We start from the raw sequence: 55,860 nt of genomic DNA, 5'->3' as shown, positions 1-55,860 counted from the left end.
TAGTGCCGGACCGCGTCGGCCGGGGCGAACCCGGCGCTCAGCATGATCCCGATGCCGGTGTCGACGACCCGCATCTCGTGCGGGCCGGCGGTGACCCGGATGGCCCGCAGGTGGGCGAGCCGCGGGTGCTGCCGCATCGACCGGCGCAGCGAGTGGGCGAGGTCACGCAGCGAGTCGACCCAGTGGTCGCGGGGGACGAAACCGGCGAAGGCGTCACCGATCAGCCGGTCCGCGACGGCGAGCAGCAGCGCGTCCAGGTCCCGGAAGTACCGGTACACCGCCGTCGGGTCGGCGCCCAGCTCGGCGCCGAGGCGGCGGACGCTGAGACGGTCGCCACTCGGGGACTCGATGAGCCGCAGCGCCGCGTCGACGATCAGGTCCTCGGTCAGCACCACTCCGCTGCGAGTCTTGCGGCGACGGGCGCCGACACTGCGTACGCGCTCCACTCCTGGCACGTCACCACCTTAGAGTGCTCTTATGTCAACGCATTGACATAAGAGTGGGGTCGTCGGCATCCTCGGTTCACGAGATCTCCCCCGGTTCGCCCCCGGGCGGTCTCGAGAGCTGGAAGGGACTCCCCATGGCGGCCACACCCCCCGCTTACGATCAGGACATCCGGACCGACGAGCAGCGCATCCGCAAGGCACTCGACGGCGCGATCCGCACCCCCTTCTGGCTGGAAGACCCCGGCCGGCCGGCTCCCGAACCGGCGCTCAACGGCGCGACCGAGGCCGATCTGCTGGTCATCGGCGGCGGCTACTGCGGCCTGTGGACCGCACTGATCGCCAAGGAGGCCGACCCGTCCCGGGAGGTCGTGCTCGTCGAGGGCAACGAGATCGCGTGGGCGGCCAGCGGGCGCAACGGCGGCTTCGTCGAGGCCAGCCTCACCCACGGCGCCGAGAACGGGCGCCGGCACTTCGCCGACGAGCTGCCCATCCTGGACAGCCTGGCCGCGGAGAACTTCGCGGCCTTCGAGCAGACCCTGATCCGGCACGGCATCGACGCCGAGTTCGTGAAGGAGGGCGTCCTGGCCGTCGCCACCGAGCCGCACCAGGTCGAGGAACTGCGCGCGGCGACCACCGCGTCGACCACCTTCTACGACCGCGAGCGGCTGGCCGGGCTGGTGCGCTCGCCGCTCTACCGGGCCGGGCTCATGCAGCACGAGGGCGCCGCGCTGGTGCACCCGGCCAAGCTGGCCTGGGGCCTCAAGGCCGCCTGCCTGCGGTGGGGCGTGCGAATCTTCGAGAACACCCCGGTCACCGACATCAAGGACGAGGGCGCCACGATCCGGGCGGCGACCTGGGCCGGCAGTGTCCGGGCCGGCCAGGTGGCGCTGGCCACCAACGGCTTCCCGTCGCTGCTCAAGCGCAACCGCCTGCTGACCGTGCCGGTCTACGACTACGCGCTGATGACCGAGCCGCTCACCGCCGCCCAGGTGGAGGAGATCGGCTGGACCCGGCGGTTCGGCATCTCGGACGCCTCACGGCAGTTCCACTACTACCGGATGACCTCGGACAACCGGATCCTGTGGGGCGGCTACGACGTCGTCTACCACCGGGGCGGCACGATCCGGCCCGAGCACGACCAGAACCCGGAGACGTTCGCGCGGCTCGCCGACCACTTCCTGCGGACGTTCCCGCAACTCGGCGACATCCGGTTCAGCCACGCCTGGGGCGGCATGATCGACATGTGCACCCAGCTGGCCGCGTTCCAGGGCCGGGCGATGGGCGGCAAGGTGGCCTACAGCAGCGGCTTCACCGGTCTCGGGGTGGCCGCCACACGGTACGGCGCGACCGTGATGCTGGATCTGCTCGACGGCCGCGACACCGCTCGTACCCGGTTGAAGATGGCCCGGCGCAAGCCGCTGCCGGTGCCGCCGGAGCCGGTGCTCTACCCGGCCGTGCAGATCATCCGGAACGCGATCGCCCGCGCCGACCGCAACGGCCGCGACGGCCTCATCCTGAAAGCGGCCAACGCCGTCGGCTTCTCGTTCGACTCCTGACGGCCGACGGGCCGGTCCGCCGACGTGGGCCGGCCCTCACGCCCGGTAGCCGGGCTCCACCTCGCGCACGCAGTGCTCGGCCTCGGCGGCGGGGACCCCGAGCGCCAGCAGCCCCGCCATCACGTCACCCGGTTCGGCGCCGCCGTCGACGACGCTCATCCCACCCGCGCCGCGCACCAGATGAATCCGGTAACGCGCCCCGGTCCACTCCACACGTACCGCGGTGACCGGACCCTCTGCTGGATCGTCCATGCCGATCATCCTAGGCACCCGCTCCTGACCTCTTGCACCGAGTCACCCGTGGTGAACGGTGGGTGAAGGTGCGCCGAACCTTTCGATCTCGGCGACGATCCGCGCCTTCCGGTCGGCCGGCCGCGGCTTCCGGCCCACTTCAAGACCCATTCTGGTACGCCTGCGCGCGGCCCCGGCGGCGCGGTCGCGATCATCTGCCACTCCCGGCCGTAGCGCCCGCGTCCGGGCTTGAGTGGTGGGTCACGGTCACCCCTCAGTCGTACAGCAGAGCGGTGAGCAGGCCGCGCAGCGTACGGTCGAAAAGATCCGGGCGCCGCGCCCCGGGATCAGCGAAAGCCGCGACGAGATGGGGATAGACCGTCAGGTCGAGCCCGGTGAAGGCGGGCGGCGGCGCGGCGCTCTCGGTGCGGGCGAAGAGCGTCACCACGCCGGTCATCATGGCCAGCGCCTCGAACTTGGCGGCCGACCCGCACGGCACCGGCGCCAGCACCCCGAGACAGTGGTCGAACCAGGCCAGGGACGCCGGCCCGATCGCGGTCGGGCGGTGCAGCAGATCGATCACCCAGGGATGCCGGCGATAGAGCGCCAGCTGCCGGCCGGCCAGGACGATCAGCGAGTCCACCGGCTCCCCGACGGGTTGCGGAAAGGGCCGTAACCCGGCCACCACCCGGTCGGTCATCAGGTCGAGCAGGTCGTCGCGCGACGACAGGTAGCGGTAGAGCGACCCGGCGCCGGTGCTCATCGCGGTGGCCACCGCGCGCATCGAGACGGCCGCCAGGCTCTCGGCGTCGGCCAGGGCGATCGCGGCTTCGACGATCTCGTCCCGGCTGTGGGTGGGCTGCGGCCCGCGGGCGCCGCGGGGCGGGCGGATCCAGATGGGGGATGCGTCGCTCACCCGCACCACTGTAAACTGCGAACGTCGTTCGCGGTTTCTCCTCCACCGAAGGCAGGGTCAGATGGTTCAGATTCACTCCACCGGCAACGGGCCGGGCATCGTGGTGGTGCACGGCGGCGGGGTCACCGCCGGCATCTACCGGCGACTGGCCGCAAAGCTGGCCGACCGGTTCACCGTGCACCTCTACGACCGGCGGGGCCGCGGCGACGCACCGGCCCGGACTTTGCCCTACGACATCCAGGAGGACATCGACGACCTGCTCACGGTGCTCGAGCGGACCGGCGCGCACAACGTCCTCGGGCACAGCGGCGGCGGACTGGTCGCCCTGCTCGCCGCACGGCAGGGCCCGATCGAGCGGCTGGCCCTCTACGACGGGGTGGTCCCGGTCGACGACCTCTTCCCCCTCGCCTGGCTGGACCCGGCCCGGGAGGCGGCGCGAGCCGGCGACATCCCCCGCGCGCTCGCCCTCACCACCGCCGGGATCAACACGCACAGCGCCGCCTCCCGGCTGCCGCTGGGCGTGTAGACGGCGATCTGCCGGCTGTTCATGCGCACGCCGATCGGCCGCGAGATGGGCGAGCTGCTGCCGACGACACTGGACGAGGTCGACGGCATCCGGGCCTGGATCGGGCCGGCCCAGCAGTGGGCCGGGATCGACTGCGAGGTGTTGCTGGCCTGCGGCGCGAAGGGGCCGTCCTACTATCCGAAGGTCAACGAGGCCCTGGCCGCGGTGCTGCCGCACGCCCGTACCCTGCTGGTGCCGGACGCCGCGCACGACGCCGTCAACCGGGCGCCCGCGCGGGTGGTCGAGCCGCTCGCGGAGTTCTTCGCCTCGCCCGCCCGGGTCCGCTGACCCGGGGGTCGGCTGACCTCAGTTCGGGGCGGCGGCCAGCCAGTCGTCGCCCACGCAGCCCTCGTCGTAGTCCCACCAACCGTCGCGGGCGCCGGCGCGCAACACCCGCTGGACGGCGGCCAGGTCAGCGTCCGGCGGCACGTCCAGGGCGGCCAGACTGTACTGGCGGATGCCCTCGCCGGTCACACCGAACGGCTCGAACGCGTCCAGCACCCGCTGCACCGACCCGCGCAGCGGGCCGCTGCCGAACGGAACCACCCGGATCGTGCAGCGCCCGGACCACTCCACCTGCTCGGTGGCCCAATGGACGCCGTCCTCGTCCCGCCGCACCCGGATCAGATCACCGTTGGCGACGCCGCGGACGAACCAGGGGGCGTTGCTGAGCCGGACCACGTCGTCGCCGACCGGCTCGGCCCAGAGACTCTCGACCGACACCGGCGGCCAGTCGTCGCTCATCCTCGGCAGGTCGAAGTGGACTTTGACCGCGGTCACGAAGCGGCCCTCATCCTGCCGTACCCCCCTCGCCGCGCGGAGCAGTAGTCTCCCAGAAGATCGAGACGACGGGTGGGGTAGGCCCGCACCCCCGGCTCACCACAGGCCCACCTCGCGCAGACCGGTGGCGGCCCGGACCCGGTAACCGCAGCGGTCCAGGGCCTGCCGGATCCGCGCGGCGCCGACCGGGTTGGCGGAGTGCACGGTGATCAGGCCGATCTCGATGGGCCGCCCCTCGAAGGCGGCCCGCTCCAGCACCTCGACGACCGGCCAGACGGTGTCCTCGCCACCCAGATCGTGGTCCAGCCACAGCTCGTCGATCCGCCGGTCCCGGTGGGCCGCCAGCAGCGCCAGCCCCTCGGCGCTGGTCCGGGCCACCTCGGCGGGCCGCCCGTCGGCGAACGACCGCAGATCGTCGACCAGGATCACCAACCGCCGCATCCGCCCATGATCACACAGCGGCCGCCACGGGACGACGCCTCAGGCCGGCGGATCCTCGCCCACCAGTCCGTCGATCGACTCGCGGATCAGATCGACGTGCCCCAGGTGCCGGGCGTACTCCTCGATCACGTCGACCAGCACCCGGCGCAGGTTCGGCGAACGCCCGTCCGGCCAGGTGAACGGAATGGCCCCGTCGAGACCACCGGTGGACAGGGCGACGGCCAGGTGGGCGCGCGACCGCTCCACCGACTCCCGCCAGAGCGTGTAGAGCTCCTCCGGGCTGTCGCCGGACGCGGTCCGCCACTCCCAGTCCGGGTCGGCGTCGAAGTCGACGTCCCGCCACAGCGCGGCGGGCGCGCGGTCCAGGCGTACCGAGAAGTAGACGTCCTCGACCAGGGCGAGATGCTTCAGCAGGCCGCCGATCGTCATGCTGCTCGCGCCCACGGTCGCCCGCAGTGCGGGCGCGTCGAGCCCGCCGGTCTTCCAGGAGAAGAGGCGGCGCTGTCGCTCCAGCGATCCGATCAGCGTCTCGGCCTCGGTGCCGGCGGCCGGCGGCCCGAGCGGGATGGTCTCCGTCATGCCGGCACGCTAGCCTCCGTTCCGGACGTTCTGCTTCCGGAATGCGAGGGGTACGCCGATGCTGAGCCCGACCGCACGGGCGCTGATGACCTACGAGGCCGTCCAGGGCGCTCCCGGCATCACCGCGGACCGCATCGCCGAACGGCTCGGCATCTCCGACCGGGCGGCCCGGCGCTACATCGCGATCCTGCGCGAGGCCGGGCTCCCGATCGAATCCGTCCGCGGGCCCTACGGCGGATACCGGGTCGGCCGCGGCGCCCGGCCGGCCCCGCTGATCTTCACCCAGGCGGAGGCGCTCGGCCTGGTCATGGCGGTCCTCGACGGCCACCACGCGGCCGGAGACACGGCCGATCCGGTCGGTAGCGCCCTCGGCAAGATCGTCCGGGTGCTGCCGGAGAGCCTCGGCGCACAGGTCGAGGCGGTCCGGCGGACCGCCGCACCCGCGCCCGACCGTGGCGCCGCGCGGCCCGACCCCGAGATCACCAGCGGCCTGGTGCGGGCGTGCGCTCAGAATCTCCGGGTCCGGGTGGGCTATCGCACCGAGGCCGGTTCGGAATGGACGGCCGAAGTGGACCCGTGGGCCGTCGTGGTGCGGCACGGCCGGTGGTATCTGGTGTGCCACTCCCATGCGGCGGGTGCGCGGCGGGCGTACCGGATCGACCGGGTCACCGCCGTGGAAGTCCTGCCCACCGGATTCCGGCCACCCGCCGGCCTGGACCCGGTGGCCGTGCTCGACGCGCACCTGGCCGTCGGCTGGGAATTCCGCGCCGAGATCCTCATCGAGGCCCCGATGGCCGACATCCCCACCTGGCTGAACCCCGCCCTGGGCGCGCTGACCCCCGGCCCGGATCCGGACACCACTTTCCTGACCGGCAGCACCAGCAACCCCGGCTGGTACGCCCAGCAGCTCACCGTCATCCCCGCCGGCTACCGCATCCTCGACAGCCCGGAGATCCGCGACGCCGCCCGCCGCATCGCCGAACGCCTGCTCGCGGCGGCGCGACCGGAAAATGTCGGGGGTGCCGCGTAGGGTCCGCGGCATACCGGTCCCCCGCTGCGAAACGAGGAGACATGACCGTTCTCGAGCTGGCCCGCTTCACCGTCGCCGAAGGCGCCGAGGAGCAACTGATCGCCGAGCGCCCCGCCATGCTGGCGGCGTTACGCCGCGGCTTCCCCGGCTGCCTGGCCGCCTATCTGAGCAAAGAGGAGGACGGCGGCTGGCTGGACGTCCTGGTCTGGCGCTCCCGGGAGGAGGCGGAGGCATCGGCCCGCGAGATAGCGTCGATCCCCGAGTGCGCCGCCTGGTTCCGGCACATCACCGAGTCGGGCGGCATCCGCCACGCCGAGGTCGTCTCCGCCTGGCCCCCACCCGCCTGACCCGGCCTACCCAGCCGCCTGGCCCGGCCTACCGAGCGGCCCGCCCGGTCGGCGCCGGCCGCTGCGGAGGCTCGGCCCCACCCTGCCGGCCCGGCTCCCACTCGCCATGCCGGAGCACCCCGGATTCCGAGGCCAGGTCCCACCACTCCGCCTCCCGCCCGGCAACCACACCCGCCTCCCCCTCGACGGCCGCACCACCACGCCCGAGCTCTCCGGCCCCCGGCGCCGCACCGCCACGCCCCAGCACTCCGGACTCCGAGGCCAGGTCCCACCACCCCGGCTCCCGCTCGACAACCGCATCGGCCTGTCCATCAGCCTTCCGCTCGACGGCCGCGGGTCCGCGACCGCGCGCTTCGGGGACCATGGTTCTGCCCCGCCGGGGTGGGGTCGGCTGGTGGCCCGAAGCCTGCCATCCAGGCGAAGGACGAGGGGCGGGGACAACGGTTTCACGCCGCTGCGAAGGACGAGGGCCGGAGTCGTTACGCTGCGGGCCCGGGTCCGCGGGCACACGGCTGGCGTCCCTGCTTCGCTCGGCAGGACTCTCGCTCCACGGGCCAGCGCTCTCGCCCCGCGGGTCTGCGCTTTCCCAGCGGGGGTCGATGCTTTCCCTGCGTGGGCCGGGAGTCTGGTCTCGCGGGCCAACGCTCTCGCCCCGCGGGTCTGCGCTTTCCCAGCGGGGGTCGATGCTCCCCCGGCGCGGGCCGGGAGTCTGGCCTCGCGGGCCAACGCTCTCCCTCCACGGGCCAACGCTCTCGCCTCGCGGGCCAACGCTCTCCCTCCACGGGCCAACGCTCTCGCCTCGCGGGCCAACGCTCTCGCCCAGCGGGTCGGCGCTCTCGCCCAGCGGGTCGGCGCTCTCGCCCAGCGGGTCGGCGCCCTCCCTCCGGGGGCGTGCGCCCTTCCTGCGCGGGCCGGGATTCTGGTCTCGCGGGGCGGGGCTTTTGCTCGGCGTGTCCTGGTCTAGGAGGTTGGTGCCGGGGCGACGGGACGGGCGGGGGTCGGAGACCGGGGCCTGGGGGTCGGCCAGGCGGCCGCTGAACCAGGCGGTGAAACCGGCCAGCGCCAAAGCGGCGGCTTCGAAGGCGAGGAGGCCGCCGTCGACGGAGCGGTCGTGGCCTCTGACCCGCATCAGGGTGAGGACCGCGAAGACGATCAGCACACCGACGTCCAGGAGGAGGGCGAGGAAGAAGATCCGGGCGGCGGCCGGGTCCGGGGCGCCGAAAGCGTCGATCCCGGCGGCCAGCGCGGCGAGCAGGCCGCCGATGAGGCCGGCCACCAGGTTCCAGAAGGCGACCGTTCCGATCAGAGAGGGCGCGCCGAGCGTGGTGGCCAGGTCGAAGACGAACGCCATCCAGAACAGCCCGAGCGGGAACATCAGCAGTAGCGGCTGCACGCCTGACCCGGCGAGCCGGAGCCGGCTCTGGGTGTGGCGTCGCCCTGTCGTGCGCGCCTCTGTCACGCGGACCCCCTCCGCCCGGGTCGGGACCGGGCTGCGGCCGTGGCGGCCGGAGATCCGTTCTCCGGCCGGGACATGGACCTTCCTCAGCCTGTGCGGAATTCGACCGGACCGGACCCTCCCTTGCGGGTGATTCGGGCTGCGGGCGGTAAAACCCCACGAGCCGGGCAGTGGCGCACCAGGTGAGGGCGCGGCTGTAGGGCGACCCGCACGCCGAATCCTCCCAAAAGCCGCGACTCGAACGGCCGATGATCACCCGGCCGTGGCATGCCGAAAATCCGCAACCTGCCGAGCGGAGAAGGCTGAGCGGAGAAGGCCAGGCGGGGAAAGGCCAGGCGGGGGCCGAGCGGGAGAGGCTGGGCGGAAGGCTCAGGTGGGGGTGGGCTGGGCCGATGGGACCCCGGTCGGGAGCCAGCCGGGGGAGGTACGCGTGGGCGGGCGCAATTCCCTCGGAGTCGGGCAACGGTCGCGGCTGCAGTCTTTGCGGGCCTCCACCGTCTACGGCGCGGTCCCCGCGGTGCTGGCCGGAGCCTACGCGATCGGTACCTGGAACGACGGCGGCCGTGGGCCGATGCTGCTGGTGGCGGCTCTGCTGACCGGGTTCGCGCTGGCCGGGTGGACGATGGCCGGGCGGATCGCGCGGAGCCGCTGGTGGATGGTGATCCAGACGGTGGCGTCGATCGTCAACCTGGCGGGGGCCGCGGCTCTCGGGCTGTTGGACGGCGGGGTGGCGGGGCCGTTGGGCACGTTCGTGCCGCTGTCGGTGGTGCTGCTGGCGATCGTCGTGCCGCCGCGGGCGTTTCTGATTCCGGCCACGGCCGGCGCTCTCGCGTACGCCTCGCTGGTGATCTTCGGTGGGACGCCGCCGGTGGCGGGTTATCCGCTGGTCCATGCACTGGGTTTCGCCTGTGTGGCGGTGTTGTGCCTGCGGCATTCGGCGGTGCTGGCGTCGCTGCGGCGGCGGCTGGCGGACAGTTCCCGCACCGATCCGCTGACCGGCTGCCTGAACCGGCGCGGCTTCGACGAGCGGGCGGCCGCCGCGCTGACCGAGGCGGAGCGCACCGGTCGGCCGTTCACCGTGGTGCTGCTCGACCTGGACCGGTTCAAGGAGGTCAACGACACGCTCGGTCACCGGGCCGGGGACGAGTTGCTGGCCTGGACGGGGCAGGAGCTGCGCTCCGAGTTGCGGGCGCACGACGTGGTGGGCCGGCAGGGCGGTGACGAGTTCGCGGTGCTGCTGCCGAACACCGGCGCGGAGGCCGCCGTCCTGGTGGTGGACCGGCTTCGGGAGCGGCTGCGGACGTGCGCGCCGGCCAGCCTGGGTCATGCCACCTTCCCGGCCGACGCCGCCGACCTGACCGGCCTGGTGCACGTCGCCGACCAGCGGCTCTACCGGGACAAGGCGTCAAGGGACCGGCGTGCGCCGAGCGCCGAGGCGGTGGCCGGGGCGCGCACCGGGGTCCGGTCGGCGCGCCCGGCCCGGTCGGTGGCGGCGCTGGAACGCCGCCGCCATTCGATCGCCGATCCGGGCTGGATGTCGATCACTCAGACCTGTGTGGCGATGCTCTACATCACCCTGTTCGCGAACGACCATCCGCACCGCGCCGGCATGGTGGCGTTGTCGGTGTGGGGTTTCCTGACCGGGCTCGCCGTGGTGGTCCGCGCCGACTGGCTGAGCCGGTCGCGGCTGGCCCGGCCGCTGATGCTGGCGTTCGCGGCGAGTTCCTTCCTGAGCTGTGCGGCGGTCGCCACCCTGGACGGGGGCGTGGATCATCCGCTCGGTGTCGGCGTGCTGCTGTCGATCCCGTTGCTGATGCTGGGGATGCGCCCGGAGGTGACCAGCCCGATCGCGGTCGTGGCGGGGGTCGTGTGGATGTCGGTCGGCGCGCTGGTCGGTGATCCGGGCGGGTGGTATCTGGCGATTCAGCTGCTGGGCACGGCGACGGCCGCGGTGGCGTGTGCGGTGCAGGGCCGGGCGGCGGCCCGGCAGCGGCGGATGCTCACCAGGCTGTCCCGGGTGGACGTGCTGACCGAGGTGCTGAACCGGCGTGGATTCGACGAGCGGTTCGCCGCGGAGGTGGCCGACGCCCGCCGGACCGGCCGGGGCGCCGCGCTGCTGGTCCTGGACCTGGACGATTTCAAGGCGGTCAACGACACGCAGGGGCACGCGGCCGGCGATCGGCTGCTGCGCTGGGTGGCCCTCACGCTGCGGGCCGAGGTCGACGCGGTCGGCCGGCTGGGCGGTGACGAGTTCGTGGTCCTGCTGGACGACGGCGCGGACCCGTTCGCCGTGGCCGACCGGCTGCGGGAGCGGCTGGCCGCCCGGGCCGGCGCCAGCATCGGTGTCGCCGTGCTCGACGTGGACGGTGACGACTTCGACTCGCTCTACGCGGTCGCCGACGCACGCCTCTACCAGCAGAAGAAGCCACGGAAGCGGTACGCCCACCGCTGAGCGGCGCAACCGGCCCGCACCCGGCATCGACCGGAGCCGTCACCCGTACCGATCAAGGATGGGGTCTCCCTGTCGACCGGATCGGATCGGATGCCTCGCATGAAGCGTGTTCTCGTCCTGCTCGCAGCGGTGTCGTCGCTGGTGGTGGCACAGCCCGGGGTGGCGCAGGCGGCCGCCGGCAGCGCCCGGTCGTACGCCTTCATGAGCCAGTCCAACGGCGACCGTCTGATCGCCCGCTGGAACCCGTGTGACGGCGCCATCACCTACCGGGTCAACCTGGCCCGCGCGCCGAAGAACTCGCTCGCCGAGGTGCGGACCGCGTTCGCCCGGGTCACCGCGGCCACCGGGCTGACCTTCCGGTACGCCGGGACGACCTCGGTGATTCCGCAGGCGAAGAAGGGTTTCAACGGCAAGTACCCGGCGGGCACCGACATCGTGATCGCCTGGGCGACGCCCGGGAAGCACAGCACCTGGCTGCCGGCCGGCGCCCGGGCGCTGGGTATGGGCGGCGGCTCGTGGCAGACCGCCTACACGCCGTCCGGCGGTGACGCGCTGATGATGGTGCAGGGCGCCGTGGTGCTCAACGCGACCGGCGTGAAGTCGCTGGCCCGCGGTTTCGGGGCGCGCTCCGGCGGCACCACCGGGGCGGTGCTGATGCACGAGATCGGGCACGCGATCGGCCTGGCCCATCCGAAGCAGAACGACCGCGGCCAGATCATGTACCACACGGTGACGTCGAAGAAGGCCGTCTGGGGCGCCGGCGACCTGGCCGGCATGCGCAAGGTCGGCAAGTCGGCCGGCTGCCTGGTCACCCAGAAGCGGAGCTGAGCCAGGCCTCCACGTCGGCGGCGGTGCGCGGCATCGCCGCCGACAGGTTCTCGTGGCCGTCCGCGGTGACCAGCACGTTGTCCTCGATCCGTACGCCGATGCCGCGGAACTCCTCGGGCGCGAGCAGGTCGTCGGCCTTGAAGTAGAGACCGGGCTCGACGGTGAGGATCATGCCGGGCCGCAGGTCACCGTCCAGGTAGTCCTCGCGGCGCAGTCGGGCGCAGTCGTGCACGTCCATGCCGAGGTGGTGTGAGGTGCCGTGGACCATCCAGCGGCGGTGCCAGCCGCCGGACTCCGGGTCCAGTGTCTGGTCGACGGTCACCCCGGCGGGCAGCAGACCCCACCCGTGTACGCGTTCGGCGATCACCCGGGTGGCGGCCGTGTGGATGTCCCGGAACCGGTTTCCCGGCCGGACGGCGGCCAGCCCGGCCTCCTGTGCTTCGAGGACGGCCTGGTAGATCTCCCGCTGGGGGCCGCTGAACCGGCCGCCGGCCGGGAGGGTGCGGGTGATGTCGGCGGTGAACAGCGAGTCCCGTTCGACGCCGGCGTCGATGAGGATCAGGTCGTCCGGCCGGATCTCTCCGGTGTTGCGGATCCAGTGGATGGTGTTGGCGTGGTCGCCGGCCGCGCAGATCGAGTCGTACCCGATGCCGTTGCCCTGGTGGCGGGCGTGCAGCCCGAAGACGCCCTCGATCCAGCGCTCGCCGCGGCCGTTAGCGATCGCCTCGGGCAGGGCCGCGATGATCGCCTCGAAGCCGCGGTGGGTGGCGGCGATCGCGGCGCGCATCTCGCCGATCTCCCAGTCGTCCTTGATCAGCCGCATCTCGGACAGGTGCCGGTCCAGGTCGTCGTCGGCGCCGGGCAGGACGGCCGGGCCGTCCACCCGCAGCTTGTCGACGAGCCGTGCCACCGCCGGGTCGGCCGGCCGGACCACCCGCAGCCGGGCCGGGTCGGCGTCCTTGGCGAGCGCGCCGGGGAGGTCGTCGAGGTGGGCCGCGGCGAGGCCGTAGCGGGATTCGATCTCCTCGATGGTGGGCCGCGGGCCGACCCAGAACTCGCCGTACCGCATGTCGGCGTAGAACTCGGTGCTGTCGCGCGGGGCGAGCGGCCGGAAATAGAGGGTGGCCCGTCCGTCGTCGAGGACCAGGACGCTGTCCGGCTCGGTGGCCGCGCCGAGCCCGGTGAGGTGGGCGAAGGCGGTATGCGGCCGGTACGGGTAGTCGGTGTCGTTGCTGCGCACCTTGAGCCCGCCGGCCGGGATGACCAGCCGCTCGCCGGGGAATTCTCCGGCGAGTGCGGCGCGGCGCCCGGCCGCCCGGTCGGCGACGTCGGCCCGGGGTGCCGGGGTGGTTTCGCGGGGCGCCCACCCGGAGGCGATGAACGCGCGGAAAGCTTCGGCCGTCATGGGTCGAAATGGTGCCATGCGCCGCTGTTATCGCGGGGGTTTGCCAACTGTGAACAAGTGATTACCGTCGATACATGCGGGCCTTCTTCGTGACACTCCTGCTGGTCATGGCCGGTGTGGCGGCTCCGGCGCAACCCGCCGCGGCCGCCGTCCCGGCGTTCACCGACGGGTACGGCCGGGAAATCGTGCTCCGCGGCTTCAATGTCTCCGGCAGCACCAAGCTGTACGCATCCGGGTGCTGATCGACTACCACCAGGACCTCTGGTCGTCGCACCTGTTCGACCCGGACAGCTGGTACACCGGTGACGGCGCCCCGCAGTGGGTGATCAACGCCGGGACCTATCCGGACGAGTCGTGCGGCATCTGCATCCTGTGGGGGCAGAACATGCTCACCAATGGGGCGGTCCGGGCGGCCGCCCACGATTTCTGGCACAACCGGTACGGGCTGCAGGACGCCTACCTGGCGCAGGCGCGGGCCGCTCTCACCTACTTCCGCGCCAACCTGGACCCGGCGATGGTGCTGGGCGTCGACCCGTTCAACGAGCCGTTCGACGGCGGACTCGACGGCGCGTCCGGCGCGACCTGGGAGGCGACCCTGCTGATGCCGTTCTACCAGCGGTTCCGTGCCGTGATGGACGAGACCGGCTGGGCCGCGCGGCCGCTGTACGCCGAGCCGCTGGTGTTCTGGAACACCCAGTTCGGTGAGGCGGGCGGGTTCACCACGATCCCGCCGCTCGGGCCGCGGTACGTGTTCAACAGCCACTACTACGACGGCGGCCGGATGACGCTGGACCCGACCGCGGCCGGCGACGGGACGTACAGCGCCGCCATGAACCGGATCCGGGACCGGGCGACCACGCTGGGCGCCACGCCGTTCGTGTCCGAGTTCGGCAACGCGCTCTCCGGAACGGGCAGCAGTGGCCGTACCCCGTGGATGGTCCGGGCCATGTATCAGGGCCTCGACTCCCGGCTGTCCGGCTCCTCGTTCTGGAACAGCACGACCGGCTCCGGGCCGGTGCTGTCGGCGACGCAGTGGCACTGGGACGTCTACAGTGGCCGGCACAGCGAGGCGATGAACGGCAACCCCGACAAGATCCAGACCATCGGGGACGCCTGGAACGGCGAAGACCATTCGGTGTACGCGAACGGAGCACTCCGTTTGGACCGGCGGGTGCTGGACCGCCTCTTCCCCAGTGCCGTGGCCGGGAGCACGATCGCGTTCGCCTACGAGGACCTGGCCCGCGACGGGTACGCGGGCGCCGGCCGTCAGCAGGCGTGGCTGACCGTCCCGTCCCGGCTGCCCACGATCGCCGGGCTGGTGGCGGGCCGCCAGTACGGCGTACTGGTGTGGCGTGGCCCGTCCGCCCCGCTCGGCGCGCCGACCGAGTTGCACCTGCCCGGCTCGTTCCCGTCGGCCCGCACCGTGGTGGTCTCCGACCTGGGCACCCGGAGCGGCCTGACGGCGAGCGGCCCGATCGCGGTCGCGGGCGAGACCGGCGCGACGACGGCCCGGCGGCTGCTGCTCGACGGGGACGGCTCGGTGCACGTGGCGCTCGTCGTCAACGCGTCCGACACGGCCTCGATCCCGGCCGCCACCCTGACGGCGGCGCGGACCGAACTCCTCGGCTGGGCCGCCGGCATCCGGGTCTAATGAACCAGCGTCACCAGCCCGGAGTCCAGGTCGTAGCGGGCGCCGGCCACCAGCGTCGCCCCGCTCTCCACCGCCTCGTGGACGATCCCGCTCTGCTCGACGAGCGCCTCGGCCTGGGCGCGCACGTTGGCCCGGACCGCCTTCTCGACCCCGTCCGGGTCGTCCACATAGGGCTCGACGATCGGGCGCAGCGCGTCCACGATGGCCGCGATGTGGCCGGGGACCTCGGCGCCGGTGCGGATCGCGTTCAGGGTGGCCGAGATCGCCCCGCAGCGCTCGTGCCCGAGCACCATGATCACCGGCGGGACGAACTCCTCCACCGCGTACTCGATGCTGCCGAGCAGGAGGTCGTCGACCAGGTTGCCGGCGACCCGGTTGTCGAAGAGATCACCGATCCCCTGGTCGAAGAGGATCTCCGGGGTGAGCCGGGAGTCCGCGCAGCCCAGGATGACGGCGAACGGATGCTGCCCGGCGGCGACCTCGCGCACCCGGGCGGGACTCTGGCGAGGGTGCCGGGCGCGTCCGGCGGCGAAACGCCGGTTCCCGGCCAGCAGCGACGCCAGCGGATCCGGCGAGGGGTGGGTGTCCGCCGAGGCGGCGTGCGGGAGCGCCATCGATCCGGCGATGGCGCCACCGGCGACAGATCGAAGATCAGACGGGCAGGTCGAAGATCATGCAGCTGGACGTGGCGTGGGCGATGAGACGGCCGGCCGCGTCGGTGATCCGGGCCTCGGCGAGCGCGGTCCGCCGGCCGCGCTGGAGCACCGTCCCGGTGCAGGTGAGCTTGCCGGAGGCGATGGTGGCCGGGCGCAGGAACTTCACGTTGAGATCCATGCTGGTGTAGCCGACCCCGGCCGGGAGGGTGCTGTGCACCGAGCAGGCGGCCGCGGTGTCGAGCAGCGTCGACAGGATCCCGCCGTGCACGCTGCCGAGCGGGTTGTAGTGGAACTCCCGCGGCTGGAGCGTGAGGGTCACGCTGCCCTCCTCGACCTGCATGCCCTCGCCGTCGATGAGGTGCATGACGGGCGGCGGCGGGAGCTCGCCGGTGGCCATGGCCCGCAGGATCTCCAGCCCGCTGCGCCGGCCCAGCAGGTGCGCGTGCTCCGCCGGGTCGGTCCAGCCGAACGTACGGGTACGGGTGGCATCCTGGGTCTGCGTCATGGATGCAGGCTTGCAGAGGCTTGCTGCGTCTGTCAACGAGACTTAGCCTGGCTCACATGACTGCGCCCTCCCCGCTCGACTGGTCGTTCGACAACTGCACCATCGAGCGGGCGATGGGTGTGCTCGGCGAGAAGTGGACCCTCGTGGTGCTGCGCGAGATCTTCACCGGGGTGCGCCGGTTCGAGGACATGCGCACCCGCACCGGCATCCCCCGCCAGGTGCTCACCAACCGGCTGGCCGGCCTGGTGGAGAACGGCGTGCTCCGGCGCGAGCCCTACCAGGAGCCGGGCGCCCGGGTCCGGCACGAGTACCGGCTCACTCCCAAGGGGCTCGACCTCTACCCGGTGCTGATCGCCCTCGCCGAGTGGGGCAACCGCTACCTGGCCGACCCGGAGGGCCCGCCGATCCGCTACGTCCACCGCGACTGCGGCGCCGACCTGCACCTGGAGGCGCACTGCGCGGCCGGCCACCACCTCACCGACCACCGCGAGATCCAGGCCCGCCCGGGGCCGGGCGCCCGGTTACGCCCGTGACTCCAGCCAGGCCTCGTGGGCCCGGGTGACCGAGGCCCACAGGATCGCCCGGTCCGCGGCGGGCAGGGTGATGCCGAACACCTCGTCCAGCGCGCCGAAGTAGTCGTCCTCGGTGGCCAGCGTCGTGTGGACCGGCTCGGCCTCGGTGCGGGTCAGGGTGCGGGCGCGCAGCACGTCGAAGCCGGTGGCGTCGCGCCGGCAGACCGCCGGGGTACGGACGAAACCGGAATCCGGCGAGGTCGACAGCTCCTCGTGCTTCGCCCGGAACTCCGACATCCGGGCCGGTTCCGCGCGGAAGTCCATGCCCAGGAAACTGCCGCGCGGATCGTGGTCGAACCGCCATCCGCCCGGCTCCGCCTCGGACGGGCGCAGCGCGTACCGGAACGGGCCGTCCGCGTGCTCGCCCGCGATCAGCGGAAGCGGGCCGTGCAGGCCGTCGCCCATGCCCAGGTCGACCAGCCAGACACCGTCCGGGCAGGTGTCCGACGGCAGGCCGGAGACGGTGAGCACCAGGTGGTCACCGGATGCCCCGGCAGGCCGTGTCGCGTCGCCCTGAACCCCGCCGACATGCCGGGTGACCCGGTAGCCGAGCTCCCGCAGCAGCGCCGAGAAGGCCCCGTTGAGGTGGAAGCAGTAGCCGCCGCGACCGGCCACGATCCGGGCCGCCGACTCGGCCGGGCAGACCGTGGTGGACCGCCCGATGTGGATCTCCAGGCACTCGTAGGGCACCCGCTCGGCGTGCGCCCGGTGCAGGGCGCCGAGCGCCGCAGCACCCGGCTCGTGACCGGCCAGCTCGGACAGGCCCAGCCGGGCCAGGTAACCGGGTACGTCGATGCTGTCAGGCATGCCGACACGTTAGCCGCTTACGATCCGCGGGTGACGATCACCGACACCGCCCGGCGCCGTCCGCTCATCACGCTGCTGGTCGTCTGCCAGAGCACGATCGGGCTGATCTTCGGCGGGATCGGGCTGTTCCTGCCGCTGATCCGTACCGACCTGGATCTGAGCTTCACCGAGGCGGGCACGCTGGCCGCCGCGAGCAACCTCACCTACGCCCTGATGCAGGTGCCGTCCGGATACCTGGCCGACCGGTTCACCCCGCGCCGGCTGTTCCTCGCCGGGCTGCTCGGCCTGAACGTCCTGTCGGCCCTGTTCGCGGTGCTCGACGCGTACCCTCTGCTGTTGATCGATCAGGCGCTGGCCGGCTTCTTCCGCGCCCTGGTCTTCACGCCCGGCATGCTGCTGATGACCCAGCTGTTCCCGCCGGGCCGCCGGGCCACCGCGATGGGCCTGTACGTGGTCGGCGGCTTCTCCTCGAACGTGCTGCTCAGCGCGGTCGGGCCGCTGCTGGTCGGTCCACTCGGGTGGCGGCCGCTGTTCCTGCTGTTCTCCGGGTTCGGGCTGCTGGCCCTGCTGCTGTACCGGTTCCTGGCCGGGGCGGCGCCGCGCCGGGAGCCCGGTGACCCGGTCCGGTTCGCCGAGCTGCCGGGGCTGATCCGGCAGCGGATCGTCCAGCTCACCGGGGTCATCCAGTTCACCCGGCTGGCCGTGGCGCAGGGCTTCACGTTCTGGCTGCCCACCTATCTGGTGGTCGACCGCGGGCAGCCGCTGGCCACCGCGGGGCTGGTCGCGGCGCTGGCCTCGGCGATCAGCGCGCCGGTCAATTACCTGGGCGGCTACCTGTCCGACCGGATCAACCGGCCGCTGCTGGTGATCGGCGGTTCGCTGGCCGTCCTGACCGCGGGCCTGACGCTGCTCACCTACGTGCCCGGCATGCTCGGGGTGCTCGGCGTGGTGGCGCTGATCTCGATGGCCATCCAGGTCTACTTCGGGCCGCTGTTCGCCCTCCCGCTACAGGTGCTCGGGTCCCGCAGCGCCGGGCTGATCAGCGGCTTCGGCAACTTCTGCGCCAACCTGGGCAGCTTCGCCTTCGTGTACGCGCTGGGCGCGGTCAAGGACGCCACCGGCTCGTTCCGGGCCGGGTTCCTGAGTCTGGCCGCGCTCTGCGTGGTGGCCCTGGTCGCGACCCGGCTCACCCGGCCGCTGCTTCGAGGAGCCGGCTAGGCACGGCGGCGGCCAGGGCGGCGTACCCGCGCGGGTTCAGATGCAGGTGGTCGCCGGCGTCGTAGATCGGGAGCAGCCGCCAGGGCGCGACCGGATCGCGTACCGCCGCGTCGAAGTCGACCCAGCCGTCGAACAGGCCGGCCCGGATCGCGGCGTTCACCTGTTGGCGGGCGGACTCCCGTACACCTGCTTTGTCGTCGTAGATGTTGCCGCCGAACGGCGTGAGCGTGGCGCCGAAGATCCGCAGACCGCACGCCTGCGCGCGCAGCGCGATCTGCTGGTAGGCGCCGATCAGCCCGGCCACGACGCGGCGTTGCGCCACCTCGGTGGCGGCCGTCATGCCCAGGTCGTTGACGCCCTCGAAGACGAGCAGCCAGCGCGCGCCGCTGACCGTCAGCACGTCGCGGTCCAGCCGGGCCAGGGCGTTCGGGCCGAGTCCGTCGCACAGCACCCGGTTGCCGCGGGCCGCCTGGTTGAGCACCGCGAGGCCGGGGCGGCGCAGCCGGATGAGCAACTGGTCGGGCCAGCGGTCGTTGCCGTTGAGGGTGGCGCCGCGGCCGTCGGTCAGCGCGTCGCCGAGCACCACCAGCCCGGCCGCGCCGGTCGCGGTGACCTCGACCGCGCTGAGCAGGTACCAGTGGTTGACCGGCACGGCCCCCGGCAACTCCGGGTCCGCGAGCCGGTCCCCCTCGATCAGCCAGGAGGTGGTACGCGAGCACGGATGCGAGGTGAGCGCCGACCCGTCCTGCCCGTCGCGCAGATGGACGGTGACCGTCAGGTTCTGCGCCGCGACGACCGGCAGATCGACCGGGTCGGAGATCATCTGCGCGCCCGGCGGAACGGTCACGTCGGCCCGGCCGCCGAACGTCAGCCGCCGCGAGCTGCCCGGCTGGATGCCCGGCGCGCCGGCCCGGCCGTCCAGCGGCAGAGCCACGGCGGCCGCGGTGATCGGCAGGTCGGTCGTGCCGAACGCGTTGGAGAACCGGACCCGCAGCCGCCGCCCGCCCAGGGACAGGCGCACGGTCTGGCGCAGGGTGGTGTTCACCAGCATGGCGTGGTCGCCGGCAAACGGCTCCGGCGGCAGGTCGTACGGTTCGGTGAGCTGTGGAGCGGCGGTCCAGGTGTGGGTCCAGCGGGGGCGTGGGGATGGGTGGGCATCGAACAGAAGCAGCGGGGAGGCGGCTCCCAGCAGGGTGCGTCGCCGCAGGGGCACACCCCGAAACGTATAGCCGTGGATCTATACAGTCAATGGGCTCGCGGTGCGTTTGGGAGCGCTCCAAGATAAGCTGCCGCCATGCTGATGGCCCTGCTGCTCGACATCGCGAACATCGTCGGCGGGCTGCTGCTCGCCATTCCCCTGCTCGGCCGCTTCCCGGTCGTCGCCAGGGTCACCGCGCGGATCGCCCCGTGGCGCTGGCTGGCCGGGATCGCCGCCCTGGTCGCCGGCGGCTACTTCCTCATCGTGCACCTCATCTCCGGCCCGCACCTGTTCCACTTCGAGGTGGTCGGGATCGCGGTCGGCGTCCTGCTGACCTGGGAGCGCCTGACCGGCCGCAAGCCCCTGGTTCCGGCCGCGCCGGTGACCACCCCGGCCGCACCCTCCCCGTCAGCCGAGCCGGCGCCGGTCGCGGTCGCGCCGGCCGACCCGGCCGGGCCGGCGCTGCTGGTCGCCGTCTTCGGCATCATCGCGATCATGGTGGGACTCCAGGGTCTCTTCACCCCCAACTGACCATCACGGCGACCGGGAACGGGTCTGGCCTAAGGCCCGGGCGGCAGCTCCTGCCGGGGCGCCTGCGGAGCCGGGCCGCCGATGCCCTGGAGCTCGGGCGGCGGCACGAAACCGGGCGGCCACGGCTTGCCGAACATCGCCCCGCACAGGGTGACCGTCGCCCACGGCACCCACGGGCCGCGCAGCATGATCGGGTAGGAACCCTCGAAGTGCAGGGCCACCGAGTACTGCATCGGGCTCGGCTCGATCATCAGCAGGTGCTCGAGCTCGTAACTGGACCACTGCTCGATCATCAACAGCACCCGCCGGTTGGTGATGATCGCCGGGAACCGGCCCCACGGACGCCACTGCGGGCGGGACGCCTCCTCGGCCTTGCGCCGCTGATTCGCGTGGTAGGCGGCGCCGGCGGCCAGCGCGGCCGCGGTGAACAGCAGGCCACCGGAGGCGAAGGTGCCGCCGGCATACGAATAGTCGGCGCCACAGTAGACGCTCACGTCCACGGGCAGCGTGCCGTACTGTTCCTCACCCGGCCGGCACATGATCGTCGGTTGCACCGGCTGGACCGGCCGGCCCGCGCTCAGATGCTCGATCATTCCGACCATCGACTTCCAGCCGGCGGCGATCTGCTCCGCCTCCTGCTGCTGGATCTCCCGGAAACCAGGCATTGCATCCCCCTTGCTCGGTCGCCAGCCTGGCAGGAACAGAGTGGTCTGAACAGGGTCAGACCACGTCCGAGTGCCGAAACTGTCCGTTGTGGGTCATCGGAGTGGACGATGTCCTGAGTGCACATCGCTTGATCGGGTACTGACGGACAGAACATCCGTCGATAGCGTGGGACCGTGTCTGACGAGCGGGAACGGTTCAGGGAGGATCGGCGCGGCGCCGCCGACCGGGAGCGGGCTCTGGCCCGGGGCGGCGCCGGGCGGCCGGTGCCGGTGCACCGGCCGGGCGCGATCGAGTTCTTTCCGGCGGTCGACCCCGACGAGGCGTGGAACCGGCTGAACCCGGAGGTCCGCGGTGTGCTCGCCCGGCGGGCCGGTCAGCCGCTGGAACGCTGGGCCCGGGTCGACGACGGCCTGGTCACCGCCATGCTGCTGGGCGACCGGGCGCTGGTGAGGGCCACCCCGAACGGGCGGGCCCACGAGTTCACCGAGCTGATCCCGCTGAACCCGGAGACCGCCCTCCTGAAGACGGTCGAGGAGACCTCCGGCAGCCGGCCCGGCGGCGGGGGCGCGGCGGTGGAGCGGATGCCCGGCTCCCCGGCGCTCGACCGGCTGCCCCAGGAGCTGCGCGACTTCCTCGGCCATCTGCCCGAGCAGGCGCAACGGCTGCTGCAGAAGCCGTTCCGGGACGCGGCCGAACCACCCCGCGGCGAGCGGGAGATCTTCCAGTGGGAGACGGCCACCCAGCGCGACTGGAAGGTGTTCGGCTACCTGCACGACGACCGGTGGGCGACGGTCGTGGCCGGATCCGGGGTGCTGCGCGGCGAGGCGGCCACCTGGCGGCTGAACTGCCGCCGGTTCCGGGTCCGGAGGTGACCGGCCGGTTCCGGGATCTGCACGGGCACGACCCGTACCGGGTGCTCGGCGTGGCGCCGACCGCGACCCGGCAGGAGATCAGCCGGGCCCGGCGGGACCGCCAGCGGGAGGCGCACCCGGACGGCGGGGCGGCCGCCGACGACCGGGCCAAGCTGATCAACACGGCGGCGGACATCCTGCTCGACGACACGCTGCGGCGGCAGTACGACGACTCGCGCGTCCCGGGGCCGCCGCCACCCACGTACACGTCGCCGTACCACTACCACGTGCCGCCGCCGTCCGGTGGCGGCGCCCTCCGGACCGTACTGATCACCCTCGCCGTCGTGACCCTCGTATGCTTCGTCGGCTGCCTGCTCGGGTTGCTGGGGCCGGCCGCGGAAACTGTCCGGTTGACGCCACTCATCCAACGATGACGGCGAATGAGGGGAGCCTGGGTCGTCATGGACGTACTTGTGGTGGGCGGCGGCATCGCCGGCCTGGCCACGGCCCGGGCACTGCGCCGCCGGGACGTGCCGGTCACCGTCGCCGAGCGCGGCGACACCGACGCCGGCGGCCTGGCGATCAACCTGCCCGGTAACGCCGTGACCGCTTTCGCCGCCCTCGGCCTCGCCGACGGTCTGCGGAAGCTGGGCCGCACCACCCGCCGCCGGGAGTACCGCTCGGCCCGCGACCGGCTGCTCTTCGCCGTCGACGAGGACGCGTTCTGGGGCCCGGAGGCGCGGCCCCGCTGCGTGCGGCGCTCCGATCTGCTCGCCCTGCTGGCCGACGGCCTGGACGCCCCGGTCCGGCGGCCACTCACGGTGACCGCGGTCCGGCCGGTTCCCGGCGGCGCCGAGGCCACCTTCGCCGACGGCAGCCGCCAGACCTTCGGCCTCGTCGCCGGCGCCGACGGCGTCCACTCGGTCGTCCGCGCCACCGCGATGCCCGGCGCCACCGGCCCGAAGACCGCCCTGCTCAGCGCCGCGAGCTGGCGTTTCATGGCGCCCAACCCGGGCATCGACGGCTGGACGGTCTGGTCCGGCAAGGGCGGCGCGTTCCTGTTGATCCCGGTCGACGACGACACCGTCTACGGATACGCCTCGGCCACCGGCGGCGCCGCGGTGAGCGCCGACGCGTCCTGGCTCCACAACACGTTCGGTGACTATCCGGCCCCGGTCCGCCGGGTTCTGGACGGGCTGACCGATCTCTACCACTCCCCGGTCGAGGAGGTCCGCACCGGCACGTGGGCGTCCGGCAACTGCGTGCTGGTCGGCGACGCGGCCCACGCCACCGCTCCCGTCTGGGCACAGGGCGCCGCCCTGGCCGTCGAGGACGGTCTGGTCCTGGCCGACCTGCTCGCCGACGGTGACTGGGACGGCGCGGGCGCCCGTTACGAACAGCTGCGCCGCGAGCGGGTCACCCACGTACAGGCCGCCACCGACCGCTTCTCCCGGGCCGCCGCCCTGCCGGTCTGGCTGCGTGACCTGCTGCTACCCCGGATCGGGCCGCGCACCTACCACGCCACCTACGATCCGCTCCGCCACCCTTTCCCCACCCCCTGAACCTTTCCGGTACGGGGTGCCCCGCCCGCAACCGCATCCAGAAGGTTCCGTAGCGCACCGCGAGCCCCGTGCGTGGTCCCGCCCGCGAGGCGCCGCCGGGCGAAGATCGGTGGTCCGGCCGGCTCTCAGCCGGCCGTGGTGAGGTAACCCGCGGTGAGGGCGGCGACGACCAGGGGCACCGCGATCCGCCACGCCCCGTCCTGGCAGAGCCAGCGCAACCCGGCCGCGATCACCATGAGCACGATGAGGCCGACGGCCGACGCGACGCCGAGCATCGGGACGGCCAGCCCGGCGGCCACACCGGCGCTGCCGGCGATGAGCAGGGCGGAGAACTTCCGGTACTCCCCCAGCGAGACCCCGAAGTGGTACGCCGCGGCGAGTTGCTCCTCGCGGGCGGCGGCGAGGCGGGCCAGGCCCTGGACGCCGAAGAAGACGATGACGATGCCGGCGAGCACGGTGTTCACGAGGTCACTCCGAACGGACGGCGACAAACTGCACAGGCACGTGCAGGTTAGGCCGCGCGCCGGAAGGCACGCAACGGGTTGTGACGCGGCTCGCGGGCCCGCTTCAGACCGGGCGCAACGGCTCGCGGGCCCCGCTTCAGACCGGGCGCAACGTCTCGCGGGCCTCGCGGATCGCCTCCTCGGCGGCCGCCGGGGTGAGGCCGGCGGCGACCAGGAGCCCGACCGTGGAGCGGGTGCCGTCGTCGACCCACAGCTCGTCGTTGACCGCCCGCATCATGGCCAGCGTCATGGCCTGGAGCGCGGCGCTGAGCACCGGCAGCGGCAGGTGGGTGGCGAACCGGCCCTGTTCGCGGCCCCGGACCAGCAGCTGGTAGCTCTGCTCGGCGATCGGGTGGAGCAGGTCGCGCAGCCCGGCCATGCCGAGACCGGTCTCGGCCAGGGAGATCAGCAGGCGGTACTGCTCGCCGGCCGCCCACACGGTGAGGGCGAAGTCGGCGAGCGCCACCTCCGGCTCCAGAGCGCCGCGGTCGGTGACCGCGAGCGCGTCCAGCAGGTCGGCCGCGCACCGGTCGGCGAGCCCGGCCAGCAGGGCGTCCCGGTTGGGGAAGTGGGCGTAGACGGTACGGCGGACCACGCCCGCGGCCTGGGCCAGGTCGTCCATGCTGGCCGCGGGCTGGCGGGCGAGCAGTGTCCGGGCCGCCCGCAGGATCCGGTCCCGGTTCTCCTCGGCGTCGCGCCGCCGGCCTCTCTCGCTCACCGCCGGACTATCGCACATCGACCCTTGACGTTCCCGCTGTGAGCGCTAACACTCTGGCAACACCCCCGTTACGTTGCTGTCCTCAGCAAGGAGAGACATGCACTCGAGGCTTCTGTTAGCGCCACTTGCCGGCCTGGCGCTGCTGGCCGGGACCCTGGTCACCCCCGCGCCCGCGGCCGCCGCCACGGACGGCCTGCTCCTCTGGTACAGGCTGGACGAGTCCACCGGGACCGTCGCCACCGACGCGTCCGGCAACGGCCGGGACGGCGCCGTGCTCGGCACCCCGGCCTGGTCCGGTGACCAGGGGCTGGGCCTCAACGGCACCGACACCTACATCAAGGCGCCGGACCACCTGCTGCGCGATGTGGACGCGGTCAGCGTCTCCTTCGACGTCAAGATCGACAGTGCCCAGCCGGCGCCCTACTTCCTCTACGGCTTCGGCAACACCGACACCACGACCGGGTACGGCAACGGCTACCTGTTCGCCACCGGCAACGCGTTCCGCAACGCGATCTCGCTGGGCAACTGGTCCGGCGAGCAGAACACCCGGCCCGCGACCGGCTACAACCTGGCCCGCAACGCCTGGAAGACGGTCACCTACACGCAGACCGGGACGACCGGCACGCTCTACGAGGACGGCGTCGCGGTGGCCACCAACACCGCGATCAGTGTGCTGCCGAGCGCGATCGGCGGCGGCTCGACGACCGCGAACTACTTCGGCCGCTCGGTCTACACCGGCGACCGCCATCTCAAGGGCAGCCTTCGCGACGTGCGGGTCTACGACCGGGCGCTGTCCGCGGCCGAGGTGCAGACCCTGGCCGCGCCGGCCAACACCGAGTCGGTCGCGGCCGACGTGGCGGCGCTGAACCTGGGCGACACCGGCGGCCTCACCGCCGACCTGTCCCTGCCGGCGACCGCGCCGAACGGCTCGAAGGTGACCTGGAGCAGCGACGACTCCGGCGTGATCACCGACAGCGGACGGATCACCCGCCCGGCCGCCGGGGAACCGGACGCACACGCCACGCTCACCGCGACGCTGAGCCGGGGCGGCGCCTCGGCCACCAAGACGTTCGAGGTGACGGTCAAGGCCGCGTTCGACGACGCGGCCAACGCGGCTGCCGCGGCCGCGGCTCTGGTCGTCCACGACATCGACGACGTACGCGGAAACCTCACCCTGCCGTCCACGGCGACCTGGGTGTCCAGTGATCCGGCGGTCATCGCGGCCACCGGGGAGGTGCACCGCCCCGCCACCGGTTCGGCCACGCGGACGGTCACGCTGACCGCGACGGTCACCTACGGCACGGCGACCGCGACCCGGGAGTTCACCGCGACGGTTCCGCCGCTGCCGGCCACGGCGCCGTACGAGGGTTATCTGTTCAGCTACTTCACCGGCGAGGGCTATGCGAACGGGGAGCAGGTCTACCACGCGCTGAGCAACGGGAACAACCCGCTGAGCTGGCGCGAGATCAACACCGGCAACCCGGTGCTGACCTCGACGAAGGGCACCACCGGCCTGCGCGACCCGTTCATCATCCGCTCGCCGGAGGGCGACAAGTTCTACCAGATCGCCACCGACCTCAAGATCTACGGCAACGGCGACTGGGACGCGTCGCAGCGCACCGGCAGCAAGTCGATCATGGTGTGGGAGTCGACCGACCTGGTCGACTGGACCGACCAGCGCCTGGTCGAGGTCTCCCCCGACACCGCCGGCAACACCTGGGCCCCGGAGGCGTTCTGGTCCAAGGAGCTGGGTGCCTACGTGGTGTTCTGGGCGTCGAAGCTCTACGCCGCGAACGACCCGGACCACACCGGCAGCACCTACAACAGGATGATGTACGCGACCACCCGTGACTTCCACACGTTCAGCGAGCCGAAGGTCTGGAAGGACCCCGGCTACTCGGTGATCGACTCGACGGTGATCGAGCACGACGGTGTCTACCACCGGATCACCAAGGACGAGCGGAACAACTCGTCGACCTCGCCGTGCAGCAAGTTCCTGATCCAGGAGAAGTCCACCGACCTGCTGAGCACGAACTGGGACTTCCAGGCCGAGTGCATCGGCCAGGGCGCGCTCAGCCAGGGCGAGGGTCCGCTGGTGTTCAAGTCGAACACCGAGAACAAGTGGTACATGTACATCGACGAGTACGGCGGCCGCGGTTACGTCCCGTTCTCGACGACCGATCTCAACTCGGGCAGGTGGACCCCGGAGCCGGCCTACACGATGCCGTCGCGCCCGCGGCACGGCACGATCCTGCCGGTCACCAGGGCCGAGTACGACCGGATCTCCGCGAAGTACGAGGAGCCGCCCACCCCGTCGATCGGGCTGCGGCTGCGCTACCGGTTCGACGAGACCAGCGGCACGGTCGCCCGGGACACCTCGGGCAACGACTTCAACGGCACCTACGTACGCACTCCGGCGTGGGGCACCGGTGTCCAGGACGGCTCGTTCAGGATGTCCGGCGGCGCGAACTCGCCGTACGTGACGATCCCGAACGGCGTCCTCAAGGGCGCGAGCGCGGTGACGGTGTCGGTGTGGGCCAAGTGGACCGCCTCCACCACGATCAACCAGTGGATCTACGGTCTCGGGCCGGACAGCAACAGGTACCTGTTCACCGGGCCGCGCAACGGCGGCAACGTGCTGTTCTCGGCGATCACGACCGGGTCCTGGCAGGCCGAGAAGCAGCTGTCGCACAGCGCGGCGCTGCCCGGCGGCAGCTGGCAGCACCTCGCGGTCACGGTCGACGGGTCGAACGCGGCCATGTATCTCAACGGCACGAAGGTCGCCGGCGCCACCGGGGTCACCGTCAAGCCGTCCGATCTGTACGACGCGTCGAAGAACTACAGCGGCTATGTGGGCCGGTCGCTCTACGCGGCGGACCCGTACTACGCGGGTGAGGTCGACGACTTCCGGATCTACGACACGGCGCTGTCCGCCGCTGAGATTCTGGAGCTCGCCGGGCGTACCACATCGATCGGAGGGGTTGCCCTTCCCGAACTGAAGGCCGAAGCGCTGATCGACGACGCCACGTCGACGGTGAGACTGCCGGTCAGGCCCGGCACCGATGTCACGTCGCTGGCGCCGTCCTTCACCCTCGCCACGGGAAGCACCATCACCCCGGGCACGCCCCAGGACTTCACGAAGCCGGTGACCTACACGGTGACGGCGCCCGACGGGACGTCCCGCACGTGGACCGTTCAGGCGCTGGTCATGAAGTCGCCGATCCTGCCGGGGCTGAACGCCGACCCGAACATCTCGGTCTTCGGCGACACGTTCTGGATCCACGCGACCACCGACGGGTTCGCCGGCTGGTCGGGCACCCAGTTCCGGGCGTGGTCGTCGAAGGACCTGGTCGACTGGACCGACCACGGGGTGATCCTGGACCTCGGGCCGGACGTGACCTGGGCCGACAACAGCGCGTGGGCGCCGACGATCGCCCAGCGGAACGGGAAGTACTACTTCTACTTCTCGGGCGGCATGGCCACCGGCAACACGGCCAAGCACCTGGGCGTGGCGGTGGCCGACTCCCCCGCCGGGCCGTTCACCGACGCGCTCGGCAGGCCGCTGGTCGCGGCCGGCGCCTACAGCGGGCAGATGATCGACCCGGCGGTGTTCACCGACGACGACGGCAGGTCCTACCTGTACTGGGGTAACGGCAACTCCTACCAGGTGCCGCTGAACGACGACATGGTGTCGTTCGACCCGGCGCTGGTGAAGACCTACCGGCCCACGAACTACAACGAGGGCGGCTTCGTCATCGAGCGGGACGGCGTCTACTACTTCATGTGGTCGGAGAACGACACCCGCAGCGCGGACTACCGGGTGGCGTACGCGACCGGCTCGTCCCCGCTCGGACCGTGGAGCGACCGGATCGGTGTGATCCTGTCGAAGGACGCGGGGCAGGGCATCCTCGGGACCGGCCACCACTCGGTGGTCCGGGTCCCGGGCACCGACGACTGGTACACCGCCTACCACCGGTTCGCGATACCGGGCGGTGACGGCACACACCGGGAGACCACGATCGACCGGCTGGAGTTCACCGCGGACGGGGCGATCAAGCCGGTCGTGCCGACGCTGACGAGCATCGACCCGGTGACCGTCGTGTCGGCCGGGCCGGACGCCGGCGGCGTCGAGGGCAGCGCCGTCACGCTGGGCGGCACCGTCTCCAACGACGCGAACCGGGCGACGTGGACCGCCGACTCCGACGGTTGCGTCTTCGCCGACCCGCACGCGGCGGCGACCACGGTGACCTGCGCCGACGAGGGCGCCTACACGGTCACGCTGACCGCCGGCCGGAGCCACGACTCGGCCACGATCACCGTCGTCAACGCGGCGCCGGTGGTCACCGTGCCGGGCGGGCATCCCGCCCCGGACGCGCCGGTCGCCGTGCGGACCGAGGTGGTCCGGACCGTCCCGGTCAGCGACCCGGGCCGTGGCGACACCCTCACCTGCACGGCGACGTGGGGCGACGGCGGCACGTCGGAGGGCGCGATCGCCGGGGGCGTGTGCACGCTGCGCCACCGGTACACCGCCGCCGGGGTCTTCCGGCCGTCGGTCACGGTCCGCGACGACAGCGGCGCCCCGGCCTCCAGGGTCCTGCCGTTCGTGACGGTGCATCAGCCGCGCGCCGGGCAGGTGGCCGGCAGCGGCTGGAGCGGGACGACGGACTTCGCGTTCCTGGCCGGGCCCGGCGGTGGCACCGTGTGGATCAGCACCCCCCAGAGGGTCTTCACGTCGTCGAGCCTCACCCCGGCGCTGATCCTCGGTCCGACCGCCACCTTCTTCGGCAGCGGCGCGGGCTTCACGATGCAGGTGACCGTGCTGGACGGACGAAGGGACCGGATCCGGATCCGGATCTGGGACGCCCGGACCGGCAAGCTCCTCCACGAGGTGCGGGACGCTCACCTGGACGGCGGCGGCATCACCGTCTGACGTTCGGGCGGGTCAGGGCACTGCCCTGGCCCGCTCGTCGTTGACATCCAGATTCGCAGATGTTTACGTAAACATCCCGCTCACGCTAGGACGGCGATGAAGATTCGAGCGCTTTTCGCGGCCACGGTTCTGGCCGCCGCACCCCTGGCCGCGCCACCGGCGGCCACCGCCGCCGCGGCCACCACCACGATCACCATCGACCCGAGCTACCGGGGACCCGCATGGGAGGGCTGGGGCACCAGCCTCGCCTGGCTCGCCCACGCCACCGGCGGCTACCCCGACGAGATCCGCGACCGGCTCGCCGACCTGCTCTACGGCGAGGACGGCCTGAACCTCACCATCGCCCGGTACAACATCGGCGGCGGCAACGCCCCGGCCGTCCCGCCCTACCTGCGCCCCGGCGGCGACGTGCCGGGCTGGTGGAACGCCCCGGCCACCTACGGGCCGGCCGACAAGGACTGGTGGGACCCGGAGAACCCGGAGCACTGGAACTGGGACGCCGACCCGAACCAGCGCTGGTGGGTGGACCGGATCAAGGACCGGGTCACCTCGTGGGAGACGTTCAGCAACTCGCCGCCCTGGTTCCAGACCGTCAGCGGGTACGTCAGCGGCAGCTTCGACGCGAACACCGACCAGATCCGCACCGACACGCTCGACGACTTCGCCACCTACCTGGTCCGGGTCACCGAGCACCTGGAGCGGGCACACGGCATCACGGTCGACACCATCGAGCCGCTCAACGAGCCGAACACGGACTACTGGCGTACCACTCTGGGGTCTGACGGCCGGCCCACCGGCGGGCGTCAGGAGGGCGCACACGCCGGACCCGCGTTGCAGGCCGCGGTGATCGAGGCGCTGCGGCGCGCCGCGCCGGAGCGTGCGATCGCGGCCCCGGACGAGACCAACCCGGGTCGGCTCATCACCGACTGGTACGGCCTCACACCGGCCGCCCGGGACGCCGTCGACCGGATCAACGTGCACACGTACGGGACCGGGCAGCGGACCGCCGTGCGGGACATCGCCAAGGCCGAGCGGCGGCCGCTGTGGATGAGCGAGGTCGAGGGCAGCTGGGGCAGGGACTTCACCAGCATGGGCTCGGGCCTCGGGATGGCCCAGCGGATCATCGACGACCTGCGGGAGCTGGAGCCGTCGGCATGGGTGCTGTGGCAGCCGGTCGAGGACGCGGACAACATGGTGGCCGAGGGCAACCTGCAATGGGGCAGCATCCACATCCCCTTCGACTGCGGCATCGCGGACACTCTGGAAACGTGCCCGATCAAGACGAACACCAAGTTCGACACGATCCGGAACTTCACCCACTACATCCGCCCCGGCGACCGGTTCGTCAAGGTCGGCGACACGCGCAGTGTGGCGGCGGTCAACGCCACCGGTGTCACGGTCGTCCACTCGAACCCCGGCACGGCCGAGGAGAGCGTCACCCTCGACCTGTCCGGATTCACGCTGTCGAACCGGGCGACCGTCACTCCGGTCGTGACCAGCGCCGACGGCAAGCTGGTGCGGGGCACGCCGGTGCGGGTGAGCGGCCACCGGGCCACCCTCACCGTTCCGGCCCAGTCGGTCACCACGTTCCTCGTCGACCGGGTGAGCGCCGCCGACACCGCCCACCTGCGGGCCGACCACGTCTACCGGTTCGAGGGCGTGGCCAGCAAGCGGTCGCTGACGCCGTCCGGCACCGGTCTGGTCATCCGGACCGGCGACCCGGCCGCGGCCGACCAGCTGTGGACGGCGCGCAACGTCGAGGGCGAACACTACGAGCTGATCAACGCGGGCACCGGGCAGCGGCTCGCCGTCCGGGACGGCAAGGCGGTCACCGAGGCCGCCGGGACCGTCGACGACGGTGCGCTGTGGACCGTGTCGACCACCGGCGACGGCACGTACACACTGGTCAGCCTGGGCGCGCGGCGGCTCCTCGACGTGAGCGGGGAGGCCACCGCCGACGGGTCGCCGGTCGGCGTCTGGCAGCCCGGCTCCGGCGCACACCAGCGGTGGACGCTCAAGGACGAGACCGTCGGGCGTACCGAGACCGCTCTGACCCACACCGTGCCCGGCCGCGCGCCGGACCTGCCCGCCACGGTGACCACCGTCCTGCCCAGCGGAGAGACCCGTGCCCTGCCGGTCACCTGGAACCGGCCCGCCGCCTCGCGATGGCGCAAGCCGGGCACCGTGATCGTGCGCGGCACGGCCACCGACGCCCTCGGCAAGCCGGTCCCGGCCGTCGCCAGGGTCACGGTCGACGTGTGGACCGGCACCGAACCGGGACGGGCCAAGGCGTACGCCGGCGGTGTCCCGGCCATGCCCGCCACGGTCGTCGCCACCGGACGGCACGGCGGACGGGCCACCCTGCCGGTGACCTGGAACCCCGGCGTCTTCGAGACGGCCGGTGTGGTGACGGTGACCGGCACCGCGACGGTGATCCCCGGCCGGACCCTGCCGGCGACCGCGCGGGTCCAGGTCACCGCGCCGTCCGAGGGCCTGGTCGACGGTCTCACGGTGACCGCCTCCTACACCGAGGGCGGCTACTCGACGGCCGGGCTCACCAACGGGAACACCACCGACAAGGCCTGGTCCAACTGGAAGGCGTCGGGGCGCAACCCGGCCGAGACGCTCACCGTCACTCTTCCGGCCGGGACGTCGGCCGGGCGCGCGGTGCTGCACCTCTACCGGGACAGCGCCTCCGGCGGCGGCATCGCCGCCACGGTCCAGCCCGGCACGCCGTCGGCCTCCGGGAGTTGCGAGGTGACCGGGTCACCCGTCGCGGTCAGCTCGCTCGCCGTCGACATCCCGCTCGACCCCGGCCGGACCGGCCCGTTCTGCCTGCGACTGACCGCCACGCCCGACGGTTACCTCACCGTCGCCGAGCTCCAGGTGTACGCGAGAGCGCCCGGCCTGGGCACCGAAGCCTCGGTGGCCGCGCTCCTGGTGGACGGAGAACCGGTCCCGGGCTTCGACCCGGCGGTGACCGCCTACCGGGTGCCGGTCGGTGTTCGCGCCCGCGCCCGCGTGACGGCGACCGCCACCGACCCGTACGCGGTCGTCGCGGTCACCCGCTCCGGCCGCACCCACACCGTCACCACCACCAGCGAGGACGGCGCGAACCGCACCACCTACCGGGTGGACCTGGTCCGCCGCCGCTGACCGCCCGGCTGGCGCCCGCGCCCGGTCGATCGACACACTCACCTACGTGCGCACTCCCCGGGTCAGGTTCGCTCTCGGTCTCGCTCTCTATCTGGCGGCGGCGTCGGCGGCCGCGCTGGTCCCGTTCCTCACGCTGTCCGGCTACGCGGCGCTCGTCGGCCCGATCCTGGCCTGCGGCGGCGCGATGGCACTGAACGCCTGGCTGGTCCGGCCACGGCACGGCCCCGCGGTGGCGGCGGCGCTGGCGGCGGTCCTGCTCTGTGTCGCGGCCGGGGACACCGCGCGGAAGACGGTGCTGGCCGCGGGTGGGCGGGAGACCACGGCGGTGGTGATGGCCATCGGGGACGCCGAACTGGACGGCTACTCCTGGTACCGGTTCACCGAGGTGGGCAGTCTCGACGATCTGGGGCGGTGGGCCGGGCCGGAGGGGCGGCTGGGTCCGGGCGAGACGCTGCGGGTGGTCGCCGATCCGGCCGGGCGGGTGGGGCCGATGCCGTCGGCGGACGTCGATTTCATCGCGTTCGAGTGGACGGCGACCGTTATCGGCCTGTCCCTGCTCGGGCTTTTCTGCTGGCTGGCGGTTCGCCCACGCCGCAAGGGCCTGGCCATCGACGCTCGTGTCTTCTACCGTGATCCTGGTTCCAAAAAGGACAGGGGGAGCAGATAGATGAGTCACGACGACGTGACGCCAACCCGGCGTCGATCGTTCCGAGTCATCAGCGCGGCGGCCGTCGCCACCGTACTGACCGTCGCCCCGGCCACCGCCGCGTCGGCGGGCGGTCACGGGCATGGTGACCGGTGCGACAAGACCGCCAACGACACGTACGCCGAAGTACTCAAGTGCGTGACGCTGGACGGCGTGCTGGACCACCTGAAGGCGTTCCAGAAGATCGCTGACCGGAACGACGACGTGTACTACCCGGGCAGCCGTGCCGCGGGCACCGAGGGCTATGCGAAGAGCGTCCACTACGTGTCGAAGCTGCTTCGCAAGGCCGGTTACCGGGTGACTCTGGACCCGTTCGAGTTCACCTTCAACTACCCGGCGCTGCTCGAGCAGCTCACCCCGGCGAACGCGGAGTACGCGACCGGCGCCTTCACCAACAGCCAGTCCGGTGAGGTCACCGGCACGGTGATCCCGGTGGACATCAACCTGACCGGCGACCGGGCCACCACCAGTGGCTGCTCGGCCGACGACTTCACCGGCCTGGACTTCACCGGCGCGTCCGACATCGCCCTGATCCAGCGTGGTGGCACCACCCCGGACGGCGCGGCGTGCAGCTTCGCCGTCAAGGCGCAGAACGCGCAGGCGGCCGGCGCCGAGGCCGTGATCATCTTCAACCAGGGCAACGACCCGACCCGTGAGGGCCTGATCGTCGGCACCCTGGGTGTGGACCACGGCGTCACCATCCCGGTGGTCGGCGCCAGCTTCGCCGACGGTTCGGCGCTGGCCGCGGCCGGCTCGACCGCGCACGTGCGGGTGTTGCCGTCGGAGACCCGGACCGACTACAACGTGATCGCCGACCTGCCCGGCCGGAACAGGAACAACATCGTGTTCGCCGGCTCGCACCTGGACAGCGTGACCGAGGGCCCGGGCATCAACGACAACGGCTCCGGCTCGGCCGCGATCCTGGAGACCGCGCTGACCCTGGCGAAGAGCAAGCCGCAGAACAGCCTGCGGTTCGCCTTCTGGGGCGCCGAGGAGGAGGGCCTGGTCGGTTCCACGGCGTACGTCGAGGAGCTGCCGCAGGCCGAGAAGGACAAGATCGCGCTGTACCTGAACTACGACATGGTCGGCTCGCCGAACTACATCTTCCAGGTGTACGACGCGGACCAGTCGTCGTTCCCGGCGCCGGTCGTGGTGCCGGAGGGCTCGACCGCGCTCGAGGACCTCTTCGAGTCGTACTACACCTGGAAGGGCCAGCCGTACGACGACGCCGAGTTCTCCGGCCGTTCCGACTACCAGGCGTTCATCGAGGCGGGCATCCCGTCGGGCGGCCTCTTCACCGGCGCCGAGGTCGTGAAGACCGAGGAGCAGGCGGCGATCTGGGGTGGCACGGCGGGCGCGTCGTTCGACCCGAACTACCACCAGCCCGGCGACACGATCGACAACCTGGACGAGAAGGCGCTCGAGATCAACAGCGACCTGATCGCCTTCGCCCAGCTCACCTACGCCTTCTCGACCGAGTCGGTGAACGGTGTGAAGGGTAAGCCGGTCCCCGGCAAGCCGATCAAGCTGCCGGCCCCGGCCGGTCCGCAGGGCACGTTCAACACCGGTGACGGTGGCGACGAGCACGTCCAGCGCCCGGCGTTCTGACCCGATGACGAAGGAAGGCCCGTCCCGATCCCGGGGCGGGCCTTCCTCACGTCGTGGCTCAGATGTCGCGGCCGCCCGGCTCGGGCGCCGCGGTCAGGTCCATCAGCTGCTGCTGGACGTGGTTGGTCAGCGCCTCCTGGTAGCTGGTGGCGAGCTGGGCCAGCCGCTCGATCTCGTCGAGTGCGGCGGCCCGCTTCTCCACCAGGCTGTCCATGGCCTCGGTGTGGTTGCGCCGGGCGTCCGACTCGATGGTGGCCGCCTTGATCTGCGCCTCGCTGGTGAGCTGGTCGGCCTTGTCACGGGCGTTGGTGATCACCGTCTCCGACTCGCGCTGCGCGTCGCGCATGTGCTCGTCGGCGGTCCGCTGAGCCATCATCAGCACCCGCGAGTTGCGGTCGTCGTCGCCGGCGATGGTCGGCATCGCGCCGGACGGGGCGGCCTGGCTGCGCGCCCGCTCGAGCTGGGCCTGCATGTTCCGCGCGTTCTGCTCGGCGCGGGCCCGGGCCTCCTGGAGCCGCTCCAGCTGGGCGGCCAGGTCGGCGAACTCGTTGTTGAGGACCATGGTCGCGGCCGGGTTGCCGCCGCCCCCGCCCCCGCCGCGCGCGAGCGTGTCCTTCAGGGCGCCGTTCTCCTCCAGGAGGCGGGTGAGCTCGCCCTCCACCTCGTCCAGGAAGGCGTCGACCTCTTCCTCGTCGTATCCGCGCTTCCCGATCGGCGGCTTCTTGAACGCCACGTTGTGAATGTCAGCTGGAGTGAGCGGCATCGTGCTCCTCGGTTCCCCTCGTTTGGGTCGTGCGGCCCGAAATCCTACGCAACGGCCCGGTGCCCCTGCCGTGGGCATGATCAAGCAGGTTGCGACCCCGCGAAATCCCATCGAGACTACCGGCGCCCGCAACGGCGCGCACGTCCCGGACGCCCGCATCACACTGGAGTTCGCGGGCGGTGAGCAGACTCGCACGTTACCCCACATCGACGGCGCGAACGTGGTAAAGGCGGATCGCCGATCCGGCGGACACGGCCCGGCTCCCGGCGTAGATTCCCGAAGATGAGGGCAAGACGATTCGGAATCGTGTTCTGCCTGATCACGGCCATGCTGAGCCCGGTCGCGCCGGCCACCGCCGCCGCGCCGCCCGGTGGGCGTGAGTTCCGGCAGGGATACAAGGACGGCTTCGCGACCGGGCTGGAGGCCGCCCGGACCGATTGCAGGAAACCGGCCCGGGCACAGGACATCAAGATCAACGACTACTGGCGCGGCTACATCCTGGGGCTGGACCGCGGGTTCGACGCCGGTTACAAGCTGTACTGCTAGGGCCTAACGCCAGAAGACGGCGACGGCCGCGTTCACCAGGGTGAGCGTGATGATGCCGATGAAGTGGCCCTTGTTGACCTCGTCGCGCTTGCGCGGGATGAACACCATGATGAAGATCATCACGGCGAGGAGCAGCTTCACGCCGAGTTTGATCGGGTTCGGCTCGTCGTCACCGCCGCCACGCAGCGGTGCGGAGAGCGCGATGCCGCTGGCCAGCTGGATGATGGAGCCCCACAGGATCGCCGGGTTGATCCGGAACTTGCCGGACAGGAACTGCGTGATGGCGCCGCCGAGCAGCAGCGCGAACCCGACCAGGTGTATGAAGAGAAGAATCAGCCGCAATGCTTCCACGACTGGGAAGCTTGCCAGGGCGCTCACCTGCGGATCGTCACCGGGGTCCGGCGGGCGATCATCGGCTCGGCCGCGAAGAGCAGCAGGGCCGACAGGGCGAGCAGTCCGCCGGCCAGCGCGGTCGCCCGGACGCCCGGGCCACTGAGCACCGCCGCGCCGAGCAGCGAGCCGCCGGCGATGCCGACGTTGAACGCCACCGAGTTGCCGGCCGACGCCATGTCGGTGCTGCCGGGCGCCACCTCGAGGACCCGGTTCTGCAGGGCCGGGGTGAGCGCGCCGATGCCGAAACCGGTGACCGCCAGCAGGACCGCGGTCACCGGGCCGGACTCGCCCACCGCGTACTGGGCGATCAGGGCGGCCGCGACCAGCAGCACCGATCCGCTGACGGCGCCGCGCTGCCAGCGGTCGCTGGCGTAGCCACCCGCCACGATGCCGGCGAAATCAGCGACACCGCGGGCCAGCAGCAGGGGCGCGACGGCCGCGGCCGCGAACCCGGTCACCGCCGTCAAGAACACCTCGGTGTACGTGAAAGCCGTGTACAGCCCGGCCACCGACAGGGTCGTGACCGCGACGACGACGGCGTACCGGCGGGCGTCCGGACTGGTGCCGGTGGCCGCGTGGGTCTCCGCGACCCGCACGTCCGGCAGGCCGGCGAGCAGGGCGACGAAGGCGGCCAGCGCGAGCCCGGTCAGGGCCAGGAACGCGGACCGCCAGCCGTACTGCTGGCCCAGCCACGTGCCGGCCGGGACACCGAGCATCGGGCCGAGCGACGCGCCCGCGAACACCACGGCGCCGGCCCGGCCGCGGACGGTCACGTCGAACATGGCGGCGACGACCGGCGCCACCACGGCCCAGAAGATCGCCTGGGAGAGGGCGGCGCCCAGGCGGGCGGCGAGCAGCACCCCGTAGGTGGGCGCCAGGGCGGACAGCAGGTTCGCCACGGTCAGGGCGAACAGCAGGGTGACCAGCAGCCGGCGGCGCGGGACGTGGCGGGTGCCGTAGGTCAGGGGGATGGTCGTGATCGCGACGGTCACCGCGTACCCGGTGACGAGAAGACCCACGGCCGCGCGCGAGACGCCCAGGTCTCCCGCGATCGGGGAGAGGACGCCGATGGGCATGGTCTCGGTGGCCACGTAGCCGAAGGCCGACGCGGCGAGCGCCGACATCGCGATGATCCGGGTGTGCACCGGCCCACCGTAGCGAAGCGTTTCGATGTGGAGGGCGTACGTCGATCGACAGACCCCTCCAGAACCTGGTCGACCTGAGCGCCGAGGGGTCCCGCGACTGGGTGCACTGGGGCCTCACCGGCGCCGACTCGGTGAACCGTCGCGCCGGCACCGCCCAGATCGAGGACCTGGGCGGCAGCCCGCGCGGCCGCTACGACAACAACCCGCAGCTCTACCGCTGGTCCGGCGGCACCCCGACCGGCTCGGCCGGCCGCACCCCGACCGGGGTCTACTCCTGCGGCCGGGGCGCCACCTTCACGCTGCGGGCCCCGGCCGGCCCGGCGACCCGCACGCTGCGCGTCTACGCCGGTGTGTGGATGGCCGCCGGGCGCCTCACGGTCACCGTGGACGGCGCGAGCGCCACCCGCACGCTGGAGAACCGCGAGGCGATCAGCACCGGGCGCTTCGAGATCCGCTACCGCGCCGAGGCCGGCTCCCGGCTGACCGTCACCTGGACCGCCACCGCCGTCCACCACCCCACCTGCGGCAACGTCGACCTCCAGGCCGCCACGCTCAGCTGATCAGGGCAGCAGCAGCGTCTTCCCGGCGAGCCCCCGGTTCTCGGCCTCGGCGTGCACGGCGGCCAGGTCGGTGAGCGGCCGCCGCCCGGCGATGTCGATCCGGACCGTTCCGGCCGCCACCAGCGCGAGCAGGGCGGCCAGGTCGGCGGTGTCGTTGCGGACGATGAAGTGCAGCGACCGGAACGGGCCTGCCGGCAGCCGGGCGGCCGGGGTGGTCGCGGACACCAGGACGCCGCCCGGCCGGATCCGGGCGGCGTGCGCCGGCTCGGCCGGCACCAGATGGATGAGCGCGTCGACCGGCTCGATCTCCCCGGCGCCGGTGACGACCCGGTGGGCGCCGGACTCGTGGGCCGCCGCCGCGCCGCGCCGGGAGGTCACCGCGACGACGTGGGCGCCGGCGTGGCGGGCCAACTGGATCGCGTACCGCCCGATCGCCCCGGCGCCGTTGACCAGCACCCGCTGCCCGGCGGTCACCGCCGCGTGCTCGAACACCGCCTGCCACGCGGTCAGGCCGGCGATCGGCAACGCGGCCGCGTCCTCCAGCGGCACCCCGTCCGGCACCGGGACCAGCATCGTCGCCGGCGCCACCGCGTGCTCCGCGGCGGCGCCACCGTCCAGGCGCCCGATCACCCGGTCACCCTCCGCGGTGGTTCCGGCCAGATCCAGACCCATGGTGTACGGAAGATCGAGCGGCACGATCGACCGCAGCAGCCCCTGGCGCAACCCGGCCTCGGAGGGGTTGAACGTGGTCGCGGCGACCCGCACCAGGACCTCCCCGGGACCGGGTTCCGGGGGTTCGATCCGGTCCAGCCGGATCACCTCGGGTCCGCCGTACCCGTGCATGCGCATCGCTCTCATGGCACCCACCGTAGGAATCCCGCCAAGGACGATGAATGCTTTGCGGTCTCGTCTTTCTATGCGATCGTCTCGTGGTGGACGTGCTGAGCGATGTGCTGGCGGTGATGCGGACCGGCCGCGCCCGCTCCGTGCTGACCGCGTGGCGGGTGCCGTGGGCGCAGGAGTTCGCCGCGGTCCCCGGCTCGGCGGGGTTCCTCGTGGTGCTCCGCGGCACGTGCGCGCTGCGGCGCGACGGCGCCGGCCCCCTGGCGCTGGGGCCGGGCGACATCGTGTTCCGGCCACACGGCGAGGGCCACACCCTCGCCGACCCGCCGGCCACCCGTCCGGCCACGCCGCCCTGCTCCCCCGCCGACGCCGAGCACCTGCCCCGGTACGCGGTCGTCGGCGAACCCGGCGAGGCCACCACGATGACCCTGTGCGGCGCCTGGGAACTCGACCCGGAGATGGCGCATCCCCTGGTCGCGGACCTGCCCGAGCTGATCCACGTCCCGGCCGGGCACCCGCACCTGGCCGCCACGGTGGACCAGTTGGTGTCCGAGCTGACCGCTCCGGGGCCGGGTAGCGCGGCGCTGATCCCGGCGCTGCTCGACACCATGCTGGTGCACCTGCTGCGGACCTGGTTGACCGCCGACCATCCGGTGGGCTGGGCCGCCGGGCTGGCCGACCCGGTGACGGCCGCCGCGCTGCGAGCCGTCCACCGCGAACCCGCCCGGGAGTGGACGGTCGCCACCCTGGCGGCGTGCGGGGGCCTGTCCCGGGCGCCGTTCGCCCGCCGCTTCACCGAACTGCTGGGGCAGCCGCCGATGACCTATGTGACGTGGTGGCGGATGACGGTCGCCGCCGGCCTGCTGCGCGGCACCGACGCGACGGTCGGCGAGGTCGCGGCCCGGGTCGGTTACGGCTCCGAGTTCGCTTTCGCGGCCGCCTTCAAGCGCCGTTTCGGCACCCCACCGGGCCGCTACCGGCGCCGCTCCCGGCCGGGACGGCCGGTGACCGAGATGGCGCTGTGAGCGCTGAGGCCATCGGCCGGCGGACGCCCGCGGTGGTGTCGCTCGACGACGGTCATCCGCCCGGGTGGATGGCCAGGGGACCGGCGAAGGCGGCCGGGACGTTCTCCGGCTCCAGCGGGCGGCACAGGTGGTAGCCCTGACCGTAGTCGCAGCCCAGAGCCCGCATCGCCCGGTGCTGTTGCTCGGTCTCGACGCCCTCGACGACGGTGCGCAGCTTGAGGGTGCGGGCCAGTTCGACGACCGTACGGATCACCGCGAGATCGGCGGCCGTGGGTTCGGCGCGGCTGATGAACGTACGGTCGATCTTCAGCTCGTCGACCGGCAGCCGTTGCAGGTAGGACAGTGACGAGTAGCCGGTGCCGAAGTCGTCGACGGCCAGGCCCACCCCGAGGTCGCGCAGATCGCCGAGGCAGGCGATGGCCGTCCGCGGATCGCTCATCAGCACCGACTCGGTGAGCTCGAGGGTGACCGCGGCGGCCGGCAGCCCGCACTCGGCGAGGGTCTTCTCCACGTCGCCGGTGAACCGCGGGTCGGTGAGCTGGCGCCCGGAGACGTTGACGTTCAGGGTCATCTCGGGGATGGTCCGCCGCCATCGCGCGGCCTGGTGCCCGGCGGCCCGCAGCACCCACCGGCCGATGTCGGTGATCAGCCCGTTCTCCTCGGCGAGCGGCAGGAAATCGGCCGGCGGCACGTAACCGCGGCCCGGCCGCGACCAGCGCACCAGCGCCTCCACACCGGTGGCGGCGCCGGTCTCCATCCGGATCAGCGGCTGGTAGAGCAGGCGGAACTCGTCGAGTTCGAGGGCGCGCCGCAGCTCGCCGCCGAGGGTGAGCTGGGCCAGCGCCTCGGCGTGCATCCACGGCTCGAAGAGGATGACCTTGCCGGGGCCGTCCTTCTTCGCCTTGTACATCGCCACGTCGGCGTTGCCGAGCAGCTCACCGGGGTCGGTGCCGGCGGTTCCGGTGGCGATGCCGATGCTGGCGCCGATGAAGACGTCACGCCCGGCGATCCGGAACGGCCGCCGCAGCGCCTCGATGATCCGCCAGGCCACCGGCACCGCGTTCTCGGTGGTGGAGCCGCCGAGCAGCACCGCGAACTCGTCGCCGCCGAGCCGGGCGCCGGCGCCGGCCGGGCCGAGGCAGTCCCGGATCCGGCCGGCCACGTGCCCGAGCAGGTCGTCGCCGGCCCGGTGGCCGAGACTGTCGTTGACCGCCTTGAACCGGTCCAGGTCGATGAAGAGCACGCTGACCGGGCCGCCCTCGTCCAGCTTCGCGCCGAGGATCTCCAGGAACAGCACCCGGGTCGGCAGTCCGGTCAGCGAGTCGTGGCGGGCCTCGCGCAGCGACGCGACGAGGGCCAGCCGTTCGGCGGCCTCCCGCTCGCGTTCCTCCCGCAGCCGTCGTTCCGCGGCGAGCAGGGCGATGTTGTGCAGCGCGAGGTCCAGGGTCTGGCCCATGGCCTGGAGCAGCTGCCGTTCCTCCGGGGCGAGGGGCTCCCCGACGCGGGCCACCAGCAGCGTCCCGCGTGGCTCGGATCCGAACCGGGCGACGCTCACGTGCAGCTCGCCGAGTCCGGGCAGGGCGAGGACGCCGGGTGACGGGCCGTCCGGCAGGGCGCTTTCCAGCAGGTCCCGGTCGACACCGCGGACCATCTGGACGCCGTCGCCGGTCAGCATCGCCGCGACCTCGGCCTCCAGGACCTCGGCGGCCCGTTCCACGGCCACGGTGATCGCGGCCTGTTCGTCGCGGGGCCCGCAGACCGCCGCGAAGAACTCGGTGAGCTGATGGGTGGACCAGTGGTTCACGAGCCCCCCTCAGGCCAGCGCCAGCGTGACCACGGTGAAGTGGTGCATGCCGAGGGCGCCGCGGACCCGGGCGAACTCTCCGTTGGTGTAGAACCCGGCGAACGGGACGTCCGGCATCGCCGTGAGCAGTCCGTCGTTCTCGCGTTCGACGCCGTCGTCGCCGAGGGTGAGCCGGCGGGCCGAACAGTCGAAGATCAGGCTGCCCAGGGCCGGGCTGCCGGCCAGCATGTCCAGCGCCTGCCGGCCGGACTGTCCGGCCGCGGCGGCGAGCTCCCCCGGCCCGGTCTCCATGATCCAGGCGAGCGCGCCCTCCGGCACGTCGGCCAGGCAGATCACGGAACGGTCCGACCGGTCGCCGTCGTGGATCACCCGGATGTCCTCGCCGCTGCGCCGGGACAGGCCCAGCGGGTGCGGGAACGTCGCCTGCCGGAACGCGTCCGGGTCGTCGAGGACCGACTCGTCCAGGCCGAGCAGCCGCAGCAGCACGTCGAGCGCCGGTTCGCCGTCCAGCTCCTGGACCCGGCCGCCCTGGCTGCGGGTGACGATCATCGCCGAGCCGGTCTTGCGCCAGCCGTGGGCGATGCCCACGCCGATCGGCGCGTCGGAGCCGATGGCGACGCCGACCAGCGCGTCGGACAGGATCTCCACGCCGTCGCGGCCGCCGTGGAACTGGTAGGTGCGGGTGAAGGTCAGCTGGTCGCCGGCGCAGCCGCCGACCAGGGGGACGGCCGCGCCGGCCACCGAGAACGCGCCGCGCACGATCTCGTCCTGGTTGCCGGTCAGGCCGTCGCCGAGCATCAGCAGCGCCCGGTGCGGGTGGTCGACCGCGCCGAGGCACGACGCGGCCTCGACGCCGGCGTCACGCAGGCGGTTCGCGATGTCGCGGGAGACATGGGTACGGACGGCGAGACCGGTCCCGCCCCAGGCCGCCACGACCACACCGTCCTTGCTGGTGGCGCCGGCGCTCAGCTGTCCCGAGGTGCTGCATCCGACGATCACGGTGTCCGCGGCGACCCGCTCCCGGACCGCGTCGAGCATCGCGGCCGTGTGGTGGCCGACCGAGCAGAACACGAACACCACCACCGGGTCGGTTCCGGTGATCGCGGTCGTGGCCGCCTCGGCTCCCGCGGCGCCCGGGTCGGTGAGCGTGCTGTGCCCCGTACCGAACCAGCGGCCGTCCCGGCGAGTGCTGACAACGCGATTCATGACGCTGTGAATCGGCAGGCGGCCGCCGGGCCTGAGAAAGATCGTGGAGTCCCGCGCGCGTTCCAGGAGACGCGGTACCTCAGCGTCGGCGGGCCGTGATTCTCCTCGCTCCCGGACGGCTCGTGGAGCGGCCCGGCGATCGGATAGCGTCGGTCCGTTCCACGGCACGGGAGAAGACACATGAAGCGCTACGTAGCGATCGGCGACAGCTTCACCGAGGGCCTCGGTGACACGCTTCCGGACGGCACCGAGCGCGGCTGGGCCGACCTGGTCGCCGCCGGTCTGGCCGCCGACGGTCCGGTGGAGTATGCGAACCTCGCCATTCGCGGCCGCCTCCTGGAGCCGATCGTCCGGGATCAGCTGGAGGCCGCCCTGGCCCTGTCCCCCGCGCCGACGCTGGTGTCCTTCAACGGCGGCGGCAACGACATGCTGCGCCGGGGCGCCTCGGTGGAGCGCCTGATCGACCTCACCAAGCAGGCCGTCCGGCGCTGCTCGGAGGCCGGCGTGCCGCTGCTGCTGCTGAGCGGCGCCGACCCGTCCGACCACCTGCCGTTCGGCAGCACCTTCCGGCAGCGCGGCGAGCAGCTCACCGCGGCCGTCGAGGCGCTGATGCCGCTGGACGGGGTCACCTTCGTCGACTGCTTCCGCGACCGGGAGCTGCGCCGCCGGGTCTACTGGTCGGCCGACCGGCTGCACCTCAACGCGGCCGGGCACCGCCGGGTCGCCTCGCTGATTCTGGCCGCGCTGGGGCAGCCGGTGCCGCCGCACGTGCTCGACCCGGGGCCGGCGCCCGCGTTCCGGCTGCTCACCGAGGCGCGCTACTACGGCGAGCACGTGCTGCCGTGGATCGGGCGGCGGCTGCGGGGGCGCTCCTCCGGCGACGACCGGGCCCCAAAATACTCCGATTGGACGCTGATCACCGCCTGATCTCACCGAAATGCCGCTCTTGTTCGGATCCGGGGCTAATTAAGACTGATCGCGCCTATAAAAGGGAGGTAGGAAAAGCCGCGTGCGCAGGTGAGGAGCGTGCATGACTACCGTCGCCCCGAGGCCGGTGCCGATCCGGCCTCAACCGGTTCGCCGGCAGGTGAGAGGCACCGCGCTGGCCCGGATCCTGCGGACCACGGACGCGAAACAGATCGGGATCATGTACATGATCACGTCGATCGTGTTCTACATGGTCGGCGGGCTGATGGCCCTGCTGATGCGCGCCGAGCTGGCCAAACCCGGCATGCAGATCCTGTCGCCGGAGCAGTTCAACCAGCTGTTCACCATGCACGGCACGGCCATGCTGCTGTTCTTCGCCACCCCGATCGTGTTCGCCTTCGCGAACTACGTGGTGCCGATCCAGATCGGAGCGCCGGACGTGGCGTTCCCGCGGCTGAACGCCTTCGCCTACTGGCTGTACCTGTTCGGCACGCTGACCGCCATGAGCGGGTTCCTCACCCCCAGCGGGGCGGCGGACTTCGGCTGGTTCGCGTACACGCCGCTGAGCGACTCGCTGCACTCGCCGGGCATCGGCGGCAACGCCTGGGTGGTCGGCCTGGCGATCGGTGGTCTCGGCTCCATCCTGGGCGCGGTCAACCTGATCACCACGATCCTGACCCTGCGCGCGCCCGGCATGACCATGTTCCGGATGCCGATCCTCACCTGGAACATGCTGGTCACCAGCCTGCTCGTGATCCTGATCTTCCCGTTCCTGGCGGCCGCGCTGTTCGCCCTGGCCGCCGACCGCGTGCTCGGCGCCCACGTCTTCGACGTGGAGACCGGCGGGCCGATGCTCTGGCAGCACCTGTTCTGGTTCTTCGGGCATCCCGAGGTGTACGTCATCGCGCTGCCGTTCTTCGGCATCATCACCGAGGTCGTCCCGGTGTTCAGCCGCAAGCCGGTGTTCGGCTACAAGGGCCTGGTCGCGGCGACCCTGCTGATCGGCGCGCTGTCGATGTCGGTGTGGGCACACCACATGTTCGCCACCGGCCAGGTGCTGCTGCCGTTCTTCAGCCTGCTGAGCTTCTTCATCGCGGTGCCGACCGGCATGAAGTTCTTCGTCTGGATCGGCACCATGTGGCGCGGCCAGATCAGCTTCGAGTCGCCGATGCTCTGGGCGATCGGCTTCATGGTGACGTTCCTGTTCGGTGGCCTGTCCGGCGTCCTGCTCGCCTCGCCGCCGATCGACTTCCACGTCTCCGACTCGTACTTCGTGATCGCCCACTTCCACTACGTGCTCTTCGGCACGATCGTGTTCGCGGTGTTCGCCGGCATCTATTTCTGGTTCCCGAAGATGTTCGGCCGGATGCTCGACGAACGCCTCGCCAAGGTGCACTTCTGGCTCACGATGATCGGCTTCCACGGCACGTTCCTGGTGCAGCACTGGCTCGGCACCCAGGGCATGCCCCGGCGGTACGCCGACTACCTGCCGACCGACGGGTTCACCTTCCTCAACACCTTCTCCACGATCTTCTCCTTCATCCTGGGCATCGCCACGCTGCCGTTCGTCTACAACGTGTGGAAGTCGTACAAGATCGGCAAGGTGGCCACCGCCGACGACCCCTGGGGCCACGGCAACTCACTCGAGTGGGCCACCACCACCCCGCCGCCGCTGCGCAACTTCGACCGGATGCCGCGGATCCGCTCCGAGCGGCCCGCCTTCGACCTGAAGTTCCCGCACCTGGCAGCCGGTGAGCAGTCCCTGGCCGGCCCGCCCGAGGGCGGCGCCCGCCCGCTCCACAAGGAGTCCGACGGCGGCGCGACCTACTCCGAGGACATCGCCTCCGACCGGGACCGCTGAGCGTCACGGCCCGCACGCCGGCGCGTGCGGGCCGTCCGTCCCCATCGACGGCGATGGGTACGGTCGGTGCATGGATTGGCTGTCACCAGAGCGATACGCGTCCGAACTACCGGCCGAGGCCGCAAGACTCGCCACCGCGGCGTGCCGGCGGGAGCCCACGGCCGTGGTGCCCACCTGCCCCGACTGGACGGTGCGTGACCTGGTCACCCACGTCGGCACCGGCCATCGGTACGCGGCCGGCGTCATCGAGCGGGCCGCGACCCAGCCGGTGCCCTACCGGCTGGAGGAGGCGCCGGCGGATCAGGCGGCCTGGGGCGAGTGGCTCGACACCGGTGCCCGGCGGCTCACCGGCGCCGTCCGGGAGCGCGGCTTCGACAGCCCGGCGTGGACCTTCCTTCCCGCACACCAGACCGCCGGCTTCTGGCTCCGCCGGATGCTGCACGACGGCATCGTCCACCGGTTCGACGCCGAGCCGTCCGGCGAGGTGGCGCCCGATCTGGCCGCCGACGGGATAGCCGACCTGCTGCTCGTCTTCGCGGCGGCGACCGGCCTGGCGAGCAGCGACGCCCGGTGGCGGCAGTTGACCGGCGGCGGCGAGTCGCTGCTGTTCAGCGCCACCGACACCACCGATCGCTGGCACGTCTCCCTGGTCCCGTCCGGCATCGTCTGGCGTGCCGCCGAGGCGCCCGCCGACGTGACCTGCCGTGCCCCGGTCGCCGAACTGCTGCTCGTCCTCAACCGCCGCCGCCCGCCCACCCCGGCTGGGATCGACGGCGACCGCGACCTGCTCGACCGCTGGCTGACTCTGACCCGCTTCTGAACCGGCCGGCTCCGGCGGCCGTCTCAGGCCTGGGGAAGCACCCGGGCGATCCTGATCGTGCCGCTGGAGCCGCCGGCGGCCGGGTAGGCGGCGCTGCCGTCGCCGTACGCCTTGAAGGCCTGGTAGGCGTGGTCCTTCACGGCGATCGACAGGCGGCCGCCGACCGGCTTGCCGGTCCCGGCGTCGTAGACCTGCGCGGCCATCGACGAGCCGGACTGCCAGGAGAGGAGCATCCGGTTCGGGCCGTAGGAGACCAGGTGCGGGTGGGCCGACGAGATCCCGGTCCGGACGGTGCTCGTGGACTTTCCGGTGGTGAACTTCTCGAGACGGACGCCGCCGCCCTGGCTCCACGCGGTCCAGTAGCCCTTGGACCTGGCGAGGACCAGGTCGCCGCCGAAGAGGGTGCCGTCGCAGGTGCCGGCGGCCACCGTGCGGTATGGGTCGGGCCGGGCGATCCGGCAGGCGTTGTCGGTGGCGCAGACGGTGACGAACCGCCGGGTACGCGGGTCCCAGACGATCCGTGACGTCCAGGCGTGGCTGCACCCGACCTCGAAGGCGTCCCGGTGCCCGCTGACCAGCTTGCCGGCCTTGTCGACCACCTGCATCCGGTCGCCCTCGTGCACGTCGACGCAGTCGCCGTTCCGGACGGTGATCGCCACCCCGAAGTAGGCGGCGTAGTCGGAGCCGTTGGTGGCGAGGCGGCCGTGGTGCTGGTACCACCAGATGAAGCGGGCGCCGTCGTCGTACCCGGTGCGGCCGCCGGTCAGGTTGGTGACCTGGCGTTCCCAGACCAGCTTGCCGTCGTCGTCGAAGCGGATCATGTGCATGGTGTTGCACGGGCTGGACTCGCCGCCGCAGAGCGGGCCGCTGCCGCAGGTTCCCTTACGGGTGAGCAGGATGACCCCGCCGTTCGCGTCGGCCTGGACGTCCTGGAGGTCGATGCCGGTGAAGCTGGTGGTGGCGCCGGTCAGCCGGTCGTCGCAGCCGAGGCGGCCGAGGTGGACCCGGCCGTCGGTGCCGAGCCAGGCGAGCCAGGAGCCGCCGTCGGGGCGGGCCGCGACGGCCATCGGCAGCTTCTCGGTGTCGCCCTCGCCGCCGTAACCGACCACCTTGGCGGGCAGCCTGACCGTCGTGACGGTGGCGACCGGCCGGGCGGAGACCTTCCGGGCGCAGGCGCCGGCGGTCTTCACCGTGGCGCTCGGGACGGCCGAGGGTGCGGATGCGGAGGCGGCCGGCGCGGAGGGCGCGGCCGACGCGGTCGCGGGTGCGCCGGCGGAGGCGGGGGACGGCTCCGAGGCCGAAGAGCAGGCGCCGACCGCGAGGACGGCCACGATCGCGGTTGTGACCGCTATCAGGCGACGGTTGAGCATGTCCTTTTCCTCGATTGTTTTAAGTTTTTCTTAGGGGCGGATTAAAGGCACGCCAATATGGCGCACCGAAAGACACTACCCGTCGTCCGTCCTCGATCAAAGCCACGTCTACCTGCTCATATAGACGTGCCCAAATAGGAAGGAAAGCGAATCAGGACAGGCCGAGCGCCGGTTTGCCCGGGACACTGGTCCCGGCGTGCAATGCGGCGAGAGCGCGGCGGGCGTCGACGGCGCCGTCGGCGGTGAGGCGGTAGAACCGGCGCGCCGGGCGGCCCTGCTCGGCCGGGTCGATCTCCTCCCACCGGGCCTCGACCCAGCCGGCCTCCTGGAGGCGGTGCAGGATCGGATAGAGGCTGCCGCTGGCCAGCCCGGTGACCTGCATGAGCTCGAGACCGTACCGGTCCGCGCCCGGGTCGGCGAGCAGCGCGGCGAGGATCCGCGCGGTCGGAATCGTGATCCGCATCCGGTCACTCTATCGAAACTCTACATAGGGTCAAGCACCGCCCTTCTGAACCCTGCGGTGATCGCTCACGTAACCAGTCCCATCGGCAGCCTCATCTCCCGCCCGCGACGCCCGAAGGAGTGCATCGTGAGCTTCGACCAGCACATCTCCGTCTTCGACCTGTTCTCAGTGGGCATCGGCCCGTCCAGCTCGCACACCGTCGGCCCGATGCGGGCGGCCCGGCTCTTCGCCGGCCGCCTGGCCGGCATTCCGGACGTTCGGAGCGTTCGCGCCGAGATGTTCGGCTCGCTCGGCGCGACCGGGCACGGTCACGGGACACCGAAGGCGGTTCTCCTGGGCCTGGAAGGCGACACCCCCGAGACGGTGGACGTGATCTCGGCGGACGCGCGGGCCGCCCGGATCCGCGCCGACGGCCGGCTGCGGCTGCTGCGGGACCGGGAGATCGACGTCGAGCTGGTCCTGCACCGCCGCCGGACCCTGCCCGGTCACCCCAACGCCATGCGCTTCACCGCCTTCGGCGCCGACGGCGCGGAGCTGCTCGCCGAGACCTCCTTCTCGGTCGGCGGCGGCTTCGTGGTTCAGGAGAACCATGCGGCGGTACGGGAGACGCGCGCCCCGGTCCCGTACCCGTTCTCCTCGGCGGCCGACCTCCTGGCGCTCACCCGGACCACCGGCCTGTCGATCCCCCGGCTGATGCTGGCGAACGAGGAGACGCTGCGCACCGAGGCGGAGATCCGGTCGGGCCTGCTGGACATCTGGCAGGTGATGCGGGACTGCGTCGACGCGGGCCTGGACGCCGAGGGCGTGCTGCCCGGCGGCCTCAAGGTGCGCCGCCGCGCCGCCACCACGGCCCGTCAGCTGCGGGTGGCCGGTGAGCCGGCCGAGGTCGCGATGGAGTGGCTGACCGTCTACGCGATGGCGGTGAACGAGGAGAACGCGGGCGGCGGCCGGGTGGTGACCGCGCCCACCAACGGCGCGGCCGGCATCATCCCGGCCGTGCTGCGCTACTACCTGGACTTCGTGCCCGGCGCGGACAAGGAGGGCGTGGTCCGGTACCTGCTGACGGCCGGCGCGATCGGCCTGCTGTTCAAGCGCAACGCCAGCATCTCCGGCGCCGAGGTGGGCTGCCAGGGCGAGGTGGGCTCGGCGTGCGCGATGGCGGCGGCCGGGCTGGCCGAGGTGCTCGGCGGCACCCCGGAACAGGTGGAGAACGCCGCCGAGATCGGCATGGAACACAACCTGGGCCTGACCTGCGACCCGGTCGGCGGGCTCGTGCAGATCCCGTGCATCGAGCGCAACGGCATGGCCGCGGTCAAGGCGGTCACCGCCGCGAAGATGGCGCTGCGCGGCGACGGCCGCCACCACGTCTCCCTCGACAAGGTCATCAAGACCATGAAGGAGACCGGCGCCGACATGAAGGACAAGTACAAGGAGACGGCCCGGGGCGGACTGGCGGTCAACGTCACCGAGTGCTGACTTCTTGACAATGAAGTTACGGGCATCAACACTTCGAAACATTCCCCCGTAGCGTTAGCGCTAACATTTCGGAGATCTGATGCCCAGAGTCCTCACCCGCATCAGCACGTTCCTCGCCACCCTCGTCCTCCTCCTCGCCGGCCTGGCCGCTCCGGCCAGCGCCCTCGACCCGTTCACCGGCTACCTGATGGCCCACTTCATCGGGGAGTCCAGCCAGGGTGAGCAGATCTACCTGGCGCACAGCCGGGACGGTCGCAACTGGACCGACCTCAACGGCGGCGGCCCGGTGCTGCTCTCCACGGTCGGCACCAAGGGCGTCCGCGACCCCGCGATCGTCCGCTCCCCCAACGGCGACAAGTACTGGATCATCGCCACCGACCTGCGCATCGCCAGCGGCACCTCGTGGGGTGACGCGTCCAGCAAGGGCAGCAAGAGCCTGGTCGTGTGGGAGTCCACCGACCTGGTCAACTGGTCGGTGCCCCGGCTGATCAACGTGGCCGGCGGCATCTCCGGCGCCGGTGACGCGTGGGCGCCCGAGGCGATCTGGAACCCGGCCACCAACGACTACGTCGTCTACTGGGCCACCAACTCGGCTCTCAACGGCGTGACCAAGCACCGGATCTGGTACGTGCGGACCAGCGACTTCCGGACCGTCACGGCCCCGCAGCTCTACATCGACCGGGGCACCGGCCAGGGCATCATCGACACCCAGATCATCGAGGTGGCGAACAGCCTGGGCGGCTACCGCTACTACCGCGCCTCGGCCGACGGGCAGATCACGGTCGAGGGCAGCAACACGATCCTGGGCACCTGGACGCGGATCGGCGACCTCCAGCACCTCGGCATCTCCAACGGCGCCACCGGCGGCAACGTGGTCGAGGGCCCGATGTGGGCGCAGACCAACGGCCAGAACGAGTGGCACCTGTGGGTCGACCAGTACGCGACCGGCCGCGGGTACATGCCGGTGCGCTCCACCAACCTGGGCAGCACCGCGAACTTCGCCACCCGTACCGACTACAGCCTGGGCACCACCAAGAAGCGGCACGGCTCGATCCTGAACCTGACCGCCGCCGAGGAGTCCCGGGTGCTGGCCAAGTGGGGCAGCGGCACGACGACCCTGAAGCGGATCCAGTCGTACAACAACCAGACCCGGTACGTGCGGCACTCCAACTTCGACGTCCGGATCGACGCCAACGTGAGCCCGCTGCCGGACTCGCAGTTCCGGGTCGTGCCGGGCCTGGCGAACAGCTCCGGCTACGTCTCCTTCGAGTCGGTCAACTACCCCGGCTACTACCTGCGGCACTACGGCTACGACGGGCAGCTCGCCGCGAACGACGGCACCACGACGTTCGCCGCGGACGCGACCTTCAAGCAGGTGGCCGGGCTGGCGGACAGCACCTGGTCGTCGTTCCAGTCGTACAACTACCCGACCCGCTACCTGCGGCACTACAACTATCTGCTGAGGATCGACCCGATCAGCACCACCACCGAGAAGGCCGACGCCACGTTCCGCGTCACCAGCTGAAATCCGGAAGGGGGCCGTCCGGCCCCCTTCCTCTCTGGCGCTTACCTTGCAGCGCAAGGTACCTTGTCGGCATGAGCGATGACGCGGCGCTGACCACAGCCCTGCGCCGGGGCACCATCGAGTACTGCGTGCTCGCCCTCCTCGACGAACGCGAGCTCTACGGCGTCGAGTTGGTGCAGCAACTCAGCGGGGCCCTCGGCATGTCCACCAGCGAGGGGACGATGTATCCCCTGCTGTCCCGCCTGCGGCGCAACGGGAGGATCGCGACCACCTGGCGCGAGGCGCCCGCCGGGCCGCCCCGGCGCTACTACACCCTCACATCGGACGGCGAGGCGGCTCTCACCCACTTCCGCACCGAGTGGGTCGCCTTCCGCAGCGGCGTCGACCGCATCCTGGGAACGGAGAGCAAGTGATGACCCAGACCGACCAGTTGGTCGTCGACTACCTGGCCCGGGTCGGGCGGGCCGCGGCCGGCCTGCCCGCCGGGCGGCGCGAGGAACTGCTCGCCGACCTGCGCGAGCACATCGACATCGCGCGGGCCGAGTCCGGGGCGGAGACCGAGGCCGAGATCCGTACGATCCTGGACCGCCTCGGCGACCCGGAGAGCATCGTGGCGGCCGCCGACACCCAGACCGACCTGCCCCGGGTGCCCGCCGCCCCGCTGCCGCCGTACCAGGCCGCTCCCCCGCGCCGGTTCCCGTGGCTGGTCCTGACCATCGTGGCGGCGGTGATCGGCACCGTGATCCTGTTCTGCGGTTTCGTCATGTTCGCGGTCCGGGACAGCGGCGGGGCAGACCAGCCGGCGCCGGCGCCGGAGTACCCGGCACCCACCACCGTCACGGTCTCGACCGGACCCTGATGATCGATTCGTGGGCATCCTCCGGGTTCCCACGGATATGCCAGACCTGCTGACGGTTGGAAGGATTGGGCGCATCTCGTCGCCTGGCCAAGGGAGGCCCGCCATGAGGTTCGCCCGTCCCGCCGTCGTCACCGCGCTCGCCGGTGTGCTGCTGCTCGCCGCGTGCGGCTCCGAGCCCGAGCCGGTGGCGGCGCCACCGTCGGCCGGCCCGCACACCGGGCACAGCACCGGTTCGGCGCCGCCGCCCACCCCGCTGCGGGCGGGCGAGCGGTTCGTCGAGGTGGGCCTGACCCAGCCGTACACTCCGGCCGCGCCGAACGGCGGCACCGACGAGTACCGGTGCTTCCTCGTCGACCCGGGGCTGACCGAGCCGGCGTACCTGACCGGCAGCCGGTTCCTGCCGCAGAACGCGGCGATCGTGCACCACGCGATCTTCTACCGGCTCGACCCGGAGCAGGCGAAGGCGGCCGCATCGGTGGACGCCGAGGCGCCCGGTGAGGGCTGGACCTGCTTCGGCGACAGCGGGGTGCAGGGCGAGACCGCCTGGGTGGCGCACTGGGCGCCGGGCGCCGGCGAGACCCTGATGCCGGACGGCTTCGGCTTCGAGATGCCGCCCGGCAGCAAACTGGTCATGCAGATCCACTACAACCTGCTGGGCGCCGGCGACGGCGGGCCGGGATCCGACACGTCCGGCATGCAGATGCGCCTGTCGGCCGTCGGCGCGAAGCTGAAGCCGCTGGCCACCGGCCTGGTCATGGCGCCGATCGAGCTGCCCTGCGAGCCCGGCGGCACCGGCCCGCTGTGCGACCGGGGGGCCGCGATCGCCGACGTCGCCCAGCGGTTCGGGCCGGAGTCCGCCGAGACGGTGCGCCAGCTCAACCAGTGGTGCAACCAGGGCGGCGCGCCGAAGCCGGGCACCACGCAGAGCTGCGACCAGCCGATCGAGCAGGGCGGCACGGTCTACATGGCGGCCGGGCACATGCATCTGCTGGGCCGGTCGATCAAGGTCGAGCTGAACCCGGGTACGGCCAGGGCCCGGACGGTCCTCGACGTGCCGCAGTACAACTTCGACGACCAGGCGCTCGTACCGCTGAAGAAGCCCTTGAAGATCGCCAAGGGTGACGTGGTCCGGGTGACCTGCACCCACGACGCCACGCTGCGCAAGCAGCTCCCGCAGTTGCGATCCCTGCCCTCCCGGTACGTGGTGTGGGGCGAGGGCACCAGCGACGAGATGTGCCTCGGAATCCTGGTCGTCGCGCCGGAATAGTGGGTACCGGTACTCCCATGACGGAGTACGGCATCCACGCCTCACACGAGCAGATCCCGCCCGGCGCGCTCCTGGAGGCGGTCGTCGCCGCCGAGCGCGCCGGGTTCGACGCCGCGATGTGTTCCGACCATTTCTCGCCGTGGAGCGCCCGCCAGGGCCAGTCCGGTTTCGCCTGGTCCTGGCTGGGCGCCGCGCTGCAGGCCACGAACCTGTCGTTCGGGGTGGTGACCGCGCCCGGCCAGCGCTACCACCCGGCGATCATCGCGCAGGCGATCGGCACCCTGGGCAGCATGTTCCCCGGCCGGTTCTGGGCGGCGCTGGGCAGCGGCGAGTTCAGCAACGAGCACATCACCGGTGGGAAGTGGCCGCGCAAGGAGGTCCGCAACGCCCGGCTGCGCGAGTGCGCCGACGTGATCCGTGACCTGCTCGGCGGCGCGGAGGTGTCCCGGGACGGGCTGGTCACCGTCGACCGGGCGCGGCTGTGGACCCGCCCGGAGACGCCGCCGCCGCTGATCGGCGCGGCGGTCAGCGTGGCGACCGCCCGCTGGTGCGCGGAATGGGCCGACGGGCTGGTCACGGTCAACGCCCCGGAGTCGCGCCTGCGCGAGATGATCGCGGCGTACCGGACGGCCGGCGGGCGCGGTCCGCTCTGTCTCCAGGTGCACCTGAGCTGGGCGCCGACCGAGGCGGAGGCCGAGGCGATCGCCCTCGACCAGTGGCGGAGCAACTGTTTCGACCCACCGGTCTGCTGGGATCTGGCCACCGCCGAGGAGTTCGACGTGGTCTCCGAGCACGTGACGGTCGAGCAGGTGGCGCGGGTCGTGAACATCTCCGCCGACCTGGACCGGCACACCGAACTGCTGCGCGGGTACGCCGATCTCGGGTTCGACCGGATCTACCTGCACCACGTGGGCCAGGACCTGATGCCGTTCATCGAGACGTTCGGCGCCAAGGTCCTGCCCGGCCTGCGCTAGGCCGTGTTTAAGAAGCGGGTGGCCGTGTCGGTTGTACGGGTGTGTCGGTGATCGATATGTGAAGAGGTCTCCGGTAGATCGGTTAGCGACCAAGCAAACCGAAGATCCCCGGAGACCTCGTGGACACCATACCGGTGGCGGGGCGGTTCGACCTGACCGACGAGCAGTGGCGCGTGCTCGCGCCGTTGCTGCCTGCCGGTAAGAAGCCAGGGCGCCCGCCGATCTGGACGAGACGGCAGCTCATCGATGGGATCAGGTGGCGGGTGCGGGCCGGGGTGCCCTGGCGTGACGTGCCGCCGCAGTACGGGCCGTGGCAGAGCGTCTATGGGCTGTTCCGTTGTTGGCAGCGGGCCGGGGTGTGGGCGCAGATCCTCACCGGGCTGCAAGCTCTCGCCGATGCGGCCGGGCTGATCACCTGGGATGTCAGCGTCGACTCGACCACCGCCCGGGCGCATCAGCACGCCGCCGGCGCCCGGCGTGACAGCGGATCGCAGGTGCAGCCGCCGGGTGGTGTCGGGCCGGCCGAGCCGGACGATCACGCGTTGGGCCGGTCGCGGGGCGGGTTTACCACCAAGTTGCATCTGTCCTGTGAGCAGGGCTGCCGGCCGATGTCGTTACTGGTAACGGCCGGCCAGCGGGGCGACAGCCCGCAGTTCGTGGCGGTGTTGGAAGGCATCCGGGTGCCCCGACTCGGGTCCGGGCGGCCCCGGACTCGTCCGGACCGGGTTCGGGCGGACAAGGCGTACAGCTCGCGGGGCAACCGGGCCTATCTGTGGCGGCGCCGGATCAAGGCGACCATCCCGGTCAAGGCTGACCAGGCCGCGAACCGGCGTAAGAAGGGCTCGGCCGGTGGTCGCCCACCGGCCTTCGACCCCGTCGACTACCGGTTGCGTAACGCTGTCGAACGGGGCATCAGCCTGCTTAAACAGCATCGGGCTGTGGCCACCCGGTTCGACAAGCTAGCCGTGCGCTACCTGGCCACCGTGCAGATCGCCGCGATCAACAGGTGGCTATGAACCCACCTTTTAAACACGGCCTAGGTGACTGGTGTTAAACGGCGCCTGTCACCCGTGCGATGAATATAGCTTTGTTTCGATTTTGGTTAGTTTGCTGGGATGACGTTGGGTAGGGCGTTGCAGGAGTCGGACTCCGCGGATCCGGTC

55 protein-coding genes (1 of these 55 only partly in view) are annotated in these 55,860 nt (G+C 71.9%); 32 read left to right on the top strand and 23 right to left on the bottom strand.

From position 1 onward, the window contains the following. Positions 1-455, bottom strand: the 5' portion of a protein-coding gene (locus J5X75_RS38470; RefSeq protein ID WP_307798536.1) for a TetR/AcrR family transcriptional regulator. Its footprint begins 241 nt before the window's first position; only the first 455 of its 696 coding nucleotides appear in the window; the start codon lies at positions 453-455; its stop codon lies off the left edge, out of view. A gap of 125 nt (positions 456-580) precedes the next feature. Here J5X75_RS38470 and J5X75_RS38465 point away from each other — a divergent pair, with 125 nt between their 5' ends. Next, positions 581-2,002, top strand: a complete 1,422-nt coding sequence (locus J5X75_RS38465) for an NAD(P)/FAD-dependent oxidoreductase (protein ID WP_208472643.1) — start codon at positions 581-583, stop codon at positions 2,000-2,002. Between the two features lie 36 nt (positions 2,003-2,038). On the opposite strand, the gene J5X75_RS38460 is transcribed toward J5X75_RS38465, so the two are convergent. Then, positions 2,039-2,254, bottom strand: coding sequence for a hypothetical protein (locus J5X75_RS38460; protein ID WP_208472642.1), 216 nt, complete (start codon positions 2,252-2,254; stop codon positions 2,039-2,041). 253 nt (positions 2,255-2,507) lie between these two features. Beyond that, a complete protein-coding gene (locus tag J5X75_RS38455) occupies positions 2,508-3,149 on the bottom strand; it encodes a TetR/AcrR family transcriptional regulator (protein WP_307798535.1) in 642 nt (213 codons plus the stop codon). A gap of 61 nt (positions 3,150-3,210) precedes the next feature. On the opposite strand from J5X75_RS38455, the gene J5X75_RS45065 reads away from it, so the two are divergent. Continuing rightward, positions 3,211-3,675, top strand: coding sequence for an alpha/beta fold hydrolase (locus J5X75_RS45065; protein WP_238490701.1), 465 nt, complete (start codon positions 3,211-3,213; stop codon positions 3,673-3,675). A gap of 21 nt (positions 3,676-3,696) precedes the next feature. Beyond that, positions 3,697-4,002 carry an alpha/beta fold hydrolase gene (locus tag J5X75_RS45060; RefSeq protein WP_238490700.1) on the top strand — a complete coding sequence of 102 codons (306 nt, stop codon included), beginning with the start codon at positions 3,697-3,699 and terminating at the stop codon, positions 4,000-4,002. Between the two features lie 18 nt (positions 4,003-4,020). Here the strand turns inward: J5X75_RS45060 and J5X75_RS38445 are convergent, their stop codons facing one another. The 3 genes from J5X75_RS38445 to J5X75_RS38435 all read right to left on the bottom strand — a co-directional run bounded on the left by J5X75_RS38445 (position 4,021) and on the right by J5X75_RS38435 (position 5,514). Then, positions 4,021-4,494, bottom strand: a complete 474-nt coding sequence (locus tag J5X75_RS38445) for a DUF4265 domain-containing protein (RefSeq protein ID WP_208472640.1) — start codon at positions 4,492-4,494, stop codon at positions 4,021-4,023. A 96-nt stretch (positions 4,495-4,590) separates the two neighbouring features. Next, positions 4,591-4,935, bottom strand: coding sequence for a cyclic-phosphate processing receiver domain-containing protein (locus J5X75_RS38440; RefSeq protein ID WP_208472639.1), 345 nt, complete (start codon positions 4,933-4,935; stop codon positions 4,591-4,593). Positions 4,936-4,974: 39 nt separating this feature from the next. Then, complete coding sequence (locus J5X75_RS38435; protein WP_208472638.1) at positions 4,975-5,514, bottom strand: DinB family protein; 540 nt, start codon at positions 5,512-5,514, stop codon at positions 4,975-4,977. A 58-nt stretch (positions 5,515-5,572) separates the two neighbouring features. On the opposite strand from J5X75_RS38435, the gene J5X75_RS38430 reads away from it, so the two are divergent. After that, the gene (locus J5X75_RS38430) at positions 5,573-6,544 is read left to right on the top strand and encodes a helix-turn-helix transcriptional regulator (RefSeq protein ID WP_208472637.1); all 972 of its coding nucleotides are present in this window, start codon (positions 5,573-5,575) and stop codon (positions 6,542-6,544) included. Positions 6,545-6,585: 41 nt separating this feature from the next. After that, a complete protein-coding gene (locus J5X75_RS38425) occupies positions 6,586-6,891 on the top strand; it encodes an antibiotic biosynthesis monooxygenase (RefSeq protein ID WP_208472636.1) in 306 nt (101 codons plus the stop codon). Positions 6,892-6,919: 28 nt separating this feature from the next. Here the strand turns inward: J5X75_RS38425 and J5X75_RS45055 are convergent, their stop codons facing one another. After that, complete coding sequence (locus J5X75_RS45055) at positions 6,920-8,242, bottom strand: DUF2231 domain-containing protein (RefSeq protein ID WP_238490712.1); 1,323 nt, start codon at positions 8,240-8,242, stop codon at positions 6,920-6,922. Positions 8,243-8,777: 535 nt separating this feature from the next. Between J5X75_RS45055 and J5X75_RS45765 the strand changes: the two genes are divergently transcribed. Both J5X75_RS45765 and J5X75_RS38410 read left to right on the top strand, forming a co-directional pair. Continuing rightward, positions 8,778-10,799 carry a diguanylate cyclase gene (locus J5X75_RS45765; protein WP_208472635.1) on the top strand — a complete coding sequence of 674 codons (2,022 nt, stop codon included), beginning with the start codon at positions 8,778-8,780 and terminating at the stop codon, positions 10,797-10,799. A gap of 99 nt (positions 10,800-10,898) precedes the next feature. Next, a complete protein-coding gene (locus tag J5X75_RS38410) occupies positions 10,899-11,627 on the top strand; it encodes a matrixin family metalloprotease (protein ID WP_208472634.1) in 729 nt (242 codons plus the stop codon). On the opposite strand, the gene J5X75_RS38405 is transcribed toward J5X75_RS38410, so the two are convergent. Beyond that, complete coding sequence (locus J5X75_RS38405) at positions 11,608-13,050, bottom strand: aminopeptidase P family protein (RefSeq protein ID WP_208472633.1); 1,443 nt, start codon at positions 13,048-13,050, stop codon at positions 11,608-11,610. The genes J5X75_RS38410 and J5X75_RS38405 overlap by 20 nt on opposite strands. A 56-nt stretch (positions 13,051-13,106) precedes the next feature. Here J5X75_RS38405 and J5X75_RS38400 point away from each other — a divergent pair, with 56 nt between their 5' ends. Both J5X75_RS38400 and J5X75_RS38395 read left to right on the top strand, forming a co-directional pair. Continuing rightward, on the top strand, positions 13,107-13,274 hold the full coding sequence (locus tag J5X75_RS38400; protein WP_208472632.1) for a hypothetical protein: 168 nt from the start codon (positions 13,107-13,109) through the stop codon (positions 13,272-13,274). After that, a complete protein-coding gene (locus J5X75_RS38395) occupies positions 13,268-14,683 on the top strand; it encodes an endoglycosylceramidase (RefSeq protein WP_208472631.1) in 1,416 nt (471 codons plus the stop codon). Before J5X75_RS38400 ends, J5X75_RS38395 begins: the two co-directional genes overlap by 7 nt. Here the strand turns inward: J5X75_RS38395 and J5X75_RS38390 are convergent. Beyond that, positions 14,680-15,297, bottom strand: a complete 618-nt coding sequence (locus J5X75_RS38390; RefSeq protein WP_208472630.1) for a carbonic anhydrase — start codon at positions 15,295-15,297, stop codon at positions 14,680-14,682. The genes J5X75_RS38395 and J5X75_RS38390 overlap by 4 nt on opposite strands. 37 nt (positions 15,298-15,334) lie before the next feature. Continuing rightward, positions 15,335-15,844 (bottom strand): PaaI family thioesterase, encoded by a 510-nt coding sequence (locus tag J5X75_RS38385; RefSeq protein WP_208472629.1) that lies wholly within the window; start codon positions 15,842-15,844, stop codon positions 15,335-15,337. Between the two features lie 56 nt (positions 15,845-15,900). Between J5X75_RS38385 and J5X75_RS38380 the strand changes: the two genes are divergently transcribed. Continuing rightward, positions 15,901-16,377, top strand: coding sequence for a winged helix-turn-helix transcriptional regulator (locus J5X75_RS38380; protein ID WP_208472628.1), 477 nt, complete (start codon positions 15,901-15,903; stop codon positions 16,375-16,377). Here the strand turns inward: J5X75_RS38380 and J5X75_RS38375 are convergent. After that, complete coding sequence (locus J5X75_RS38375; protein ID WP_208472627.1) at positions 16,366-17,223, bottom strand: arylamine N-acetyltransferase family protein; 858 nt, start codon at positions 17,221-17,223, stop codon at positions 16,366-16,368. The genes J5X75_RS38380 and J5X75_RS38375 overlap by 12 nt on opposite strands. Positions 17,224-17,253: 30 nt before the next feature. On the opposite strand from J5X75_RS38375, the gene J5X75_RS38370 reads away from it, so the two are divergent. Next, a complete protein-coding gene (locus J5X75_RS38370; RefSeq protein ID WP_307798533.1) occupies positions 17,254-18,441 on the top strand; it encodes an MFS transporter in 1,188 nt (395 codons plus the stop codon). Here the strand turns inward: J5X75_RS38370 and J5X75_RS38365 are convergent. Next, positions 18,410-19,654 carry an SGNH/GDSL hydrolase family protein gene (locus tag J5X75_RS38365; protein WP_307798532.1) on the bottom strand — a complete coding sequence of 415 codons (1,245 nt, stop codon included), beginning with the start codon at positions 19,652-19,654 and terminating at the stop codon, positions 18,410-18,412. The genes J5X75_RS38370 and J5X75_RS38365 overlap by 32 nt on opposite strands. Positions 19,655-19,735: 81 nt before the next feature. Here J5X75_RS38365 and J5X75_RS38360 point away from each other — a divergent pair, with 81 nt between their 5' ends. After that, positions 19,736-20,170 carry a hypothetical protein gene (locus J5X75_RS38360; protein WP_208472626.1) on the top strand — a complete coding sequence of 145 codons (435 nt, stop codon included), beginning with the start codon at positions 19,736-19,738 and terminating at the stop codon, positions 20,168-20,170. A 29-nt stretch (positions 20,171-20,199) separates the two neighbouring features. Here J5X75_RS38360 and J5X75_RS38355 read toward each other — a convergent pair whose 3' ends face one another. Beyond that, positions 20,200-20,835, bottom strand: a complete 636-nt coding sequence (locus J5X75_RS38355) for a hypothetical protein (protein WP_208472625.1) — start codon at positions 20,833-20,835, stop codon at positions 20,200-20,202. A 174-nt stretch (positions 20,836-21,009) separates the two neighbouring features. Between J5X75_RS38355 and J5X75_RS38350 the strand changes: the two genes are divergently transcribed. From J5X75_RS38350 to J5X75_RS38340, 3 genes are read left to right on the top strand one after another with little or no spacing between them, the layout of a single operon-like run. Beyond that, entirely contained in the window at positions 21,010-21,708 is a 699-nt protein-coding gene (locus J5X75_RS38350) for a hypothetical protein (protein ID WP_208472624.1), read from the top strand. After that, positions 21,705-22,121, top strand: coding sequence for a J domain-containing protein (locus J5X75_RS38345; RefSeq protein WP_208472623.1), 417 nt, complete (start codon positions 21,705-21,707; stop codon positions 22,119-22,121). The genes J5X75_RS38350 and J5X75_RS38345 overlap by 4 nt, the downstream gene beginning before the upstream one ends. 27 nt (positions 22,122-22,148) lie before the next feature. Beyond that, positions 22,149-23,249 carry an FAD-dependent oxidoreductase gene (locus J5X75_RS38340; protein ID WP_208472622.1) on the top strand — a complete coding sequence of 367 codons (1,101 nt, stop codon included), beginning with the start codon at positions 22,149-22,151 and terminating at the stop codon, positions 23,247-23,249. Between the two features lie 125 nt (positions 23,250-23,374). Here the strand turns inward: J5X75_RS38340 and J5X75_RS38335 are convergent, their stop codons facing one another. Both J5X75_RS38335 and J5X75_RS38330 read right to left on the bottom strand, forming a co-directional pair. Then, positions 23,375-23,713 carry a DoxX family protein gene (locus J5X75_RS38335; RefSeq protein ID WP_208472621.1) on the bottom strand — a complete coding sequence of 113 codons (339 nt, stop codon included), beginning with the start codon at positions 23,711-23,713 and terminating at the stop codon, positions 23,375-23,377. A 136-nt stretch (positions 23,714-23,849) separates the two neighbouring features. Then, on the bottom strand, positions 23,850-24,470 hold the full coding sequence (locus tag J5X75_RS38330) for a TetR/AcrR family transcriptional regulator (RefSeq protein ID WP_307798530.1): 621 nt from the start codon (positions 24,468-24,470) through the stop codon (positions 23,850-23,852). Between the two features lie 97 nt (positions 24,471-24,567). Between J5X75_RS38330 and J5X75_RS38325 the strand changes: the two genes are divergently transcribed. The 4 genes from J5X75_RS38325 to J5X75_RS38310 all read left to right on the top strand — a co-directional run bounded on the left by J5X75_RS38325 (position 24,568) and on the right by J5X75_RS38310 (position 34,870). Beyond that, a complete protein-coding gene (locus J5X75_RS38325) occupies positions 24,568-29,400 on the top strand; it encodes a family 43 glycosylhydrolase (RefSeq protein WP_208472619.1) in 4,833 nt (1,610 codons plus the stop codon). A gap of 96 nt (positions 29,401-29,496) precedes the next feature. Beyond that, positions 29,497-32,556 (top strand): RICIN domain-containing protein, encoded by a 3,060-nt coding sequence (locus J5X75_RS38320; RefSeq protein WP_208472618.1) that lies wholly within the window; start codon positions 29,497-29,499, stop codon positions 32,554-32,556. Between the two features lie 46 nt (positions 32,557-32,602). Beyond that, positions 32,603-33,223, top strand: coding sequence for a hypothetical protein (locus J5X75_RS38315; protein WP_208472617.1), 621 nt, complete (start codon positions 32,603-32,605; stop codon positions 33,221-33,223). Next, the gene (locus tag J5X75_RS38310) at positions 33,224-34,870 is read left to right on the top strand and encodes a M28 family metallopeptidase (protein WP_208472616.1); all 1,647 of its coding nucleotides are present in this window, start codon (positions 33,224-33,226) and stop codon (positions 34,868-34,870) included. It abuts the gene before it with no gap. A 58-nt stretch (positions 34,871-34,928) separates the two neighbouring features. Here the strand turns inward: J5X75_RS38310 and J5X75_RS45760 are convergent, their stop codons facing one another. Further along, positions 34,929-35,633 carry a DivIVA domain-containing protein gene (locus tag J5X75_RS45760; protein ID WP_208472615.1) on the bottom strand — a complete coding sequence of 235 codons (705 nt, stop codon included), beginning with the start codon at positions 35,631-35,633 and terminating at the stop codon, positions 34,929-34,931. Between the two features lie 282 nt (positions 35,634-35,915). On the opposite strand from J5X75_RS45760, the gene J5X75_RS38300 reads away from it, so the two are divergent. Then, a complete protein-coding gene (locus J5X75_RS38300) occupies positions 35,916-36,179 on the top strand; it encodes a hypothetical protein (RefSeq protein ID WP_208472614.1) in 264 nt (87 codons plus the stop codon). Positions 36,180-36,182: 3 nt separating this feature from the next. Here J5X75_RS38300 and J5X75_RS38295 read toward each other — a convergent pair whose 3' ends face one another. Then, entirely contained in the window at positions 36,183-36,530 is a 348-nt protein-coding gene (locus J5X75_RS38295; RefSeq protein WP_208472613.1) for a hypothetical protein, read from the bottom strand. 23 nt (positions 36,531-36,553) lie between these two features. Beyond that, positions 36,554-37,717 (bottom strand): MFS transporter, encoded by a 1,164-nt coding sequence (locus tag J5X75_RS38290; protein ID WP_208472612.1) that lies wholly within the window; start codon positions 37,715-37,717, stop codon positions 36,554-36,556. A 101-nt stretch (positions 37,718-37,818) separates the two neighbouring features. On the opposite strand from J5X75_RS38290, the gene J5X75_RS38285 reads away from it, so the two are divergent. Then, positions 37,819-38,277 (top strand): hypothetical protein, encoded by a 459-nt coding sequence (locus J5X75_RS38285; protein WP_208472611.1) that lies wholly within the window; start codon positions 37,819-37,821, stop codon positions 38,275-38,277. Here the strand turns inward: J5X75_RS38285 and J5X75_RS38280 are convergent, their stop codons facing one another. Next, positions 38,278-39,135, bottom strand: a complete 858-nt coding sequence (locus J5X75_RS38280) for an NADP-dependent oxidoreductase (protein ID WP_238490697.1) — start codon at positions 39,133-39,135, stop codon at positions 38,278-38,280. 74 nt (positions 39,136-39,209) lie between these two features. Here J5X75_RS38280 and J5X75_RS38275 point away from each other — a divergent pair, with 74 nt between their 5' ends. Continuing rightward, the gene (locus J5X75_RS38275) at positions 39,210-40,145 is read left to right on the top strand and encodes an AraC family transcriptional regulator (protein ID WP_208472610.1); all 936 of its coding nucleotides are present in this window, start codon (positions 39,210-39,212) and stop codon (positions 40,143-40,145) included. Positions 40,146-40,197: 52 nt separating this feature from the next. Here the strand turns inward: J5X75_RS38275 and J5X75_RS38270 are convergent, their stop codons facing one another. Together J5X75_RS38270 and J5X75_RS38265 are read right to left on the bottom strand one after the other, a co-directional pair. After that, positions 40,198-41,949, bottom strand: coding sequence for a putative bifunctional diguanylate cyclase/phosphodiesterase (locus tag J5X75_RS38270; protein ID WP_208472609.1), 1,752 nt, complete (start codon positions 41,947-41,949; stop codon positions 40,198-40,200). 9 nt (positions 41,950-41,958) lie between these two features. Then, positions 41,959-43,155, bottom strand: a complete 1,197-nt coding sequence (locus tag J5X75_RS38265) for an FIST signal transduction protein (protein WP_208472608.1) — start codon at positions 43,153-43,155, stop codon at positions 41,959-41,961. A 180-nt stretch (positions 43,156-43,335) separates the two neighbouring features. Between J5X75_RS38265 and J5X75_RS38260 the strand changes: the two genes are divergently transcribed. The 3 genes from J5X75_RS38260 to J5X75_RS38250 all read left to right on the top strand — a co-directional run bounded on the left by J5X75_RS38260 (position 43,336) and on the right by J5X75_RS38250 (position 46,763). After that, a complete protein-coding gene (locus J5X75_RS38260; RefSeq protein ID WP_208472607.1) occupies positions 43,336-44,082 on the top strand; it encodes an SGNH/GDSL hydrolase family protein in 747 nt (248 codons plus the stop codon). 103 nt (positions 44,083-44,185) lie between these two features. Beyond that, positions 44,186-45,943: an aa3-type cytochrome oxidase subunit I gene (gene ctaD, locus J5X75_RS38255; protein WP_208472606.1), complete on the top strand. Its 1,758-nt coding sequence runs from the start codon at positions 44,186-44,188 to the stop codon at positions 45,941-45,943. Positions 45,944-46,013: 70 nt separating this feature from the next. After that, the gene (locus J5X75_RS38250) at positions 46,014-46,763 is read left to right on the top strand and encodes a maleylpyruvate isomerase family mycothiol-dependent enzyme (RefSeq protein WP_208472605.1); all 750 of its coding nucleotides are present in this window, start codon (positions 46,014-46,016) and stop codon (positions 46,761-46,763) included. Between the two features lie 23 nt (positions 46,764-46,786). Here J5X75_RS38250 and J5X75_RS38245 read toward each other — a convergent pair whose 3' ends face one another. Both J5X75_RS38245 and J5X75_RS38240 read right to left on the bottom strand, forming a co-directional pair. Beyond that, on the bottom strand, positions 46,787-48,133 hold the full coding sequence (locus tag J5X75_RS38245) for a hypothetical protein (protein WP_208472604.1): 1,347 nt from the start codon (positions 48,131-48,133) through the stop codon (positions 46,787-46,789). A gap of 151 nt (positions 48,134-48,284) precedes the next feature. Then, positions 48,285-48,596 carry a PadR family transcriptional regulator gene (locus tag J5X75_RS38240; RefSeq protein ID WP_208472603.1) on the bottom strand — a complete coding sequence of 104 codons (312 nt, stop codon included), beginning with the start codon at positions 48,594-48,596 and terminating at the stop codon, positions 48,285-48,287. Positions 48,597-48,722: 126 nt separating this feature from the next. On the opposite strand from J5X75_RS38240, the gene J5X75_RS38235 reads away from it, so the two are divergent. The 7 genes from J5X75_RS38235 to J5X75_RS38205 all read left to right on the top strand — a co-directional run bounded on the left by J5X75_RS38235 (position 48,723) and on the right by J5X75_RS38205 (position 55,713). Beyond that, on the top strand, positions 48,723-50,072 hold the full coding sequence (locus tag J5X75_RS38235; protein WP_307798529.1) for an L-serine ammonia-lyase: 1,350 nt from the start codon (positions 48,723-48,725) through the stop codon (positions 50,070-50,072). Between the two features lie 79 nt (positions 50,073-50,151). Continuing rightward, on the top strand, positions 50,152-51,597 hold the full coding sequence (locus tag J5X75_RS38230) for a glycoside hydrolase family 43 protein (RefSeq protein WP_208472602.1): 1,446 nt from the start codon (positions 50,152-50,154) through the stop codon (positions 51,595-51,597). Between the two features lie 71 nt (positions 51,598-51,668). Next, complete coding sequence (locus J5X75_RS38225) at positions 51,669-52,010, top strand: PadR family transcriptional regulator (RefSeq protein ID WP_208472601.1); 342 nt, start codon at positions 51,669-51,671, stop codon at positions 52,008-52,010. Continuing rightward, entirely contained in the window at positions 52,010-52,456 is a 447-nt protein-coding gene (locus J5X75_RS38220; RefSeq protein ID WP_208472600.1) for an HAAS signaling domain-containing protein, read from the top strand. The genes J5X75_RS38225 and J5X75_RS38220 overlap by 1 nt, the downstream gene beginning before the upstream one ends. A 103-nt stretch (positions 52,457-52,559) precedes the next feature. After that, a complete protein-coding gene (locus J5X75_RS38215) occupies positions 52,560-53,723 on the top strand; it encodes a monooxygenase (protein ID WP_208472599.1) in 1,164 nt (387 codons plus the stop codon). 17 nt (positions 53,724-53,740) lie between these two features. Continuing rightward, positions 53,741-54,697, top strand: coding sequence for a TIGR03885 family FMN-dependent LLM class oxidoreductase (locus J5X75_RS38210; RefSeq protein WP_208472598.1), 957 nt, complete (start codon positions 53,741-53,743; stop codon positions 54,695-54,697). Between the two features lie 119 nt (positions 54,698-54,816). Then, on the top strand, positions 54,817-55,713 hold the full coding sequence (locus J5X75_RS38205) for an IS5 family transposase (RefSeq protein WP_208472597.1): 897 nt from the start codon (positions 54,817-54,819) through the stop codon (positions 55,711-55,713). Positions 55,714-55,860 lie beyond the last annotated feature (147 nt).

Source organism: Actinoplanes flavus, from assembly GCF_017592555.1.
Lineage (GTDB): Bacteria > Actinomycetota > Actinomycetes > Mycobacteriales > Micromonosporaceae > Actinoplanes > Actinoplanes flavus.
Note: the sequence above shows the minus strand (reverse complement) of the source record. Positions and strands in the feature narration are given on the sequence as shown.

Bases quoted from the DNA above. Each gene is read 5' to 3' on its own strand.
- J5X75_RS38465 (WP_208472643.1), top strand. From the start codon at position 581: ATGGCGGCCACACCCCCCGCTTACGATCAGGACATCCGGACCGACGAG.
- J5X75_RS38460 (WP_208472642.1), bottom strand. From the start codon at position 2,254: ATGGACGATCCAGCAGAGGGTCCGGTCACCGCGGTACGTGTGGAGTGG.
- J5X75_RS45065 (WP_238490701.1), top strand. From the start codon at position 3,211: ATGGTTCAGATTCACTCCACCGGCAACGGGCCGGGCATCGTGGTGGTG.
- J5X75_RS45060 (WP_238490700.1), top strand. From the start codon at position 3,697: ATGCGCACGCCGATCGGCCGCGAGATGGGCGAGCTGCTGCCGACGACA.
- J5X75_RS38440 (WP_208472639.1), bottom strand. From the start codon at position 4,935: ATGCGGCGGTTGGTGATCCTGGTCGACGATCTGCGGTCGTTCGCCGAC.
- J5X75_RS38435 (WP_208472638.1), bottom strand. From the start codon at position 5,514: ATGACGGAGACCATCCCGCTCGGGCCGCCGGCCGCCGGCACCGAGGCC.
- J5X75_RS38430 (WP_208472637.1), top strand. From the start codon at position 5,573: ATGCTGAGCCCGACCGCACGGGCGCTGATGACCTACGAGGCCGTCCAG.
- J5X75_RS38425 (WP_208472636.1), top strand. From the start codon at position 6,586: ATGACCGTTCTCGAGCTGGCCCGCTTCACCGTCGCCGAAGGCGCCGAG.
- J5X75_RS45055 (WP_238490712.1), bottom strand. From the start codon at position 8,242: ATGGCGTTCGTCTTCGACCTGGCCACCACGCTCGGCGCGCCCTCTCTG.
- J5X75_RS38410 (WP_208472634.1), top strand. From the start codon at position 10,899: ATGAAGCGTGTTCTCGTCCTGCTCGCAGCGGTGTCGTCGCTGGTGGTG.
- J5X75_RS38405 (WP_208472633.1), bottom strand. From the start codon at position 13,050: ATGGCACCATTTCGACCCATGACGGCCGAAGCTTTCCGCGCGTTCATC.
- J5X75_RS38400 (WP_208472632.1), top strand. From the start codon at position 13,107: ATGCGGGCCTTCTTCGTGACACTCCTGCTGGTCATGGCCGGTGTGGCG.
- J5X75_RS38390 (WP_208472630.1), bottom strand. From the start codon at position 15,297: ATGGCGCTCCCGCACGCCGCCTCGGCGGACACCCACCCCTCGCCGGAT.
- J5X75_RS38385 (WP_208472629.1), bottom strand. From the start codon at position 15,844: ATGACGCAGACCCAGGATGCCACCCGTACCCGTACGTTCGGCTGGACC.
- J5X75_RS38380 (WP_208472628.1), top strand. From the start codon at position 15,901: ATGACTGCGCCCTCCCCGCTCGACTGGTCGTTCGACAACTGCACCATC.
- J5X75_RS38375 (WP_208472627.1), bottom strand. From the start codon at position 17,223: ATGCCTGACAGCATCGACGTACCCGGTTACCTGGCCCGGCTGGGCCTG.
- J5X75_RS38360 (WP_208472626.1), top strand. From the start codon at position 19,736: ATGCTGATGGCCCTGCTGCTCGACATCGCGAACATCGTCGGCGGGCTG.
- J5X75_RS38355 (WP_208472625.1), bottom strand. From the start codon at position 20,835: ATGCCTGGTTTCCGGGAGATCCAGCAGCAGGAGGCGGAGCAGATCGCC.
- J5X75_RS38340 (WP_208472622.1), top strand. From the start codon at position 22,149: ATGGACGTACTTGTGGTGGGCGGCGGCATCGCCGGCCTGGCCACGGCC.
- J5X75_RS38325 (WP_208472619.1), top strand. From the start codon at position 24,568: ATGCACTCGAGGCTTCTGTTAGCGCCACTTGCCGGCCTGGCGCTGCTG.
- J5X75_RS38320 (WP_208472618.1), top strand. From the start codon at position 29,497: ATGAAGATTCGAGCGCTTTTCGCGGCCACGGTTCTGGCCGCCGCACCC.
- J5X75_RS38310 (WP_208472616.1), top strand. From the start codon at position 33,224: ATGAGTCACGACGACGTGACGCCAACCCGGCGTCGATCGTTCCGAGTC.
- J5X75_RS45760 (WP_208472615.1), bottom strand. From the start codon at position 35,633: ATGCCGCTCACTCCAGCTGACATTCACAACGTGGCGTTCAAGAAGCCG.
- J5X75_RS38300 (WP_208472614.1), top strand. From the start codon at position 35,916: ATGAGGGCAAGACGATTCGGAATCGTGTTCTGCCTGATCACGGCCATG.
- J5X75_RS38280 (WP_238490697.1), bottom strand. From the start codon at position 39,135: ATGAGAGCGATGCGCATGCACGGGTACGGCGGACCCGAGGTGATCCGG.
- J5X75_RS38265 (WP_208472608.1), bottom strand. From the start codon at position 43,155: ATGAATCGCGTTGTCAGCACTCGCCGGGACGGCCGCTGGTTCGGTACG.
- J5X75_RS38260 (WP_208472607.1), top strand. From the start codon at position 43,336: ATGAAGCGCTACGTAGCGATCGGCGACAGCTTCACCGAGGGCCTCGGT.
- ctaD (WP_208472606.1), top strand. From the start codon at position 44,186: ATGACTACCGTCGCCCCGAGGCCGGTGCCGATCCGGCCTCAACCGGTT.
- J5X75_RS38250 (WP_208472605.1), top strand. From the start codon at position 46,014: ATGGATTGGCTGTCACCAGAGCGATACGCGTCCGAACTACCGGCCGAG.
- J5X75_RS38245 (WP_208472604.1), bottom strand. From the start codon at position 48,133: ATGCTCAACCGTCGCCTGATAGCGGTCACAACCGCGATCGTGGCCGTC.
- J5X75_RS38240 (WP_208472603.1), bottom strand. From the start codon at position 48,596: ATGCGGATCACGATTCCGACCGCGCGGATCCTCGCCGCGCTGCTCGCC.
- J5X75_RS38230 (WP_208472602.1), top strand. From the start codon at position 50,152: ATGCCCAGAGTCCTCACCCGCATCAGCACGTTCCTCGCCACCCTCGTC.
- J5X75_RS38225 (WP_208472601.1), top strand. From the start codon at position 51,669: ATGAGCGATGACGCGGCGCTGACCACAGCCCTGCGCCGGGGCACCATC.
- J5X75_RS38220 (WP_208472600.1), top strand. From the start codon at position 52,010: ATGACCCAGACCGACCAGTTGGTCGTCGACTACCTGGCCCGGGTCGGG.
- J5X75_RS38215 (WP_208472599.1), top strand. From the start codon at position 52,560: ATGAGGTTCGCCCGTCCCGCCGTCGTCACCGCGCTCGCCGGTGTGCTG.
- J5X75_RS38210 (WP_208472598.1), top strand. From the start codon at position 53,741: ATGACGGAGTACGGCATCCACGCCTCACACGAGCAGATCCCGCCCGGC.